The 57,671-nt window shown below is 72.8% G+C and carries 50 protein-coding genes (1 of these 50 running past the window's edge); 18 read left to right on the plus strand and 32 right to left on the minus strand.

All coding sequences use genetic code 11. From position 1 onward, the window contains the following. Positions 1 to 247: 247 nt before the first annotated feature. From OG823_RS09795 to OG823_RS09815, 5 genes are all read right to left on the minus strand, one after another. A complete protein-coding gene (locus tag OG823_RS09795; protein ID WP_371479075.1) occupies positions 248 to 925 on the minus strand; it encodes a phosphonatase-like hydrolase in 678 nt (225 codons plus the stop codon). Between the two features lie 12 nt (positions 926 to 937). Then, positions 938 to 2,059 (minus strand): TIGR03364 family FAD-dependent oxidoreductase, encoded by a 1,122-nt coding sequence (locus OG823_RS09800; protein WP_371479076.1) that lies wholly within the window; start codon positions 2,057 to 2,059, stop codon positions 938 to 940. Between the two features lie 110 nt (positions 2,060 to 2,169). Then, positions 2,170 to 2,682, minus strand: a complete 513-nt coding sequence (locus OG823_RS09805; RefSeq protein ID WP_371479077.1) for a pyridoxamine 5'-phosphate oxidase family protein — start codon at positions 2,680 to 2,682, stop codon at positions 2,170 to 2,172. Between the two features lie 152 nt (positions 2,683 to 2,834). Then, positions 2,835 to 3,587, minus strand: a complete 753-nt coding sequence (locus OG823_RS09810) for a phosphatase PAP2 family protein (protein WP_371479078.1) — start codon at positions 3,585 to 3,587, stop codon at positions 2,835 to 2,837. A 32-nt stretch (positions 3,588 to 3,619) separates the two neighbouring features. Next, on the minus strand, positions 3,620 to 4,285 hold the full coding sequence (locus OG823_RS09815; protein WP_371484386.1) for a DedA family protein: 666 nt from the start codon (positions 4,283 to 4,285) through the stop codon (positions 3,620 to 3,622). Positions 4,286 to 4,433: 148 nt separating this feature from the next. Between OG823_RS09815 and OG823_RS09820 the strand changes: the two genes are divergently transcribed. The 3 genes from OG823_RS09820 (at position 4,434) to OG823_RS09830 (ending at position 7,615) form a co-directional block, all read left to right on the plus strand. Beyond that, entirely contained in the window at positions 4,434 to 4,835 is a 402-nt protein-coding gene (locus OG823_RS09820; protein WP_371479079.1) for a BlaI/MecI/CopY family transcriptional regulator, read from the plus strand. 1 nt (position 4,836) lies between these two features. Continuing rightward, the gene (locus OG823_RS09825; protein WP_371479080.1) at positions 4,837 to 5,931 is read left to right on the plus strand and encodes a M56 family metallopeptidase; all 1,095 of its coding nucleotides are present in this window, start codon (positions 4,837 to 4,839) and stop codon (positions 5,929 to 5,931) included. 247 nt (positions 5,932 to 6,178) lie between these two features. Further along, complete coding sequence (locus tag OG823_RS09830) at positions 6,179 to 7,615, plus strand: GAF domain-containing protein (protein WP_371479081.1); 1,437 nt, start codon at positions 6,179 to 6,181, stop codon at positions 7,613 to 7,615. On the opposite strand, the gene OG823_RS09835 is transcribed toward OG823_RS09830, so the two are convergent. Continuing rightward, a complete protein-coding gene (locus OG823_RS09835; RefSeq protein ID WP_371479082.1) occupies positions 7,567 to 8,067 on the minus strand; it encodes an SsgA family sporulation/cell division regulator in 501 nt (166 codons plus the stop codon). The genes OG823_RS09830 and OG823_RS09835 overlap by 49 nt on opposite strands. 330 nt (positions 8,068 to 8,397) lie before the next feature. Between OG823_RS09835 and OG823_RS09840 the strand changes: the two genes are divergently transcribed. From OG823_RS09840 to OG823_RS09850, 3 genes are all read left to right on the plus strand, one after another. Next, the gene (locus OG823_RS09840) at positions 8,398 to 9,618 is read left to right on the plus strand and encodes a hypothetical protein (protein ID WP_371479083.1); all 1,221 of its coding nucleotides are present in this window, start codon (positions 8,398 to 8,400) and stop codon (positions 9,616 to 9,618) included. Between the two features lie 151 nt (positions 9,619 to 9,769). Then, entirely contained in the window at positions 9,770 to 11,005 is a 1,236-nt protein-coding gene (locus OG823_RS09845) for a TerD family protein (protein ID WP_371484388.1), read from the plus strand. Between the two features lie 176 nt (positions 11,006 to 11,181). Beyond that, entirely contained in the window at positions 11,182 to 12,795 is a 1,614-nt protein-coding gene (locus OG823_RS09850; RefSeq protein ID WP_371479084.1) for a peptide chain release factor 3, read from the plus strand. A gap of 154 nt (positions 12,796 to 12,949) precedes the next feature. On the opposite strand, the gene OG823_RS09855 is transcribed toward OG823_RS09850, so the two are convergent. Together OG823_RS09855 and pruA are read right to left on the minus strand one after the other, a co-directional pair. Next, a complete protein-coding gene (locus tag OG823_RS09855; RefSeq protein ID WP_371479085.1) occupies positions 12,950 to 13,879 on the minus strand; it encodes a proline dehydrogenase family protein in 930 nt (309 codons plus the stop codon). A gap of 139 nt (positions 13,880 to 14,018) precedes the next feature. Then, positions 14,019 to 15,647, minus strand: coding sequence for an L-glutamate gamma-semialdehyde dehydrogenase (gene pruA / locus OG823_RS09860; RefSeq protein WP_371479086.1), 1,629 nt, complete (start codon positions 15,645 to 15,647; stop codon positions 14,019 to 14,021). 229 nt (positions 15,648 to 15,876) lie between these two features. On the opposite strand from pruA, the gene OG823_RS09865 reads away from it, so the two are divergent. Next, complete coding sequence (locus tag OG823_RS09865) at positions 15,877 to 17,496, plus strand: PucR family transcriptional regulator (protein WP_371479087.1); 1,620 nt, start codon at positions 15,877 to 15,879, stop codon at positions 17,494 to 17,496. A gap of 132 nt (positions 17,497 to 17,628) precedes the next feature. On the opposite strand, the gene OG823_RS09870 is transcribed toward OG823_RS09865, so the two are convergent. Beyond that, positions 17,629 to 19,110: an alkaline phosphatase PhoX gene (locus OG823_RS09870; protein ID WP_371479088.1), complete on the minus strand. Its 1,482-nt coding sequence runs from the start codon at positions 19,108 to 19,110 to the stop codon at positions 17,629 to 17,631. A 330-nt stretch (positions 19,111 to 19,440) separates the two neighbouring features. Further along, complete coding sequence (locus OG823_RS09875) at positions 19,441 to 20,745, minus strand: hypothetical protein (protein ID WP_371479089.1); 1,305 nt, start codon at positions 20,743 to 20,745, stop codon at positions 19,441 to 19,443. A gap of 209 nt (positions 20,746 to 20,954) precedes the next feature. On the opposite strand from OG823_RS09875, the gene OG823_RS09880 reads away from it, so the two are divergent. Then, a complete protein-coding gene (locus OG823_RS09880) occupies positions 20,955 to 21,398 on the plus strand; it encodes a VOC family protein (RefSeq protein ID WP_371479090.1) in 444 nt (147 codons plus the stop codon). A gap of 181 nt (positions 21,399 to 21,579) precedes the next feature. Here OG823_RS09880 and OG823_RS09885 read toward each other — a convergent pair whose 3' ends face one another. Beyond that, positions 21,580 to 23,283, minus strand: coding sequence for a hypothetical protein (locus tag OG823_RS09885; protein ID WP_371479091.1), 1,704 nt, complete (start codon positions 23,281 to 23,283; stop codon positions 21,580 to 21,582). A 337-nt stretch (positions 23,284 to 23,620) separates the two neighbouring features. On the opposite strand from OG823_RS09885, the gene OG823_RS09890 reads away from it, so the two are divergent. Continuing rightward, complete coding sequence (locus OG823_RS09890) at positions 23,621 to 24,964, plus strand: MFS transporter (RefSeq protein ID WP_371479092.1); 1,344 nt, start codon at positions 23,621 to 23,623, stop codon at positions 24,962 to 24,964. 308 nt (positions 24,965 to 25,272) lie between these two features. On the opposite strand, the gene OG823_RS09895 is transcribed toward OG823_RS09890, so the two are convergent. From OG823_RS09895 to OG823_RS09930, 8 genes are all read right to left on the minus strand, one after another. Continuing rightward, entirely contained in the window at positions 25,273 to 25,602 is a 330-nt protein-coding gene (locus OG823_RS09895) for a metal-sulfur cluster assembly factor (RefSeq protein WP_031065274.1), read from the minus strand. A gap of 121 nt (positions 25,603 to 25,723) precedes the next feature. Then, positions 25,724 to 26,176: a Fe-S cluster assembly sulfur transfer protein SufU gene (gene sufU, locus OG823_RS09900; protein WP_371479093.1), complete on the minus strand. Its 453-nt coding sequence runs from the start codon at positions 26,174 to 26,176 to the stop codon at positions 25,724 to 25,726. Positions 26,177 to 26,199: 23 nt separating this feature from the next. Beyond that, entirely contained in the window at positions 26,200 to 27,486 is a 1,287-nt protein-coding gene (locus OG823_RS09905; RefSeq protein WP_371484390.1) for a cysteine desulfurase, read from the minus strand. Positions 27,487 to 27,488: 2 nt separating this feature from the next. Continuing rightward, positions 27,489 to 28,253: a Fe-S cluster assembly ATPase SufC gene (gene sufC, locus OG823_RS09910; protein ID WP_371479094.1), complete on the minus strand. Its 765-nt coding sequence runs from the start codon at positions 28,251 to 28,253 to the stop codon at positions 27,489 to 27,491. Positions 28,254 to 28,258: 5 nt separating this feature from the next. Beyond that, positions 28,259 to 28,576 carry a non-heme iron oxygenase ferredoxin subunit gene (locus tag OG823_RS09915; RefSeq protein ID WP_371479095.1) on the minus strand — a complete coding sequence of 106 codons (318 nt, stop codon included), beginning with the start codon at positions 28,574 to 28,576 and terminating at the stop codon, positions 28,259 to 28,261. Then, positions 28,576 to 29,823, minus strand: a complete 1,248-nt coding sequence (sufD, locus tag OG823_RS09920; protein ID WP_371479096.1) for a Fe-S cluster assembly protein SufD — start codon at positions 29,821 to 29,823, stop codon at positions 28,576 to 28,578. Before sufD ends, OG823_RS09915 begins: the two co-directional genes overlap by 1 nt. Before the next feature lie 56 nt (positions 29,824 to 29,879). Beyond that, complete coding sequence (gene sufB / locus OG823_RS09925) at positions 29,880 to 31,295, minus strand: Fe-S cluster assembly protein SufB (protein WP_371479097.1); 1,416 nt, start codon at positions 31,293 to 31,295, stop codon at positions 29,880 to 29,882. Further along, a complete protein-coding gene (locus OG823_RS09930) occupies positions 31,292 to 32,146 on the minus strand; it encodes a helix-turn-helix transcriptional regulator (protein ID WP_371479098.1) in 855 nt (284 codons plus the stop codon). The genes sufB and OG823_RS09930 overlap by 4 nt, the downstream gene beginning before the upstream one ends. Positions 32,147 to 32,309: 163 nt before the next feature. Here OG823_RS09930 and OG823_RS09935 point away from each other — a divergent pair, with 163 nt between their 5' ends. From OG823_RS09935 to OG823_RS09950, 4 genes are all read left to right on the plus strand, one after another. Further along, complete coding sequence (locus OG823_RS09935) at positions 32,310 to 33,251, plus strand: ABC transporter ATP-binding protein (protein ID WP_371479099.1); 942 nt, start codon at positions 32,310 to 32,312, stop codon at positions 33,249 to 33,251. Then, entirely contained in the window at positions 33,248 to 34,045 is a 798-nt protein-coding gene (locus OG823_RS09940) for an ABC transporter permease (protein ID WP_371479100.1), read from the plus strand. Before OG823_RS09935 ends, OG823_RS09940 begins: the two co-directional genes overlap by 4 nt. Positions 34,046 to 34,242: 197 nt before the next feature. Next, entirely contained in the window at positions 34,243 to 34,425 is a 183-nt protein-coding gene (gene dmpI, locus OG823_RS09945) for a 4-oxalocrotonate tautomerase DmpI (protein ID WP_371479101.1), read from the plus strand. A 269-nt stretch (positions 34,426 to 34,694) separates the two neighbouring features. Beyond that, entirely contained in the window at positions 34,695 to 35,666 is a 972-nt protein-coding gene (locus OG823_RS09950) for a heme A synthase (RefSeq protein WP_371479102.1), read from the plus strand. A gap of 91 nt (positions 35,667 to 35,757) precedes the next feature. Here the strand turns inward: OG823_RS09950 and OG823_RS09955 are convergent, their stop codons facing one another. Both OG823_RS09955 and OG823_RS09960 read right to left on the minus strand, forming a co-directional pair. After that, on the minus strand, positions 35,758 to 36,096 hold the full coding sequence (locus tag OG823_RS09955) for a hypothetical protein (protein ID WP_371479103.1): 339 nt from the start codon (positions 36,094 to 36,096) through the stop codon (positions 35,758 to 35,760). A 205-nt stretch (positions 36,097 to 36,301) separates the two neighbouring features. Further along, positions 36,302 to 37,243 (minus strand): heme o synthase, encoded by a 942-nt coding sequence (locus OG823_RS09960; RefSeq protein ID WP_371479104.1) that lies wholly within the window; start codon positions 37,241 to 37,243, stop codon positions 36,302 to 36,304. 455 nt (positions 37,244 to 37,698) lie between these two features. Here OG823_RS09960 and tkt point away from each other — a divergent pair, with 455 nt between their 5' ends. The 5 genes from tkt (at position 37,699) to pgl (ending at position 44,655) form a co-directional block, all read left to right on the plus strand. Further along, entirely contained in the window at positions 37,699 to 39,798 is a 2,100-nt protein-coding gene (gene tkt, locus OG823_RS09965) for a transketolase (RefSeq protein WP_371479105.1), read from the plus strand. An 88-nt stretch (positions 39,799 to 39,886) separates the two neighbouring features. Continuing rightward, positions 39,887 to 41,026 (plus strand): transaldolase, encoded by a 1,140-nt coding sequence (gene tal / locus OG823_RS09970; RefSeq protein ID WP_371479106.1) that lies wholly within the window; start codon positions 39,887 to 39,889, stop codon positions 41,024 to 41,026. 61 nt (positions 41,027 to 41,087) lie between these two features. Further along, on the plus strand, positions 41,088 to 42,644 hold the full coding sequence (gene zwf / locus OG823_RS09975; protein WP_371484392.1) for a glucose-6-phosphate dehydrogenase: 1,557 nt from the start codon (positions 41,088 to 41,090) through the stop codon (positions 42,642 to 42,644). Continuing rightward, entirely contained in the window at positions 42,641 to 43,870 is a 1,230-nt protein-coding gene (gene opcA / locus OG823_RS09980; protein WP_371479107.1) for a glucose-6-phosphate dehydrogenase assembly protein OpcA, read from the plus strand. Before zwf ends, opcA begins: the two co-directional genes overlap by 4 nt. Next, on the plus strand, positions 43,867 to 44,655 hold the full coding sequence (gene pgl, locus OG823_RS09985; protein ID WP_371479108.1) for a 6-phosphogluconolactonase: 789 nt from the start codon (positions 43,867 to 43,869) through the stop codon (positions 44,653 to 44,655). Before opcA ends, pgl begins: the two co-directional genes overlap by 4 nt. 156 nt (positions 44,656 to 44,811) lie before the next feature. On the opposite strand, the gene OG823_RS09990 is transcribed toward pgl, so the two are convergent. The 11 genes from OG823_RS09990 to uvrA all read right to left on the minus strand — a co-directional run. Continuing rightward, positions 44,812 to 45,147, minus strand: a complete 336-nt coding sequence (locus OG823_RS09990; RefSeq protein ID WP_207811681.1) for an RNA polymerase-binding protein RbpA — start codon at positions 45,145 to 45,147, stop codon at positions 44,812 to 44,814. 274 nt (positions 45,148 to 45,421) lie between these two features. Then, on the minus strand, positions 45,422 to 45,658 hold the full coding sequence (gene secG / locus OG823_RS09995; RefSeq protein WP_371479109.1) for a preprotein translocase subunit SecG: 237 nt from the start codon (positions 45,656 to 45,658) through the stop codon (positions 45,422 to 45,424). An 89-nt stretch (positions 45,659 to 45,747) separates the two neighbouring features. Beyond that, positions 45,748 to 46,533 carry a triose-phosphate isomerase gene (gene tpiA / locus OG823_RS10000; RefSeq protein WP_371479110.1) on the minus strand — a complete coding sequence of 262 codons (786 nt, stop codon included), beginning with the start codon at positions 46,531 to 46,533 and terminating at the stop codon, positions 45,748 to 45,750. A 5-nt stretch (positions 46,534 to 46,538) separates the two neighbouring features. Then, the gene (gene pgk, locus OG823_RS10005; protein WP_371479111.1) at positions 46,539 to 47,744 is read right to left on the minus strand and encodes a phosphoglycerate kinase; all 1,206 of its coding nucleotides are present in this window, start codon (positions 47,742 to 47,744) and stop codon (positions 46,539 to 46,541) included. 181 nt (positions 47,745 to 47,925) lie between these two features. Continuing rightward, positions 47,926 to 48,930, minus strand: coding sequence for a type I glyceraldehyde-3-phosphate dehydrogenase (gene gap, locus OG823_RS10010; protein WP_371479112.1), 1,005 nt, complete (start codon positions 48,928 to 48,930; stop codon positions 47,926 to 47,928). 322 nt (positions 48,931 to 49,252) lie between these two features. Next, complete coding sequence (whiA, locus tag OG823_RS10015; protein ID WP_371479113.1) at positions 49,253 to 50,233, minus strand: DNA-binding protein WhiA; 981 nt, start codon at positions 50,231 to 50,233, stop codon at positions 49,253 to 49,255. Next, entirely contained in the window at positions 50,224 to 51,291 is a 1,068-nt protein-coding gene (gene yvcK / locus OG823_RS10020; protein WP_371479114.1) for a uridine diphosphate-N-acetylglucosamine-binding protein YvcK, read from the minus strand. Before yvcK ends, whiA begins: the two co-directional genes overlap by 10 nt. A 70-nt stretch (positions 51,292 to 51,361) precedes the next feature. Then, positions 51,362 to 52,273 carry an RNase adapter RapZ gene (gene rapZ / locus OG823_RS10025; protein WP_371479115.1) on the minus strand — a complete coding sequence of 304 codons (912 nt, stop codon included), beginning with the start codon at positions 52,271 to 52,273 and terminating at the stop codon, positions 51,362 to 51,364. A gap of 118 nt (positions 52,274 to 52,391) precedes the next feature. After that, positions 52,392 to 54,608, minus strand: coding sequence for an excinuclease ABC subunit UvrC (gene uvrC / locus OG823_RS10030; RefSeq protein WP_371479116.1), 2,217 nt, complete (start codon positions 54,606 to 54,608; stop codon positions 52,392 to 52,394). A 96-nt stretch (positions 54,609 to 54,704) separates the two neighbouring features. Then, the gene (locus OG823_RS10035) at positions 54,705 to 55,178 is read right to left on the minus strand and encodes a Rieske (2Fe-2S) protein (protein ID WP_371479117.1); all 474 of its coding nucleotides are present in this window, start codon (positions 55,176 to 55,178) and stop codon (positions 54,705 to 54,707) included. Positions 55,179 to 55,456: 278 nt separating this feature from the next. Further along, on the minus strand, positions 55,457 to 57,671 hold the 3' portion of the coding sequence (gene uvrA / locus OG823_RS10040) for an excinuclease ABC subunit UvrA (protein ID WP_371479118.1). 689 nt of this gene lie beyond the right edge of the window; 2,215 of the gene's 2,904 nt are visible here — the last part of the coding sequence; its start codon lies off the right edge, out of view — the gene reads right to left on this strand; it ends in the stop codon at positions 55,457 to 55,459.

Below are 57,671 nucleotides of genomic sequence, written 5' to 3' on the forward strand. Positions count from 1 at the left end.
CGCAAACGCTACGTTGCGTTCAAGATTTCAGCAATAGATTCGTTGCACAGTAGATGCATCTTCGCAGGTAAGGACAGGAGAATCATTGCAATAGCCATGAATCTAATGCAACGTCAGTCCGCCCGATCGTTGCAATGAATTGAAGGTGAACGCTACCTCGGAAGCCTCGGGAGAACAGCGGGCCGGCGCCGGCGGGTGTGGCATCACCACCACCCGTCGGCGCCGGCCCGGTCGGCGCGGTCGTCCGTCAGCCCGCGAGCAGCTTCGGCAGCTCGGCGATCGAGGCGAGCACGTGCGTGGCGCCGTCCGCCCGCAGCCGCTCCTCGCCGTGCGCCCCGGTGAGGACGCCGGCGACGATCGGGGCACCCGCCCGAGTGCCGGTGAGCATGTCGTAGCCGGTGTCGCCCGCGACCGCGATCCGGTGCACGGAGTCGGTGCCGGTACGCAGCAGGGCGGTGAGGGCGAGGTCGGGGTAGGGACGGCCCCGGCCGGCCTCGGCGGGGCAGAGGGTGAGGTCCGCGATGTCCTGCCAGCCGAGGGCGGCCAGGATGCGGTCCTGGGTGGCGCGGGAGAAGCCGGTGGTGAGGACCACCTTCCGTCCCTGCGAGCGGAGTTCGGCGATCGCCTCGGCGGCGCCGGGCAGGGCCGAGCAGTGCCCGGCGTCGACCAGGTCGTGGTAGGCGGCCTCGAAGGCGAGGTTGGCGCGCTGGGCCTTGTCCTCCTCCCCGAAGAGATGGCGGAAGACCGAGATCTTGGACTCGCCCATGGTGGCGCGGACGTGCTCCAGCATGCGCTGGTGCTCGGGCCCTCCGCCGTCGACGCCGAGGCTCCCGGCGGCGGCGGCGAAGGCCCGCTCGACCAGACCGTCGTCGGCCACGGTGGTGCCTGCCATGTCGAGGACGACCAGGCGGATGTCGGTGCTCATGTTCAACGTTCCTTACAGGTTGGCGAGTTCGGCGGTGGTCTCGGCGATGGCGGGCGAGCAGGTCATACCGCGCCCGCCGGGGCCGGTGACCAGCCAGACGCCGTCGCGGAGCTGCTCGCGGTGGACCACGCGGGTGGTGTCGGTGCACTGGGCGTAGACCCCCGCCCAGCGGCGGCGGATGCGCGGAAGCGGACGGCCGAGCAGCTCCGAGGCGACGGCGGCGAGGTGCTCGTAGGGCGCCTCGTCCACGTCGAAGGAGAAGGGGTGCTCGTACTCGTGGGTGTCGCCGATGGTCAGGCCACCGTCCTGACGCTGGACCATGAGCAGCTGCATCTTGTGCTCGGTGGCCACCGGCGGCTGCGGCTGGACGTCCCTGAGCCGCTCCAACGCGCTGCCGGCGAAGGCGGGGTAGTAGCGGAAGCTGTCGCCGTCGGCGACGGAGGTGGTGAGCGGCTCGCCCAGCGGATCGGTCTGCATCATCTGCAGCCGGACGCGGCGGACGGGCAGTTCGGGGGCAAGTTCTCGGACCAGCCCGCCGGTCCAGGCACCGATGCAGAGGATGACCAGGTCACCGGTGTGCACGTCGCCGTGATCGTCGCGGACGGCGCGATCGCCGATCACCTCCCGGACCTCGCGCCCGGGCAGGAAGGTGTACCGGCCACCGGCCGACAGGGCCGCCCGCAGCGCGGGCTGGGCGACGCGCGGCTCGACGGCGGCGTCCCGGGCGCACCACAGGGCTCCCAGCAGCTTGCCCCGGAGGGCGGGGTTGGCGGCCCGGGTCTCCTGCGGGTCGAGCAGTCGGTAGCCGCGCTCGTCGGCGTCCGGGAGCTTCAACGCCTGCTCGGCCACGGCGAGTTCGGCCTCGGTACGAACGGCGGTGAGCGATCCGTTGGCGCGGAAGCCGATGTCGGGTACCCGGGCTCCGATCCGCTCCCACAGCTCGCGGGCCCGCAGGGCGGTGTCCAGCTCCTCCCCGGCCGCCCGGCCGCTGACCCAGACCAGGCCGAAGTTACGGACGGACGCGCCCCGCGCCTCGGCCTCGCGCTCCAGGTGGACGACCTCGTGACCGCGCTCGACGGCCTGCCAGGCGTGCATGCTGCCGAGCACGCCTGCTCCTACGACGATGACTCTCATGCGGCCAGGCTGATGCCTGGAGGTGGACGGAGATCGTCCGGCTCGCGGCGCACAGGTGAATGAGCCCAAAAAGTTGTACAGACAACAGGCTGGTGCGGTGGGTGCCGGGATCAGCGCACGACGGCCGCCCGCAGGTAGTTGCGCCGGCCGAGGTTCGGCTCGTCCACCGCCGTCAGCTCCTCCACCTGGAAGCGGTAGAGCGCCGCCGCCCCGGCTCCGCTCAGGAACTGCTCACGGACCTCCGGGTCCTGCGCGAAGGCGGGGTAGCGCCCCTGGTAGGCGGCGAGCGCGGCCTCGGCCTGCCGGCCCCAGGCCTCGCAGGCGCCGCCGGTCAGCTGGACGCCCCGCAGCTGCTCGCCGAAGACCGGCGGCGGCAGGAAGACGGTGGCGGCGGCCCTGGCCTCCTCGGCCAGGTGCGCACTGTGCCGGGTCGAGCGCTCGCTGACGAAGTAGAGCACCAGGTCGTCGTCGTACGCGAAGAACGCGAGGTTGGCGTGCGGCCCGCGCTCGGGGCCGGCCGTGGCCAGGGTGAGCACCATGCTCTCGGCCAGGATGCCCTCGACGCCCTTGCGGAGATCCTCGGCGGGCAACTCGCCCTGCGTGATGTCGAGCCGGTACGGCATGGCGCATCCCTCCGCTGAACGACAGAGCCGGGTGCGGACCCCGCGATCGGGGCCCTCACCCGGCTCACATGCTCTCCCCGCGCCACCCGGCCGCACAAGAGCGGCGCGGGCCCGGTCCGGACGCCACCCGGGCCCGGACCGGCCGGCCGGGCTCAGGGGGAGCGCGTCTCCACCGGCGCCTCGTCGGACGCGCCCACCGGCGCGGCCCCGGCGCCCAGCAGCGCGCCGAGCGGCCCGCTGCGCGCCTTGTCCACCAGGGGGGCGGCCCGCCCGGAGACCAGCGCGAGCGGCACCCCGACCAGGACCCCGACCAGCGAACCCACCAGGACGTCGTGCGGGTAGTGCACGCCCACCCACACCCGGGAGAGCGCCATCAGCACGGCCGCGATCCAGCCCGTCCAGGCCACCGCCCGCAGGCCGAGCGCGCGGAAGGCGAACCAGAGCGCCGAGGCGGCGGCGAAGGCGATCACCGAGTGGTTGCTCGGGAAGGACCAGTCGCCGGTGCCCGGGCAGGTCTCCAGGGTGACGCTGCCGACGAGCTGCGCGCAGGGCCGCACCTCCTGGACGACGCTCTTGAACGCGGAGTTGACCACGTAGGCGACGACCACGATCAGCGGCGAGGCCAGCACCCTGGCCATCACGGCGGAGTCGGCTCCGCGCGCCCGCCACCAGGCGTAGACCATCAGGACCGCGAACAGGCCGAGGCCGATCGCGGACCAGAGCTCGACCAGCTGGTCCAGCCAGTGGGGAGCGGCGTCGGCCCACCCGATGATCCGGGTGTAGAGGCCGCCGTCGATGCCGCTGCCGTCGTACGCCAGCAGGGCGGGGCGGCCGGAGGGTACCGGCAGCGCGGGGAGCAGGGGGTGCCCGGAGGGTGCGGGCGGCGCCGCGAGTGCGGACGACACCGGGTGGAGCACCTGTGGCGGAAGGAGCGGCGTCACACGTCACCTCCGCCACGGCCGGCCTTACGGGCGCGGAACAGTTCGAGAACGATGGGGATCACGGAGACCACTACTACCAGACCGATGATGGGTAGCAGATAATGGTCGATATTGGGCACGGACGAGCCGAGCCCGTAACCGGCCATCGTCACTCCGACGGCCCACACGGTGCCCCCGACCACCTGCCAGAGCGTGAAGGTCCGCACCGGCACCTCCAGCACCCCGCAGAGCGGGTTGAGCACGGTGCGCACCACCGGGATGAAGCGCGCCAGGACGATCGCCTTGCCGTACCCGTACTTGGCGAGCAACTCCTCGGCCCGCTCCACCCCCCGGTGCAGACTCCTGTTCGACGAGCGGCGCAGCAGCGCACCGCCGCCCCGGCGGCCGATCAGATATCCGACCTGGGCGCCCACCAGGGCGCCGATCACGGCGGCGGGCAGCACCTGCCAGAGGTGGAGCTGCGGCCCGCCGGTGGCGCCGGGCACGCAGAGCAGGCCCGCCGTGAAGAGCAGCGAGTCGCCGGGCAGGAAGAAACCGACCAGCAGACCGGTCTCGGCGAAGAGCACGACGGCGATGCCGAGGGCCCCGAAGGCGGCGAGCAGCGACGAGGCGTCGAGCACGTTCACCGCGAGCAGGCCGTCGGGCGGCGTGGCGTGGGCCAGCAGGTGGTGCACCTGCGTGACGGGCGACTGGAGCAAGGTTGGCGGACCTCCCGTACGTTGGGGGCTGCGCTGCTCGGCGCGCCCCGATCGTCTACAGTGACGTAGACGGTCTACGTGACTGTAGACGAAAGCTGGAGGAAACGTCGACATGACTGAAGTACCGTCGGCCCGTCGCCCCTCCGGGGAGCTCGAGGCCGAGGTGCTGGCCGCGCTCTGGGCGGCCCAGCACCCGCTGACCCCGCAGGACGTCCAGGCGGCCCTCGGCGCCGACCTCGCCCGGACCACCATCGCCACCATCCTGGCGAGGCTGCACGACAAGGGCACGGTCGAGCGGACCAGGGCGGGCCGGGCGTACGCCTACACCCCGACCGTCCAGGACCCGGCCGGCCTGGCCGCCCGCCGGATGCGCACCGAGCTGGAGCGCGGCGCCGACCGCTCCACCGTGCTGGCCCGGTTCGTCTCGGACCTCTCGCGGGAGGACGAGCGGATGCTGCGCGCGCTCCTCGGAGACGGTGGCGACAGCGGCGGCGGCGGCGGCGAAGGAGTCTGAGGTGATCGTCGCGGTCTGGACCCCCCTGCTGCTCCCCCTGCTGGCCGCCCCGCTGGCCCGGCTGCTCGCCGACGCGCTGTCCCCGCGGGCCGCCGCCTGGGTGCTGGCCGGCACCTCGGCCGTGCTCGCCGGAGCCACCCTCTGCTCGCTCGGCCTGCTGGCCGCGGCCGGGCTGCTGCTGCTCCCGCCGGTGGCCGCGCTCGCTCACCTCTCGCCGCACTGGCTCGCCGGCGGCGTCCTCGGCGCGACGGCGTCGGCCGCCCTGGCGGGCCTCGCGGGCCTGGCCCTGACCGTCGTCGGCACGCTGGCCGTGCGGGTCGCCCGGCTGCGCAGCCTCGATCTGCGCCGCGCCCGGGCCGCCCTCGGCGACCCGGCGCCCGCCGCCCCGGCGCGGTTCCCGACCGCACGGACGCTCACCGCGCTGCCCGCCCTGCTCCGCTCCTGGGCGCGTCGGCGCCGGGACGCGGGGGAGGGCCTGGCCGTCCTGCGCGACCTGCTGCTCCCCGGCGACCATCCGCTCGCGGTACTGGAGGACGAGCGCGCGGACGCCTTCGCCCTCCCCGGTCGCCCCGGGCGGGTCGTGGTCACCGCCGGGATGCTGCGCGCGCTGTCCGCTCCGGAGCGCGCCGCGCTGCTCGCCCACGAACGGGCCCACCTGGACGGCCGGCACCACCTCTTCCTCACCCTCACCGCGTACGCCGCGTCCGTCCATCCGGCGCTGCGGATGCTGCGCGCGCCGCTCGGCTATCACCTGGAGCGCTGGGCCGACGAGGCCGCCGCCGCCTCGGTCGGGGACCGCGCGGTGACCGCCCGCGCGGTCGGGCGCGCGGCGCTGGCCGCCGCCCGGGCGCCCTGGCCGGCCCGTCCCCGGCTCGTCCCGGCCGCCCACTCGGGGCCGGTGCCGCGCCGGGTGGCCGCCCTGCTGCACCCGCGCCCGCAGTCCGGCACCCGCCGCCGCAGCGCGGCGGCACTGGCCCTGGCCGCGTGCCTGGCCCTCACCACCGCGGCCACCCTGGACGCCACCACCGACCTGCACCGCACGGTGGAGAGCGCGCAGAGCGCCGGACAGACCTCCCCCGGCGATCCTCGGCGGTGATCCCCGGCCACCGGGCCACGCCCGCCCGGTGCCGCCCGCGCCACGCCCGCCCGCCGGGCGGTCGTGTGGCGGGCGGCCACGCCCGGCGGCAAGGACCGTTCGCGCACCCTTCGGAGCCCCTGCGGGCAGTACATACCGGCAGGTAGGTCACATTTGGGAACAGCGACCCCGCGGGTCGCCCTCCCGCCGTAGTCTTCGTCAAGGCGTCAACAACGACGGCCGACGGGCGGCGGCTAGGGGGCGCGGAGTGCGGCAGACCCGGCGGCAGCACCGACGCCCGCCCGACCCGGCGGCGGCCCCGGCCCCCGACGACGCCGCCGCCGACCCCGCGGCCCCGGCCCCGCGCCCGGTGATCGGGGACTCCTGGGACCGACTGCGCCGGCTCGGCCTCGACCCCGACCGCGGAGCGGTACCGATCCATCTCGGCCCCGCCGAGGTGGAGCACCGCCGCCGCGAGAGCGGGCTCGGCGAGGTGTTCGACGTGCTGCGCGGCTCGCTGTTCGACCCGCTCGCCGACAGTCCGCTGATCCTCGCCGTCGCCGACGCCCAGGGCCACGTGCTGTGGCACGAGGGCGAGCGGCGGCTGCGCCGCAGCGCCGACCGGATCGGCTTCTGCACCGGCGCCCGCTGGGTGGAGGAGAACGTCGGCACCAACGGCATCGGCATCGCGCTGCGCGCCGAGCGCCCGATGCAGGTGCACTCCGCCGAGCACTACCTGCGCAGCCACCATTCCTGGACCTGCTTCGCCGCCCCCGTCCACGACCCGCGGACCGGCCGGCTGGCGGGCGTGATCAACATCAGCGCCCCGGCCCGGGGCGCCCAGCCGTACCTGCTCCAGCTGACCACCACCGTCGCCCGCCTGGCCGAGGCCGAGCTGCGGGCTCGCCGGCTCGAATCCCTGCACCTGCTGCGCACCGTGGCCACCCCGCTGCTGGCCGGCGTCAAGGGCGCGGCCCTCGTCGTGGACGGCGACGGCTGGACGGCCGCCGCCACCGGCATGCCGCCGACCAACCGGCTGCCGCTGCCGGCCGAGGGCTGGGGCTCGGCCGCCGTGCACTGGTTCCCCTCGCTCGGCGAGTGCGCCGTGGAGCCGCTCGCCGACGGATGGCTGATCCGGCCGGTGCACGCCCCCGGCGAGAGCGGCCCCGAGATCCGCTCGGCGGCCACCGAGCAGACCGAGGGCGCCAGGATCCGCCTCGACCTGCGCCGGCCCGAACGCCCGGAGCTCTCGGTGGACGGCGCGGCGGGCACCTGGTCCCACGCCCTGAGTCCGCGGCACGCGGAGTTGCTGCTGCTGCTCGCCACCCACCGGGAGGGCCGCAGCGCGGCCCAACTGGCCGACGCGCTCTTCGGCGACGCGGCCCGCACGGTGACCGTCCGCGCCGAACTGTCCCGGCTGCGCCGCCACCTCGGCGGGCTGCTGGCGCACCGGCCCTACCGCTTCGCGCCGACCGTCACGGTCTGCGTCCTGGGCCCCGAGGATCCGTACGACCTGCTGCCGGCCTCCTCCGCCCCGGCCGTCCGGCGGCTGCGCAGCCGTCTGATCGCGGGAACGGTCCGCCTGCCGTGCACACCCGAGCCCGCGCACGGCGCCGGGGCGCCCGGCCGCGCCGGCGCGGCCCCCGGGCCGCCGGGTCAGTCCTCGGCGAGAAGTGCGGCGAAGTGGGCGTCGGTCGGGCCGTAGGCCGCCTCGGCCGCGGCCGACACCTGGGCGTAGGTGCGCTCCAGCCAGGCCTGTACCGTGGGCCTGGCGACCTCCAGCAGCGCGCTCCCGTGCGGGGACTCCAGCGCCACGTGCAGGGTCGAACCGTGACAGGGGCAGTAGGCGGGCCAGAGCTTCACGTCACCGTGCCCGCTCAGGGTGGTCAGGCCCGCGCGCAGCAGATCCCGGGAGAACACCCAGTCCGCCTCGTCCGGACGGCCCAGATGGAACGTCAGCAGCACCTCGTAGGGGCGGTGCGGATCGAACCGGAACCGGGTGCGGACGTCGCCGACCGCGTCGTCGCCGAGCGCGATGCGCATGGTCAGCACCTCCTCCACCGCCGCCGGAGCGGCGGTGGAGCCTTCCTCATCGCCGCCCGTGGGGGTAGCGGCGAGAGGGGCATCGGAGGGTGCGGGCAGGGGGTCGCGCGGCATGACCATCTCTCCGGAACGGCTTGGAATGACCCCAGCGTGCGCCACCGCCCCGGGGCCGGGCAAGGGTTGCAAAGAGGTTGCAACAATGCCGCCCGCCATCGGTGACGCTTGTCGGACGATCCGTCAACTGTGCTGCGCCGGACGAACGTCCGCTCTTCGGTCACGTTTGGGTCGAGACATTCGGTGTGCCCTCCCCCGCTGGTACTCTCGTCCTCCGGCCCGCACGGGTACCGCGTCCGGGCGAGCGGCCCGCGCGCGGAGTCGTCCTGCCGGGGGACTTCACGTGTCCATGGCAGAATGCGGCCGGTACCCGGCGAGAAAGGGAGTCCGGTGGCTCTCCGGAAGGACACCGAGGCGGCACCCCGCCCGGGCGAGCAGCTCGCGCGGCAGGGCCGGCACAGCAGGCCGAAGCCGTTCGGCGGGCGCTTGCGGCTGCCCACCCTCCGGTTCTCCGGCGCGGCGATGGCGATGTCCACCGTGGTCGGCATCAGCATCGCCACCACCTGGTTGCTGAACGAGCAGCAGTCCGTCGGCCGCCGGACCGGATTCGCCTCCGTCGGAGCCAGCCCGCCGCCCAGCCCGGCGGCCGAGCGGCAGCCAGACACCCGGATCGACTCCCACGGCGGCGCTCCCGGCGACGCGCGCGGCTCGGCCGCGCCCTTCCGGGCGGCCGGCCCCGCCGACTCCGCGCCGGGCTCCCGCGGCTCCGGGCGGACCCCCCCACCGGCCGCCGCCGCACCCACCGCCTCCCCGGCGGCCGTACCCCCGACCCCGGCCGGACCCGGACAGGGCGTCACCGGCACCCGGCCCACCACGCCCTGCGAGCCGGCCGCCGGGCCGAGCGCCGCGCCCGGCCCGGTCGTGCCCAGCCCGGTCGTACCCACGCCGCTTCCCGCGGCCGACGCGCCGCCGCCCTCCCTCGTGCCGGCCTCCCTCGCCTCGGCCGCCGCCGGGAAGCCGTCGGTCGCACCGACCCCGGCGGCGCAGCCGCCTGCCGCCGGGATCACGCCGGTCCCGCAGCCCCTGGCCACTCACCTCCCCGTCGCGGAGCGGCCGGCCGACGCCGCCGCGCTCTCGGGGACGGCCACCCACCAGTCGCTCGGCCGCGACGGCGCCCGTCACGTCCTCGGGCTCACGGTGACCGAGCCGCTGACCGCCCTGGAGGCGGAGTTCCGGCTCAACCCGTCCGAGGTGGCCCCCGGCGCCACCGCCTGGACCGACCTGGCCGGCGCGGTGATGACGGCCTCCTCGGAGGACGGCGTGCTGGTGTACCGCTTCACCTCCCCCGCCGGGACGGACGTCCGGCCCGGTGACTACACCTTCGGCGTTCGCCGCGTCCCGTCCGGCGGCACCGGACGGGCCGTCACCGGCGACACCGTCGCGGCCGTCGGCGACGACGACCGCGCCGGCGCCCGGACACCGACCGAGAGCTGGACCGCCTCCGCCTTCGGCATCCTGACGCCCCGTGCGGTGGCCGCCCTCGGCGACTTCGGGCGCACCCCGGCCGCCCCGGTGCCGGCACCCGCCGCGGTGCCCGCGCGCGGCCGCTGACCCGGCGGCAACCGGTCCGACGATCCGACAGCACCCGGCCCGTCGGCCGGTCCGTTCGGCACACCCGTTCGTTACTGTGGATCCCGTCGGCGCGCCGGCCCTGCCCCAGTTCCGCCACCCCCTTCCCAGGAGGACTCCCGTGACCACGGTCCTGACCCAGGGCGGCAACGCCCCACTGACCGCCGTGCGGGTGACCGTCGAGGTGACCGCGCCCAAGGCGCTCGACGTCTCGGGCCTGCTGCTGACGGACGCCGGGAAGGTCCGCTCCGACGCCGACTTCGTGTTCTTCAACGCCCCGAACGGCCCCGGGGTGACCCACCGCCCGGCCGGCCGTGGCGGGGCCGACGCCATCACCATCGACACGGCGGGCGTCCCGGCCGAGATCACCAAGATCGTGGTGACGGCCAGCCCGGACGAGTCCGGCGTCACCTTCGCCGGTATCGAACCGACCGCGACCGTGCGCGACGCCGACACCGGCGCGGTGCTGATCACCTTCACCCCGCCCCGGCTCGACCGGGAGACCGCCCTGGTGGTGGTCGAGGTGTACCAGCGCGGCGGTGCCTGGAAGGTGCGCGCCGTCGGGCAGGGCTACGCCGACGGCCTGGCCGGCATCGCCACCGACTTCGGCGTCTCGGTCGAGGAGGAGTCGGCGCCCGCAGCGGCGGGCACGCAGGCCCCGCCGGCGCCGCTGACGCCTCCCCAGCCGGCCCACGCCCCGGCCACGCCCGCCCCGCCGGCCAGGGCGCCGCTCACCCCGCCGCCCCCGTTCCAGAACCCGCCGATGCCGGCCACCACCGCGCCGTCGTTCACCAAGGTCACCCTGGACAAGGGCCGGGTGAACCTGGTCAAGGGCGGCTCGGTGTCGCTGGAGAAGAACGGCCGGCCCTTCCTGTCCGCCGTACGGATGGGCCTGGGCTGGGAGCCCGCGGGCCACGGCCGCAACGTCGACCTGGACGCGTCCTGCATCGCCTTCGACGCCCAGCGCAACAAGATCGAGACCGCCTGGTTCATGAAGCTGTCGATCTTCAACGGCGCGATCGCGCACTCCGGAGACAACCTCACCGGCGCGGGCTCGGGCGACGACGAGTCGATCACCGTGCACCTGGACGGCCTGCCGCCCGAGGCCTGCGGGCTGGTCTTCGTGGTCAACTCCTTCTCCGGCCAGAGGTTCACCGACGTCAAGAACGCCTACTGCCGGCTGCTGGACGCGGGCAGCGGGCAGGAGCTGGTCCGCTTCGACCTCACCCAGTCCGAACCGCACACCGGCGTGGTGATGTGCAAGCTGGTCCGCCAGTTCTCCGGCGAGTGGGTGATGACGGCGATCGGCGAGTACGTCGACGCCAAGACCGCCCGGGCGATGGTCAAGCCCGCCTCCGCGATGCTCTGAGCACGCCCTCGGACGGTCCTGGTGGAGCCCCCGACCGGGCCCCCACCAGGGCCGTTCGGGGTTGCGGGGTCCGGCCGACTAGACTGTGCGCGTGAGCCGTGCGGACCAGGAACCCGGCTCAGCAGGTACGGAGAGGCGTCACCCGGCCTGACGCCCACTGGTACCCGAGGAATCGCGTGAGCATCGAGCAGTCCATTCCCGTCGCCCGGATCCTCGACGAGGCCGGCCGCCGCCGTACCTTCGCCGTGATCAGCCACCCCGACGCGGGCAAGTCCACCACCACCGAGGCGCTGGCGCTGCACGCCCGCGCGATCACCTCCGCCGGCGCGGTGCACGGCCAGGGCGCCCGCAAGGGCGTGACCAGCGACTGGATGGAGCTGGAGCGCGAGCGCGGCATCTCGGTGACCTCGGCGGCGCTGCAGTTCGGCTACCGCGGCCACGTGATGAACCTGGTCGACACCCCCGGCCACGCCGACTTCTCCGAGGACACCTACCGGGTGCTGGCGGCCGTCGACTGCGCGATCATGCTGATCGACTCGGCCAAGGGCCTGGAGGAGCAGACCCGCAAGCTGTTCGCGGTCTGCCGCCACCGCGGCGTCCCGGTGATCACCTTCATCAACAAGTGGGACCGCCGCGGCCGTGAGGCGCTCACCCTGCTGGAGGACATCGAGACCCACCTCGGCATCACGCCGGTGCCGGTGGTCTGGCCGGTCGGCGTCGCGGGGAACCTGCGCGGGCTGGTCGAGGCCGAGAACACCGAGCAGATGCTGCGCTTCACCAAGGTGCCCGGCGGCACGCACGCCGCCATCGAGGAGCAGCTCACCGCCGCCCAGGCCGAGGAGCAGGAGGGCGAGGACTGGACGACCGCCCTGGAGGAGCTGGAGCTGGTGCTCTCCTCCGGTCCCGGCTACGACCAGGAGGCCTTCGAGAGCGGCAAGATCACCCCGGTCTTCTTCGGCTCCGCGCTGAGCAACATCGGCGTGAAGCTGCTGCTGGACGCCGTGGTCGACCTGGCGCCCTCCCCCGCCGCCCGTCCGCTCGCCAAGGGCGGCAGTCGCGAGGTAGGCGAGGAGTTCTCCGGCCTGGTGTTCAAGATCCAGGCGAACATGGATCCGGCGCACCGCGACCGGATGGCCTTCGTCCGGGTCTGCTCCGGCGTCTTCGAGCGCGGCATGAACGTCACCCGGGCGGCCAGCGGCCGCTCCTTCGCCACCAAGTACGCGCAGACCGTCTTCGGCGCCGAGCGCACCGTCGTCGACACCGCGTACCCCGGCGACGTGGTCGGCCTGATCAACGCGAGCGCGCTGCGGGTCGGCGACACCCTCTACACCGGTAGGAAGGCGGAGTTCCCCGCCCTGCCCGCCTTCGCCCCCGAGTACTTCGCGGTGGCGCGCCCCAAGGACATCAGCCGCTCCAAGCAGTTCCGCAAGGGTGTCTCGCAGCTGGACGAGGAGGGTGTGGTCCAGGTGCTGGTCTCCGACCGGCGCGGCGACCAGGCCCCGGTGATGGCGGCGGTCGGCCCGATGCAGTTCGACGTGGTGCTGCACCGGATGGAGCACGAGTTCTCCTCCCCCATCACGCTGGACCGCCTCTCCTACCAGCTGGCCAGGGTCACCGACCCCGACGGCGCCGCCGAGCTGGCCAAGGCCCGCCTGACCGACGCCGAGGTGCTCACCCGCCGCTCGGACAACGCCCTGCTGGCCCTGTTCGGCGACAAGTGGCACCTGAACGCCTTCCAGCGCGCCAAGCCGGACATCCTGCTCCAGTCGCTGATCGCCACCGCCGACTAGCCCGTCGGCACGAGCCCGCGCTCCCGCCGGTGACCGGCGGGAGCGCGGGCTCGTGGGCGGGGCCGCGTCCCGACCACGGCACGAGGACGGGGCGGGCGCACCGAAGTGCGTCCGCCCCGTCCGGCCTCCCGGGAGCACCGCCCCGGGAGCGCGGTCAGCCGCGCGTCGCCATCGCCCGCAGGAAGAACGCCAGGTTCGCCGGACGCTCCGCGAGGCGGCGCATGAAGTACCCGTACCACTCCTGGCCGTAGGGGAGGTAGACCCGCATGGTGTTGCCCTCCTCCGCGAGGCGCAGCTGCTCCTCGGGGCGGATGCCGTAGAGCATCTGGTACTCGAAGCTGTCACGCCCGCGACCGCTCCACTCGGCCAGCTGGCCGGCGATGCTGATCATGTTCGGGTCGTGCGAGGCGACCATCGGGTAGCCCTGACCGGCCATCAGCACCTTGAGGCAGCGGACGTAGCTGAGGTCGACGGCGCGCTTGCCCTGGAAGGCGACCGACTCGGGCTCCTTGTAGGCGCCCTTGCAGAGCCGCACCCGCGAGCCCTCGCCGGCGAACTCCCGGCAGTCGTCCTCGGTGCGCCGCAGGTACGCCTGGAGCACGACGCCGAGCCAGGGGAAGTCCGCGCGCAGTTCGCGGGCGATTCCCAGCGTGGAGTCGGTGGTGGTGTGGTCCTCCATGTCCAGGGTGACCGTGGTGCCGGCGTCGGCCGCGGCCTCGCAGATCCGGCGGGCGTTCTCCAGGGCGATCTTCTCGCCGTCGACCGGCAGGAACTGACCGACCGCCGAGAGCTTCACCGAGACCTCGGCGCCGGCCGCCAGGCCGGTGTCCTTGAGGGCGGTCAGCAGGTGCTCGTACGCCTCGGCGGTACCGGCGGCCTGGGCGGCGTCCTTGGTGTCCTCGCCCAGGTGGTCCAGGGTGATCCGGCGGCCGGTGGCGGCCAACTCGTCGCACGCGGTGACGGCGTCGTCCAGCAGCTCACCGGCGACGAAGCGCTCGACGATGGCGTGGGTCGGGGGGAACTTCTCGACGACGGTGCGCACCTGCGGGGAGCGGGACGCGGCGAGGAGGGCGGAACGGAGCATCGGTACTCCTGGAACTCAGGTCTTCGGACGGTGACGGAGGCGAGGGGCCGGGGCGGCGGCGGGGGGGTGGCCGCCGCCCCGGGGAGGGGCGGCACGGGGAAGAGGCGCCCCTCGTCCTTGGGGGTGGGCCCGCCGGGGCTCAGCCCATGTGCGGGTAGCGGTAGTCCGTCGGCGGGACGAACGTCTCCTTGATCGAGCGGGTCGACGTCCAGCGCATCAGGTTCTGCTTGGCCCCGGCCTTGTCGTTGGTGCCGGAGGCCCGGGCGCCGCCGAAGGGCTGCTGGCCGACCACCGCGCCGGTCGGCTTGTCGTTGATGTAGAAGTTGCCGGCGGCGTTGCGCAGCACCCGCATGGCGTGCTGCACGGCCTCGCGGTCCTGGGAGATGATCGCGCCGGTCAGGCTGTACGGGGAGGCGGACTCCATCTGGGCCAGCATCTCGTCGTACTTCTCGTCCTGGTAGACGTGCACGGCGAGGATCGGGCCGAAGTACTCGTCGCGGAAGTACTCGCTCGCCGGGTCCTCGCAGACCAGCACGGTCGGGCGGACGAAGTAGCCGACCGAGTCGTCGTACGTGCCGCCGGCCAGCACCTCGACCGCCGGATCGGCCTGGGCCCGGTCGAGGGCGGCCTTGTTCTTGGCGAAGGCGCGCTCGTCGATCACGGCGCTCATGAAGTTCGACAGGTCGGTGACGTCACCCATGGTGAGCGAGTCGACCTCGGCGCGGAACTCGTCCTTCAGCTCGGCCCAGATCGAGGCCGGCACGTACGCGCGGGAGAGCGCGGAGCACTTCTGGCCCTGGAACTCGAAGGCGCCGCGGGTCATCGCGGTCCTCAGCACGGCCCGGTCGGCGGACGGGTGGGCGACCAGGAAGTCCTTGCCGCCGGTCTCGCCGACGATCCGCGGGTAGGTGCGGTAGCCGGCGATGTTGGCGCCGACCTCGCGCCACAGGTGCTGGAAGGTGGCCGTCGAGCCGGTGAAGTGGATGCCGGCCAGCGCCGGGTGCTTCAGGGCCACCTCGGAGACGGCCAGGCCGTCGCCGGTGACCATGTTGATGACGCCCTTGGGCAGCCCGGCCGCCTCCAGCAGCTGCATCAGCAGGTGCGCGGAGAACTGCTGGGTGGGGGAGGGCTTCCAGAGCACCACGTTGCCCATCAGCGCCGCCGCGGTCGGCAGGTTGCCGGCGATGGCGGTGAAGTTGAACGGGGTGATCGCGTAGACGAAGCCCTCCAGCGGGCGGTGGTCGCTGCGGTTCCACACGCCGTCCGAGGAGATCGGCTGCTCGGAGAGGATCTGGCGGGCGAAGTGCACGTTGAAGCGCAGGAAGTCGACCAGCTCGCAGGGGGTGTCGATCTCGGCCTGCTGCGCGGTCTTGGACTGGCCGAGCATGGTGGCGGCGGCCAGCGTCTCGCGCCAGGGGCCGGCCAGCAGGTCGGCGGCCTTGAGGAAGATCGCGGCGCGGGAGTCGAAGGAGAGCGCCTGCCAGGCCTCGGCGGCGGCGAGCGCGGTGTCGATGGCCTCCTGCGCGTCCTCGCGGGTGGCGTTGCGCAGCGTGCCGAGCCGGGCCGCGTGGTTGTGCGGCTGGACGACGTGGATCTCCGCGCCGCCGCCCAGGCGGCGCTCACCGTTGATCGTCATGGTCAGCCGGACCGGCTCCTGGCCGCTCAGCTCCTTCAGCTTCGCCTCCAGACGGGCCCGTTCCGGGCTGCCGGGGGCGTAGCTGCGGACCGGCTCGTTCACCGGCGCGGGGACCTGGGTCACAGCATCCATGGCGCGCACTCCTTCGGGTCATGGGGGATGCCGGTGCGGGTCACACACCGGCCATGACCGAACGCTATGCCGCGCGGGGGCCCGACTTGATTGGCCGGGCGGCCGAAGTCATCCGTACGGCGTTGTCCGATCCGACGAAGGGGCGGCTAAGGTCGTCGGTACGGCGTCGCCCGGGCCCGACCGTGGCCGGTCGGCCCGCCCAGCCCGACCGGACCGCAGGAGGCCCGAGGTGACCGTGCCAGGCCCCGGCGCCGGGATCACGCTGAGGCAGCTGCTGATGTCGCTCGGCGAGCCGTTGGTGGAGTTGCAGGCCGCCCCCGCCGGGCTGGACGTCACCGTCCGCCACGTCGCCATCCTCGACCCGGAGGACCAGGCCGCCGCCGCCCCCGGCGAACTGGTGCTGGCGATCGGCGCCCGGGGCCGCGCCGCGCTCCCGGCCCTGCGCGCCGCCGGCCGCGCCCGGGCCGCCGCCGTCGCGGTCAAGCTGGACGCGCCGGGGCAGGCGGACGCGCTGCGCGAGGCCGCCACCGAGGCGGGCGTGGCGCTGCTGTCGGTACGCCGGGAGACCCGCTGGGAGCACCTGGACTCACTCGCCCGGGCGATCATCTCCGGACCGGACGCACCCGCCGGTGCCGAACCGGGCGCCGGGGACCTCTTCTCACTCGCCCAGACCGTCGCCGTGCTCACCGGCGGGATCGTCTCCGTCGAGGACACCTCCAGTCGCGTCCTCGCCTACTCCCGCTCCTCCGACTCCGACGAGGTGGACGACCTGCGCCGGCTGTCCATCCTCGGCCGCCAGGGGCCCGAGCCGTACCTCGCCAAGCTCCGCGAGTGGGGCGTCTTCCAGCAACTGCGGGACTCGGACGGGGTGATCGCGGTCGACCCGCATCCCGAGCTGGGGCTGCGCCGGCGCCTGGCCATCGGCATCCGGGCCGGCGCCCAGCCGCTGGGCACCATCTGGGTGCAGGAGGGCGCGCAGCCGCTCGCCCCGCTCGCCGACCAGGCACTGATCGGCGCCGCCCGGGTCGCGGCCGCCCAACTGGTGCGCCGCCGCCGGGAGGTCTCCGCCGACGTACGGCTCACCCAGACGCTGCTGACCGGCCTGCTGGAGGGCTCCACCGGCCCGCAGTCCCTGGCCACCCACCTGGGCCTGGACCTGCGCCGCCCGGCCACCGTGCTGGCGTACGCGACCGGCTCCCCCTCGGAGGGCTCCGACCTGGAGCTGACCCGGGCCGAGGTGACCGGCCTGATCTCGGTGCACACCGCCGCCCGGCACCGGGGAGCGCTGCTGGCACCGGTGGAGTCCCGGGTCTACGTGCTGCTCCCCGACCTGCCGGTCGGCCTGCCGACGGCGACGCTGCGCAGTTGGGCCCAGGAGGTGGTGGGGGCCGCCCGCGACCATCTGGGGGTGCCGCTGCGGGCGGCGATCGGCAGTACGGTCGAGGGTCTGGCGGCCGTGCCCGGCTCCCGGGCCCAGGCGGACCGGATCCTGGACGCGATGGGGCGCGGCGGGGTCGACCTGGAGGTGGCCGCGCTGATCGACGTCCAGGCCCAGGTGCTGGTCAGCGAGATGCTGGCGCTGCTGCAGGAGCGCCCGGGGCTGCGCGACCCGAGGCTGACCGCGCTGACCGCCTACGACCGCCTGCACGGCACCCGGCTCGCGGAATCGGTACTGGCCTGGCTGGACGCGCTGGGCGAGGTCCGGGTCGCGGCCGAGGCCCTGCACATCCATCCCAACACCCTGCGCTACCGGGTCCGGCGGGCCGAGCAGCTGACCGGCGTCGACCTGGCGCAGCCCCAGCAGCGCCTGCTGGCGATGCTCCAGCTGCGGCTGCCGGCCGAGGACTGACCCCCGCGAGGCCCGAACGGCGCGGCGGGGCCGAAGCCGCACGGACGAGGCCGCACGACCGGTGCCGCGCGGACCGGGGCCGCACGGCCCGCCGGGTGCGCCCGGCGGGCCGTCGTCCCGGGGTCGGGCCGGTCAGCCGCCGTAGCCCTGGCCGCGGTGGTGCTCGTTCAGCCGGTGCCACGGGCCGGTGATGGCGAGCTGGATGCCCGGCACCTGGATGTTGGCGAACAGCGTCCTGCCGTCGTCCGAGAAGGTGACGCCGGTGAACTCGCTGTACTCCGGCGCCTCGGCGGTGCCGATGTTCAGCTCGTTGCGGGCGATCGGGTAGGTCAGGCCGTCCTCGGTGGCGCCGAAGAGGTGGCTGACACCCTCGCCGTCCTCGGCGATCACGATGCCGCCGTACGGCGAGACGGTGATGTTGTCCGGGCCGTCGTAGTTGTCGTGGTCACCGAGCACGTCGGTGTTGACGCCGAGCAGCACCTTGAGGGTGATGGTGCGACGGGCCGGGTTGTAGAACCACACCTGGCCGTCGTGCTGGACCGGGCTCTCCGAGCGGGCGTAGCTGGAGACGAAGTGGAAGCCGCCGTCGCCCCACCACATGCCCTCCAGCTTGCGGGCGCGGGTGACCTCGCCCTCCTTGAACTGCTTGCGCACGGAGGTGCCCTGGGCATCGCGGTCCTGCACCTTGACCCAGTCGACGCCGTACGTGGTGCCGACCTTGGTGGCACGGGAGAGGTCGTCGACCAGCTTGCCCTGCGCGTCGAAGACCTTGAAGGCCTCCAGCACACCGGCGTCGGGCGCGAGCGAGCGGAGCTTGTAGCGGCCGTGCTCGAAGCCGGCCGGCGGGGTCCAGCGGAAGAGCAGTCCGTTGGGGTTGGAGGCGTCCTCGGTGAGGTAGACGTGCCCGCGCCGGGGGTCCACCACCACGGCCTCGTGCGCGTAGCGGCCGAACGCCTTCACGGGCTGCGGGTCGCGGTTGTAGTCGTTGTCGAACGGGTCGACCTCGAAGATGTAGCCGTGGTCCTTGGTGAAGCCGTTCTTCCCGGCCTTGTCCTCGGTCTCCTCGCCGGACAGCCAGGTGCCCCACGGGGTGACGCCGCCCGCGCAGTTGGTGGCGGTGCCGGCGATGCCGACCCACTCCTCGACCTTGCCGTTGGCGCGCACGTGCACGACGGTGCAGCCGCCGGCCGCGCCCGGGTCGTAGACGTGACCCTCGGTCAGCGGCACCGGGTACGGCCAGTTCGCGCGGGCACCGGCCAGCTCGTGGTTGACGACCAGCAGGTTGCCGCCGCGCTCGTCCTCGAAGGCGGAGGTGCCGTCGTGGTTGCTCGGGGTCGGCTCCCCCGTCTTCAGCCTGGTGACGCCGGCCCGGGTGACGACCTTGTACGAGAAGCCCGCGGGCAGGGCGAGCAGCTGCTCCGGGTCGGCCGTCAGCGGACCGTATCCGACGGCGGCGCGGGCGGCGTCGGCGGTCTCGGTGGCGGGAGCGGTGCCACCGGCGGGCGCGGCGATCGCACCGGGCGCGGTGGCGAGGGCCTCGGCGCTGCCGGCGATCAGCACACCGGCGCCGACGAGGGTCGAGCGGTTGACGAAGTCCCGACGGGACAGCGACATGGCAGTCACTCCTGAGAGATGGGCCGTCCGCCCCGGCTGGTTCTCCGGTGCGCGGCGAGCTGGGCGCCGAGGTGGAACCTCGACGCCGAGCAGACTGTGCCTCCCGGGTGAACCCCACGTGAATCGGGCAACGCGTCCGGGTGGTTATTTGCCAACCGTATCCGAACACATGACTTCTGCTTTGCCTTTCCGGGCCGGCTCTCCCGCACCCGCGGGGCCGCGCACCCGGTCGCGCGCGCCGCCCGCCCCGTCGCACCCGTGCGCACGGGGCACCCCCGTACGCACGGGGCACCCCCGTACGCACCCCCGTACGCACCCGGGTACGTCCCGTCAGCGGATCGAGCGCTCCAGTCGCCACTGCTCCCAGGCGGACAGCCAGACCTGCTCACCGGGCCCGGGCGCGACGTCCGTGGCGCGATCCTCGTCGGGGCGCCCCGGACGGCCCCGCCGGAGCTGCTCCCAGGCGCGCTGCGCGGGAAGGCTCGACACCTCGCTGGCGAACACGGTGTACCGGACGACCTCCTCCACGGCGGCCCGGCCGTCCGCCGTGCCGATCGCCCAGTCGGTGTGCTGCGACAGCCTGGTGAGGTGGTCGACCATCGCCGTCACCGCCTCCTCGGCCTCCTCCCGGGTCTCCGACGCCAGCCTCATCTGCTGGCGCACGGCGGCCTCCCGGCGCAGGGCCCCGGTGTCCCCGCGCAGCCGGCGCGGCAGCCGGGGCGTGCGCCGGGCACGGACCTGCGCCTCGATCACCACCGACTCGGCGATGCTGTGCTCGATCAGCACCCGGTGCGCCTCCAGCCCCGTGACGGGGGCGAGTTCGCGCTCCTCCACCGGGATCTGCCGGCCGCGCAGCTCCGCCAGCCGGCGCATCAGGTCGGTACGGCCGAGGATGTACCGCTCGAAGTCCCCGATCCGGGTGAGCTCCACGCCGCCCGGCGGCACACCCCGGCCGCAGACCGTCACGGTCAGCCCGTCGACCCGCAGCCGGCCGGCCCAGACGACGCCCGCCGCCCGGAGGCCGCCGGGGCGGCGGTCCTCGTGGATCTGCAGCGCGCGGGGCTCGCCCTCGACGGTGATCCACTCACGCAACGCCCGGACCTTGCCGGGGCCGTCGCCCTCGTCGAAGCCCAACTGCTCGTACACGCGGTCGCGCTCGTCCTCGACCACGTCCTCCAACTCCGGCAGCTGCTCGGTGCGCTCGGCGCCGGGGCGGTAGGTGCGCACGCTCACGTAGGGGCCCTCGACGGACGTCCAGTCGCCGGAGCGGACCTCCACCCAGCTGAGCACACCGTCGCGGCTCTCGAAGGCGGCGAGCGCGTCGCCGTAACGGTGCACCGTCCCGTCCGCCGCCGGCCCGTCCGTCCCGGAGGGCGCGCCCGGCTCCGGGGGCACCGCCTCGTCCGCCGGCCCGCTCTCCCCCGCCGGCGTTCTCCCGTCCGCGCGCGCCGCGGCAAGGTGGTGCGCGCCCACCAGTCGCTCCCCGTGCGCCGGGTACGCGCCCGAACCGGTGACGACCCGTTCCACGCCGAGGACCGGGAAGTCCGCCTCGGCGATCGTCCGGCGGGAGAACGCCTCCAGGTCGGCGTAGAGGTCGTCCGGGTCCTGGGCCCTGCTCCCGCTCGCTCTCATCATGCGCTGCCGCACCCCCGCGTACTCACCGTGCTCGACCCGTCCTCGCCCGTCGCCGGCGGGCCCGTGCCCGGGCCGCCACCCGCGTCGCGTCCGCCCAACGATACGACGGCCCGACCTGCTGGGCCATCAGCTTCCCTCGTACGGTTGCCGGATCGGCGACCGGCCGCGCCGCGGCCGTCCTGTCAGTAGCCCTGCCTACGCTTGACGGCATGACAGCTACCGATGGCTTCCCGGCCCGTATCAGCATCGTCACCCTCGGGGTGTCCGACCTGGAGCGCAGCGCCCGGTTCTACGAGCAGCTCGGCTGGCGGCGCTCGGCGAAGTCCAGCCCGGAGATCGTCTGGTTCCGCACCGCCGACTCCGTGCTGGGGCTCTTCCCGTACGAGGAGCTGGCCGCCGACGCCGGCATCCCGGCGACCGGCGAGCCGTCCTTCCGGGGCGTGACGCTGGCGGTGAACCTGGAGTCACCCGAGCAGGTCGACACGGCGGTCGAGGTGGCCGTGGCGGCGGGCGCGACGGTCGTCAAGCCGCCGACCGCCACGTCCTGGGGCGGCTACTCCGGGTACTTCGAGGACCTGGACGGCCACCTGTGGGAGCTGGCGCACAACCCGTTCTTCCCGTTCACCGAGGCCGGCCAGCTGGACCTGCCGTAGGTCCGCCCGGCCGGACCCGTAGATCCGGGCGGCGGGGCGCCGGACGCGCCCCCGCCCCGGTCGGCGGCGGGCCCAGCCCCAGAGGGGCCCACCGCCCGGGGTAGGCCGGTTGCGGCGGGCCCGGTGCCTCGACCGCCCCGCGACCAGATCCTCGACCGGGTTCCTCGACCGGCTGCCTCGACTAGTTCCTCGACCGGGCCTTGAACGCCGCCTTGCGGGCCTCCTTGGCGACCTGCCGGTCGAGGTGCAGCTCCCCGACGGCCTCCAGCACGTCCGGCGTGTTCGGGTGGTCCACCCGCCACAGCTCACCGAAGTAGCTGGCCGGGTTGTCCGTCACCGGCAGCCCCGCGATCAGCTCGCGCAGCGTCCCGGCGTCGCCGCCGCTGTCGAGCAGGTGGGCCGCGAAGGTGTCGACCACCGTCCAGAGCGCCATCGTGCGCTCCGGCGCCGGTACGTCCGCCACGCCCGCGGCGGCCAGCCAGGCCCGCGCCGCGCCTCCCAGCTCGGGGTCGTCCAGCACCTCCCGGACGGCCGGGTGGGCGGGCTCGCCCAGCTCCTCCACGGCGATCCCGCAGAGCAGCCGCCGCAGCGGGGCGTACGGATCGGTGCCACGCGCCGCCGCCAGCAGCTCTCGCGCCGCCGGCAGGGCCTCGCGCCCCTTCAGCCACTCGCGGATCTCCTCCTCGGGCAGCACGTTGGTCGCCTCCGCGACGGCGCTCAGCAGCTCCGCCGCGTCCCCCTGCGCCAGCTCGCCCACCAGCGGTGCGTCGTACCCGTCCTCCAGCAGCCACTGCCGCACGGCGTACACCCCGAGCGGGGTGAGCCGGACCAGGCCGAAGCGGGCCGACTCCTCGTCGTCCAGCGGCTCGTCCCCCGCGAAGGACGCCGCCGCCTCGTCCTCCTCGTCGAACAGCTCCGGATCGATCGGGTGGTACTCCAGCAGGCCGAGCTCCGCGAGGTCGCCGAGCATCGGGTCCAGCGAGACCATCACGTCGGTGATGTCGCCGAGCAGCTCCTCGCTCGGCTCCTCGCCCTCCGGGACGACCAGCAGCGCGGCCAGCACCCCCAGCGGCACGGTCTCCCCGCCCGGCTCGGCGAAGGCGGTGGTCTCGTAGAGCACCTGGAGCGCCTCGTCGAGCAGCTCGGCGGCCGCGTCCCGGGCCTCCTCGACCTCGGCCAACCGGGCCTGCGCCGCCTCCTCGGCCTGCGGCGAGCCGTCGTCCTCGGCCTCCTCCCCGTCACCCTCCTCCGGCAGCGAGTCGGCCTCGGCGGCGAGCTCGCGCACGATGCCGGCGGCGGTCAGCCACAGCTCCAGGACGGTCTCCGGATCCCCCTGCTCGGCGGGCTCCAGATCCGGCCCGGGGATGGCCACGTGCTCGCCGGCCGCCGTGGTGCCGATCTCGACCAGATCCAGGTCGCAGGCCAGCGACCAGGCGCGCATCGCCTCGACCACGGCCTCCTCCGCGTCCTCGAAGCGGCTCCCGGGCTCGTCCTCGGCCCCGTCGGCGGCCTCCTCGGCACCCTCGGCCGCTTCGGCGGCGGGCCACAGGCCCAGCAGCCGGGCGGCGGGCTCGCGGTCGTCCTCGGTCAGGTCGCCGAACTCGTCCACCACCCGGTGCGGCGCGGCCCAGCGGGCGAGCTTCAGCGCGTACCCGATCATCGGAACGGCCAGCGCCTCGGCGGTCAGCTCCTGCTCGGACGGCAGCCGGACCGGGGGGACGAGGACGGCGGCGTCGTCGAGGTCCTCGTCCTGCGCGCCGTGTGCGGCGAAGGCCCCGTAGAGGTCCTCCAGCGCGAAGTCGGCCGGCAGCAGGCTCTCGGCAGGTCGCTCGCCGGATCCGGTCGCCGACGGGTTGTCAGGATTGTTGCCACGTCGTCCGGCCATGATGTGCGCGTTCTCCCTACAGAGACCTGTCAGCCAAGCGGTGCACGAGGTAGGCCCCGTGCACCGGCCCATTGACCCAGCGTATCCGCCGCGCAGCGCCGATGCCCGGCCTCCGGGGGCGCGCGCCGCACCGTGAGCCGAGCGCGTATCCTTCGACGAGCGCCGCGCACACCCCGCGCGCGCCCCCGGGCAACGAAGCCCACGCCACACCGTTCCGTACACCCCCGCTCCACCAGGGAGCCCCCGCACCGAGGCCACCACCACAGCGCCGCAGGACGGGCGCACCGGCACATCCCGCCGACCCCGTGGTGGCGCCCGGCCACAGGAGACCCCTGCCATGGCGGACCTCTCCCCCGCCGGCTCCGGCCTGCCCTCCGCGTCCTTCCCCGGACGCCGGAGCACCGGACGCCGACTGTCGGAGGCCCTGCTCCCACTGGAGCTCGCCCCTCGCGCGCAGCTGCGGCTGGCCGCCGTCAGCCGCTGGAACGCGGTACGCGGCATCCGCGTCGGCCTCTGCGGCGCCGCCCTCCTGTTCCTCCTGATCGGCGCCAACCTGGCCACACCGATCTACCCCTACCTGCAGCAGCGGCTCGGCCTGACCGCCCTGGACACCACGGTCCTGTTCACCGTGTACGTCTTCGCGCTGGTCCCCGTGCTCGCGGCGGTCGGCCACTGGTCCGACCTGCTGGGGCGACGCGCCCTGATCCTGCCCGCCGTGGCGCTGGCCGCGGGCGGGGACGCGGTCTTCGCGACCGCCGACAGCTTCTGGCAGCTGGCCGCAGGGCGCGCCGTCCAGGGCATCGCGGTCGGCATGTCCACCGGGGCCGCCGGAGCCGCCCTCGGCGACCTGCTGCCCGAGCGCCCCACCCTCGCCGCGAAGCTCACCCTGGCGTGCTCGGCGGGCGGCGTCGCCCTGGGCCCGATCATCGGCGCCACCCTGTCCGGCGGCGCGAACCCCCTGCTCACGCCGTTCCTGGTGCACGCCGTCGCGCTGCTCGCGCTGTGCGTCCCGCTCGCCGTGGTGCACCCGCGGATGCCGGGCCGGCGCCGACACCCCACCGCGCCGCCGCGCATCACCAGCCCGGCCCACCTGCGCCCCCGCCGCCTGGCCCTGCCGGCCCGCGGCCGGCGCGAGTTCCTGCTGGCCGCCGGCGCCGGCTTCGTCTCGTACGCGGTCTTCGGCGTCTACCTCAGCCTCGCGCCCGCGTTCTCGGCGAGGCTGCTGCACAGCGGCTCCCACCTGACCGGCGCGGTGGTGGCGGCCCTGCTGCTGGGCTCCTCGGCCGCCGTCCAGCTGCTCGTCCCGCCGACCTCGGACCGCCTGGTGATCGCCCTGGGCATGACCGGGCTGGCGGCCGGGCTCGGCCTGGTGGTCACCGCGCAGTACACCGGGACGCCCGCCCTGCTGTTCATCGGCAGCGTGCTCGGCGGCGCCTGCCAGGGCGTCGCGTTCCGTTCACTGTTCACCGGCGCCGTCGCGGCGATGGACCCGGAGCGCCGGGGCAGCGAGCTGAGCGCCCTGTGGGTGATCGTCTACCTCGGCAGCTCACTGCCGATCGTCGCGGTCGGCGCCCTCACCCAGCACTACGGCCTGCTGCCCGCCGTCAGCGGCTTCGCCGTACTGGCCGCGCTGGCCTGCATGGCGCTGGCGGGTGCGGTGCTCCGCCGGCCCCGGGCGTAGCCGCAGCCGGTGCTCCGCCGGCCCCGGGCGTAGCCGCTGGGCCGGCGGAGCACCGCTGCCACGGCCGCGGGTCGGCGCCCGCAGGGCCGGCGCACGCCCTCACCAACACCACCGCGGGGTTCCGCACCCGCCGACGGCAGCTTCCGCCCCCGCCGAGGCGTCCGAGTGGCCTGAAACGAGCCCGGTGGCGCGAAACGGGCAGCGGCGGCGGCAGAGCCGACGGCGCCGTGGCCCGGCCCGGAGCGCGTACGACACCGCCACGTGAACCGGGAGGGTTCACGTGGCGGTGTCGTACGGGGCGGCGTCGCTCAGACGTTGAAGCCGAGCGCGCGGAGCTGGTCGCGACCGTCGTCGGTGATCTTGTCCGGGCCCCACGGCGGCATCCAGACCCAGTTGATCCGCAGATCCTGGACGAGGCCGTCGGTGGCGGTCTTCGCCTGGTCCTCGATGACGTCGGTCAGCGGGCAGGCCGCGGAGGTGAGCGTCATGTCGATGGTGGCCACATCGGACTCGTCGATGTGGATGCCGTAGATCAGGCCCAGGTTCACCACGTCGATGCCCAGCTCGGGGTCGACGACGTCCATCAGGGCCTCGGTGAGGTCCTCGACGGAGACGGTTCCGGCCGTGGTGCCGACGATGACCGTCGGGCCCTCCGTGCTGACGGTCTCCACCGGGGCGCTCTCGGCAGCCGGGGAGGCCGCGTCCGTGGCCGTGGTGCTGGTCTCGGTGTCGCTCATACGTGTGTCCTCCTCTTCTGCTTCAGTCGTTGACGGCGGGGTGCTGCGCGAGTGCCTGGACGGTGGCGTCCTTCCAGGCCATCCAGCTCAGCAGCGCGCACTTGACCCGGGCCGGGTACTTGGAGACGCCGGCGAACGCGACCGCGTCCTCCAGCACCTCCTCGTCGCCCTCGCCCTGGCCCTTGCTCTGCATCAGCGCCAGGAAGGCCTCCTGGATGGCCTGGCCCTCACCGACGCTCTTGCCGACCACCAGGTCGTTCAGCACCGAGGCGCTGGCCTGGCTGATCGAGCAGCCCTGCGACTCGTAGCTGACGTCCACGACCGTCGAGCCGTCGAGCCGCACCCGCAGGGTGATCTCGTCGCCGCAGGTCGGGTTGACGTGGTGGACCTCGGCGTCGCCGTCGCGCAGCCCCTTGCCGTGGGGGTTGCGGTAGTGATCCAGGATGATCTCCTGGTACATGGAGTCGAGCTTCATGCCCGCGGCTCCCTTCCGATGCCTCAGCCGAAGAAGTTCCGGACGTGGTGCAGGCCGTCGATGAGGGCATCGACATCGGCCGGCGTCGAGTACAGGTAGAACGACGCCCGGGTGGTCGCCGGAATTCCGTACCGCAGGCAGACCGGCCGCGCGCAGTGGTGGCCGACACGCACGGCGATGCCCTGCTCGTCCAGCACCTGGCCGACGTCGTGCGGGTGGATGTCCCCCAGGACGAAGGAGATCGCGGCGCCGCGGTCGACCGCCGTCCGCGGGCCGATGATCCGCAGGTCCGGGACTTCGAGCAGCCGCTCGACCGCGTACGCGGTGATCGCGTGCTCGTGCTCGGCGATCCTGTCCATGCCGATCGCCGACAGGTAGTCGATGGCGGCGCCCAGCCCGACCGCCTGGGCGATCGGCGGGGTGCCGGCCTCGAACTTGTGCGGCGCCGGGGCATAGGTGGACGAGCCCATGGTGACGGTCTCGATCATCTCGCCGCCGCCGAGGAACGGCGGGAGGTCCTCCAGCAGCTCCTGGCGGCCCCAGAGGACGCCGATGCCGGTGGGACCGAGCATCTTGTGACCGGTGAAGGCGACGAAGTCGGCCTCCAGGGCCTGGACGTCCATCACCATGTGCGGCGCCGCCTGCGAGGCGTCGATCAGCACCAGGGCGCCGACCGCCTGGGCGCGGCGGACGATCGCCTCGACCGGGTTGACGGTGCCCAGCAGGTTGGAGACCAGCGTGAAGGAGACGATCTTCGTCTTCTCGTTGATCAGCTCGTCGAGGTTCGACAGGTCGAGCCGGCCGTCGTCGGTCAGGCCGAACCACTTCAGCTGCGCACCGGTGCGCTGCGAGAGCAGCTGCCACGGGACGATGTTGGAGTGGTGCTCCATCTCGGTGATGACGATCTCGGCGTCGGCGTCGACCTTGTAGGGCTCCTCCGCCCAGCCGAGCATGTTGGCGACCAGGTTGAGCGACTCCGAGGCGTTCTTGGTGAAGACCACCTCGTCCCGGCTCGGCGCGTTGATGAACGCCGCGACCTTGTCCCGGGCACCCTCGTACAGCGCCGTGGCCTCCTCGGCCAGGACGTGGACGCCGCGGTGCACGTTGGCGTTGTGCCGCTCGTAGTACCCGTTCAGCGCGTCCAGCACCTGCCGGGGCTTCTGCGAGGTCGCCGCGTTGTCCAGGTAGACCAGCGGCTTGCCGTCGTGCAGCACGCGCTGCAGGATCGGGAAGTCCTTGCGGATCGCGTCGCCGAACTCCTGCGCCGCGGCCAGCGGACCCGTCAGCGCACGCGCCGAGCCAGAGTCGATTGTCACTCGGAAGCGCCACCCTTCACGTAGGACGCGTAGCCCTCGTTCTCCAGCTTGTCGGCCAGCTCCGCGCCGCCGGACTCGACGATGCGGCCGGCCGAGAAGACGTGGACGTAATCGGGCTTGATGTACTTGAGGATGCGCGTGTAGTGGGTCACCAGCAGGGTGCCGACCTCGCCGGACGAGGCGACCCGGTTGATGCCCTCGGAGACCTGGCGCAGCGCGTCGACGTCCAGGCCGGAGTCGGTCTCGTCGAGGATCGCGATCTTCGGCTTGAGCAGCTCCAGCTGGAGGATCTCGTGGCGCTTCTTCTCGCCGCCGGAGAAGCCCTCGTTCACGTTGCGCTCGGCGAAGGCCGGGTCCATGTGCAGGGCGGCCATCGCCTCCTTGACCTCCTTGACCCACAGCCGCAGCTTGGGGGCCTCGCCGCGGACGGCGGTGGCGGCGGTGCGCAGGAAGTTGGAGACCGAGACGCCGGGGACCTCGACCGGGTACTGCATGGCCAGGAAGACGCCGGCGCGGGCCCGCTCGTCGACGGTCATGTCGAGCACGTTCTCGCCGTCCAGCAGCACCGAGCCGCTGGTGACGGTGTACTTCGGGTGGCCGGCCAGCGAGTACGCGAGGGTCGACTTGCCGGAGCCGTTCGGCCCCATGATCGCGTGGGTCTCGCCCTGCTTCACGGTGAGGTCGACGCCGCGCAGGATCTCGCGCGGGCCGCTCTCGGCCTCGACGGAGACGTGCAGGTCACGGATTTCAAGCGTTGCCATGGGGCTCAGGACTCCTGGTTGACGGAGACGAGCACATCGTCCCCTTCGATCTTTACGGGGTAGACAGGGACCGGCTTGGTGGCGGGCAGCCCGGAGGGCTTGCCGGAGCGCAGGTCGAAGCTGGAGCCGTGCAGCCAGCACTCGATCATGCAGTCCTCCACCTCGCCCTCGGAGAGCGACACGTTCGCGTGCGAGCAGATGTCGTTGATCGCGAACACCTCGCCCTCGGTGAAGACGACGGAGACCGGAACGCCGTTGAGCTCGACGCGCTTGGGCACGTCCTCGGCCAGGTCGCTCAGCGAGCAGGCACGCAGGAAGCTCATCAGACGTTCGCTTCCAGCTCGGCCTCGATCTTCTCCAGCAGGGCGTCCTGGATCTCGGCGACGCCGATCTGCTGGACCAGCTCGGCGAAGAAGCCGCGGACCACGAGCCGCCGGGCCTCCTCGGCCGGAATGCCGCGGGCCTGCAGGTAGAACAGCTGCTCGTCGTCGAAACGGCCGGTGGCCGAGGCGTGGCCGGCGCCGACGATCTCGCCGGTCTCGATCTCCAGGTTGGGGATCGAGTCCACCCGGGCACCGTCGGTGAGCACCAGGTTGCGGTTGAGCTCGTAGGTGTCGGTGCCCTCGGCGGCGGCGCGGATCAGCACGTCGCCGACCCAGACCGCGTGCGCGTCCTTGCCCTGCAGGGCGCCCTTGTAGACCACGTTGGAGCGGCAGTGCGGGGTGTCGTGGTCGATGACCAGACGGTGCTCCAGGTGCTGGCCGGCGTCCGCGAAGTACAGGCCGAACAGCTCGGCCTCGCCGCCGGTGGCGGCGTAGCTGACCCGCGGGTGGATCCGGACCACGTCGCCGCCGAAGGTGACCACGACGGACTTGAAGGAGGCGTCCCGGCCGACCAGCGCGGTCTGCTGGACGGCGTGCACCGCGTCCCGGTCCCAGTCCTGGACCGAGACGAAGGTCAGCTTGGCGCCGTCGCCGACCAGCAGTTCGACGTTGGCGGCCCGGGCGCCGGAGCCGGTGTGGTTGACCACCACGACGGCCTCGGCGAACGGCTTGACGTCGATCACCAGGTGGACGAAGCGGGTGCCGCCCTCGCCGTGCACGTCGATCCGCACCGGCTCGGTGAGCACCGCGTCCTGCGGGACGGTGACGATCAGGGCCTGCTCGAACGCGCTGTACGCCTGCGCGGCGACCCGGTCGACCGGCTTGCCCGCCCGGCCGAGGCGCGCGTCCTCGCGGCCCACGGTCTCGGCGGTGACGCCCTGCGGCAGGGCCAGCTCGACCTTGTCGGTGCCGGCGGCGTTCGCCACGGCGGTGCCGTCGTGCAGGCCGGCCAGGCGGTGCAGCGGGGTGAACCGCCAGTCCTCCTCGCGGCCGGTGGGCACCGGGAAGTCGTTCACGTCGTACGAGGGCGCGACCGCGACGCGGGCGTCGATCGGCTGCTGGACGCTCGCGCGGCCGGTGCCCGGGCCGGCCAGCTGCTGGCCGGCTCCGGTCGTGCCGACCTCGATGGACCCGGCGGTGGTCGAGCCCGTGCTGTTGCTGCCTACGGGGTTGGGGGCGTCAGCCATGGCTGTCGTGGTGCTCTCTTCCTGAAAGTTCCGGTCTGGACTGCGTGCGGCCTGGGTCAGCCGACGGAGCCCTCCATCTGCAGCTCGATCAGCCGGTTCAGCTCCAGCGCGTACTCCATCGGGAGCTCGCGGGCGATCGGCTCGACGAAGCCGCGCACGATCATGGCCATGGCCTCGAACTCGGTCATGCCCCGGCTCATCAGGTAGAAGAGCTGGTCCTCGCTGACCTTGGAGACGGTCGCCTCGTGGCCCATCGACACGTCGTCCTCGCGGACGTCCACGTAGGGGTAGGTGTCGGAGCGGGAGATCGTGTCCACCAGCAGCGCGTCGCAGAGCACGTTCGACTTGGCGCCCTTGGAGCCCTCGCCGATCTCGATCAGACCGCGGTAGGAGGTCCGGCCACCGCCGCGCGCCACCGACTTGGAGACGATGTTCGAGGAGGTGTTCGGCGCCATGTGCACCATCTTGGCGCCGGCGTCCTGGTGCTGGCCCTCGCCCGCGAAGGCGATCGACAGCGTCTCGCCCTTGGCGTGCTCGCCCATCAGGTAGACGGCCGGGTACTTCATGGTGACCTTGGAGCCGATGTTGCCGTCGACCCACTCCATGGTCGCGCCCTCGTACGCCACGGCGCGCTTGGTGACCAGGTTGTAGACGTTGTTCGACCAGTTCTGGATCGTCGTGTAGCGGCAGCGGCCGCCCTTCTTGACGATGATCTCGACCACGGCGCTGTGCAGCGAGTCCGAGGAGTAGATCGGCGCGGTGCAGCCCTCGACGTAGTGGACGTAGGCGTCCTCGTCGACGATGATCAGCGTCCGCTCGAACTGGCCCATGTTCTCGGTGTTGATCCGGAAGTAGGCCTGCAGCGGGATCTCCACGTGCACGCCCTTCGGCACGTAGATGAAGGATCCGCCGGACCACACGGCCGTGTTCAGCGCGGCGAACTTGTTGTCGCCGGCCGGGATGACCGTGCCGAAGTACTCCGCGAAGATCTCCGGGTGCTCCTTGAGCGCGGTGTCCGTGTCCATGAAGATCACACCCTGAGCCTCGAGCTCTTCGTTGATCTGGTGGTAGACCACCTCGGACTCGTACTGCGCGGCCACGCCGGCGACCAGGCGCTGCTTCTCCGCCTCGGGGATACCCAGCTTGTCGTACGTCGCCTTGATGTCGGCGGGCAGGTCCTCCCAGGACTCGGCCTGCTTCTCGGTCGAGCGCACGAAGTACTTGATGTTGTCGAAGTCGATGCCGGTGAGGTCGGAGCCCCAGGTCGGCATGGGCTTCTTGCCGAACAGCTTGAGGCCCTTGAGACGCAGGTTCAGCATCCACTCGGACTCGGACTTCTTCGAGGAGATGTCGCGGACGACCTCTTCGCTCAGGCCGCGCTTGGCAGCGGCGCCTGCCGCGTCCGGGTCCGACCAGCCGTACTCGTAGGTGCCCAGGCCTTCGAGCTCCGGGTGCGAAACGATGTCAGTCATGCGAGATTCCTCCGCGCGGACGCAGGTTCCGGATCGGTGAGTGGCGTACCGGCAGTCGGCACTGCACCGGGCGTCCGCCGACCGGCGGACGACGATGCGGCACCGGGTGCCGGCACGTAGGTGGTGCAGACCCCGTCGCCGTGGGCGATGGTGGCCAGCCGTTGCACATGGGTGCCCAGGAGCTGGGAGAAGAACTCGGTCTCCGCCTCGCAGAGCTGCGGGAACTGCTCGGCGATGTGCGCGACCGGGCAGTGGTGCTGGCAGAGCTGAGCGCCCGCCGGGGCGCCGGACGCCGTGGCGGACGGCACTCGCCGCACCGTGGCAGCGTACCCGTCGGCGCTCAGGGCCTGCGCAAGTGCCTCGGTGCGCTGGTCGGCCGAGGCCTGCTCCAGCGCGCCGGAGTACTTCTCGCCCTGCTTGCCGAAGCGGGCCCGGGCGAAGGCGGCGACCGCCTCCTCGCCCGCCTTGCCGCCGCCCACCGCGTCGGAGATCCAGCGCAGCGCGTCGGCGGCGAGCTGGTCGTACGCCTGGTAGAAGGCGTCCCGGCCGGACTCGGTGAGACCGAAGACCTTGGCCGGACGGCCGCGGCCACGGCTGCCGTGGACCCGCTGCTCGCGGGACTCGACCAGACCGCCGGCGGTGAGACCGTCCAGATGGCGGCGGACCGCGGCGGACGTCAGGCCCAGCCGGGCCGCGAGGTCCGCGGCGGACGAGGGGCCGTGGTCGAGGATCGAGCGCGCGACCCGGTCACGGGTGGCGCGGTGACCCTCCAGCAGCACCTCTGTCGCCGTTTCGGGCACGGCGCAGCCGGGGGCCGCGTCGGCCTCCTGCTGCTGGTTCCGCTCCCGCATGTTTTTCACAACACCAGTGTTGCGTAATTACTTCCGGAACGACAAGCCGTGATCCACGCCTCATGGGTGGAATAAGTCACGCAGGTAAGCCTTACCTGACCTGCGGGAACGATGCCGGAGCCGCCGTGCGGCCACGCGCGGGGGGCCTCCTACACTCGCCGGTATGCACGCAGACTCCGTCCGTCCACACCCCGCGGTCCGGATCACCGGGCTGGTCAAGCGCTACGGCGGCAAGACCGCGGTGGACGGACTCGACCTCACCGTGGCGGCCGGGACCATCACCGCCGTGCTCGGCCCGAACGGCGCCGGCAAGACCACCACCATCGAGACCTGCGAGGGCTACCGCCGCCCGGACGCCGGCAGCGTCCGGGTGCTCGGCCTCGACCCGCAGGCCCAGAACGCCCTGCTGCGGCCGCGGATCGGCGTGATGCTCCAGTCGGGCGGCGTGTACGCGGGCGCGCGCGCCGTCGAGATGCTCCAGCACACCGCCAAGCTGTACGCCCACCCGCTGGACGTCCCCGAGCTGGTCGAGCGCCTCGGCCTCGGCTCCTGCGGCCGCACCACCTACCGCCGCCTCTCCGGCGGCCAGCAGCAGCGACTCGCGCTCGCCATGGCCGTGGTCGGCCGCCCCGAGCTCGTCTTCCTGGACGAGCCCACCGCGGGCCTCGACCCGCAGGCCCGCCGCGCCACCTGGGAGCTCGTCCGCGACCTGCGCCGGGACGGCGTCACCGTGGTCGTCAGCACCCACCACATGGACGAGGCCGAGCAACTCGCCGACGAGGTCGCCGTCGTCGACCGCGGCAGGGTCATCGCCGCCGGCACCCCGGACGCCCTGTGCCGCGGCGGCGCCGAGGACAGCCTGCGCTTCGACGGCCCGCCCGGCCTGGATCTCGGCCCGCTGCTCAAGGCGCTCCCCGCCGGCGCCGGCGCCACCGAGACCACGCCCGGGTCGTACCGTGTCGAGGCCCCGGTCGACCCGCAGCTGCTCGCCACCGTCACCGGCTGGTGCGCCGCGAGCGGCATCCTGCCGGAACGGCTCGCGGTGCAGCGCCGCAGCCTCGAAGACGTCTTCCTCGACCTGACCGGACGGGAACTGCGCGCATGAGCGAGCGAACCGAGCGGGCCGTCCGGCCCCTGACCACCCACACCCCCCGGCCCGGCGCCGCCCCGGTCTCCCGGATGCTGCTCGCGCAGACCGCCTTCGAGACCAGGATGCTGCTGCGCAACGGCGAGCAGCTGCTGCTGACGGTGATCATCCCGACCGTGCTGCTGGTGCTCTTCAGCTCGGTCGACATCGTCGCCGCGGACGGCCCCGGCAAGCGGGTCGACTTCCTCGCCCCCGGCCTGCTCGCCCTCGCCGTGCTGTCCACCGCGTTCACCGGGCAGGCCATCGCCACCGGCTTCGAGCGGCGCTACGGCGTCCTCAAGCGGCTCGGCGCCAGCCCGCTCCCCCGCTGGGCCCTGCTCACCGCCAAGACCGGCTGCGTGCTGGTCACCGAGGCACTGCAGGTCGCCCTGCTCTCGGTGATCGCGCTGGCGCTGGGCTGGTCCCCGCACGGCGACCCGGTCGCGGTCGCCGCCCTGCTCGTCCTCGGCACCGCGGCCTTCTCGGGCCTCGGCCTGCTGATGGCCGGCACCCTGCGGGCCGAGGCCACCCTGGCCGCGGCCAACCTGGTCTTCGTCCTGCTGCTGCTGGGCGGCGGCGTGATCGTCCCGCTGTCGAAGTTCCCCTCGGCCGTACGCGGCGCCCTGGAGCTGCTGCCGATCAGCGCGCTCTCCGACGGGCTGCGCTCGGTCCTGCAGAGCGGCGCCGGCGTCCCCTGGGCCGATCTCGGCGTGCTGGCCGGCTGGGCCGTCCTCGCGACGGCGGCGGCGGCGCGCTTCTTCCGCTGGGAGTGACGGCGCCGCCCGGAGCCGGTCTTGGACCGGACGGCCCGGGGCCGTTGCCACCCGCTGCGACCTGCGACGATCAGCGATCGTGATCGCTGTCGGTCCACATCGGGTCTGGGTCGGGGGCCCGGCCGGGGTGTGAACTGTTCCCAGGCGGGCGAGCGGACCGGAAAGCCGGTCGGCGCCGCAGAGTTGAGGAGCAGACCATGCCGATCGTCACCGTGCAGCAGGGCCCCCGGAGCATCGAGCTCAAGCGCGATCTGGTCAAGCGGATCACCGACGCCTTCGTGGACGCCTACGGCCTCCCGGCCGAGACCGTGCAGGTCTGGATCCACGAGACCCCGGCCGACAGCTGGGCCAACGCCGGCAAGCTGATCGCCGACCTGTAGCACCGGCGCACCGGACGCCGAACGGCCCGGCCCGGCTCCCGTGGGGGGAGTCCGGGCCGGGCCGGCGCACGTCCGCCTCCCGGCGCTCGGGCCACCCGTCCAACGGTCGGGACCACTCCCCCGCGCACGGGCCCGGCCCACCGTCCGCCCGGTCCGCCCGGTCCGTGATCATCCTTGTGTGTCGGCGGGTCCGACGGGGGCAGCGCACCGCGGCCGGCTCGCGGCGCCCCCGCCCGAAGATCACCTGCCGCGCAACCTAGGATGAATCCGTGCGTACCCCTTCCTCCCTTCTCGCCGAGCGCTGGCAGCCGTCCGCGGCCGTCGTCCGGCGGGCCGCGCTCGCCGCGCTGGTGATGAGCATCGTGATCGTGGTCACCGGCGGCGCCGTCCGGCTCACCGCCTCCGGCCTCGGCTGCACCACCTGGCCGCGCTGCACGGGCGAGAGCCTGACCCCGACGCCGGCGATGGGCCTGCACGGGGTCATCGAGTTCACCAACCGGATGCTGACGTACGTGCTGTGCGCGGCGGTCGGCTGGGCGATCCTCGCGGCCCGCTGCGCGCGGCCCTGGCGGCGCGGCCTGACCCGGCTCGGGTGGGCGCAGTTCTGGCTGGTGATGAGCAACGCCGTGATCGGCGGCATCACCGTGCTGACCGGCCTCAACCCGTACACGGTGGCCGTGCACCTGGTGTCGGCGATGGCGCTGGTCTGGGTGGCGCTGCTGATGTGGGAGCGCTCGAAGGAGGGTGACGGGCCGCCACGGCCGGCCGTCGCACCGCCGATCGTGCGGCTCTCGTACGTCCTGGTGACCGTCATCGGGCTGCTGGTGGCCGCCGGCACCCTGGTCACCGGCGCCGGGCACCACCCGGGGACGCCGCAGGACAACAGGATGGTGCCGCGGATCCCGCTGGACTACGACCGGCTCGCCCAGGCCCACGCGGACCTGGCGTTCGTCTCGGTCGGCCTGGCGCTCGCGGTCGTCTTCGTCCTGGCGGCGGTCAAGGCCCCGCCGGCCGCCCGCTCCCGGGCGCGCGAGCTGTTCGTCGTCCTGCTCGCGCAGGGCCTGCTCGGCTTCGTCCAGTACTTCACGGACGTCCCCGAACTGCTGGTCGGGGTGCACATGTTCGGCGCCACGCTGGTCTGGATCGCCGCGCTGCGGATCCCACTGGCCCTGCGGCTGCGTGCGGACGAGGACGCCCCGGAGGCGGCCCCGGCGCCGGCCCGGACCACCGTCGCCGCCTGACCGGGCACCGCCCCACCGCTGCCACCACCGCTGCCACACGAACGGCCCGGCTCCCGCACACCGTGCGGGAGCCGGGCCGTCGGTCGTTCTGTCAGCCGCCGAGCTGGATGCCCGCCATCCGCTTCCACTCGTAGGGGCCGGTCCGCACCCGCGCGCCCAGCTCGCCGTCGAAGGAGTCGTGCACCGTGAGGCCCGCCAGTTCGGCGGCCCGCAGGCCGACCGCGTACGTGGGGGCGACCTGGTCGCCCCAGGCGCCGTCGGCGCCGACCACGACGATCCGGGTGGCGGTGCGGCCGACGTACTCGACGACACCCTCGGCGCTGCCGCCGTGCTGCGCGGCGAAGCTGGTGAGGTGCTTGGCGATGCGCTTGGCGCGGCGCTCGGCGCGGGCGTCCGGCGCGGTGGGGGTGGCGGTCTCTGCGCTGCTCATGTCCCGCATGCTACCGAGCGGTAGGCGAGCGTGCGACGCCGGCGCCGTGTGCGGCGGGCCACACCGGGCCGGGATCCGGGCCGCCCGGGCCCCGGGGCGAGCGGGTCCGGAACCCGGAACGCCGCCCGGCACCGATGCCGCGGCCCCGTCGTCCGGGACCGGACGGCGGGGCCGTGGACGGAGCGAGCGGCCGGGGCGGGCCCGGTCAGCGCAGGAACGGGTCGATCGCGATGACCACGAAGAGCAGCGTCAGGTAGGTGATCGACCAGTGGAACAGCCGCATCTCCTTGAGCTTGGCACCCGCCAGGCCGGCCTTGGCCCGGCTGTGCAGGCCGTGGGCCTCCTTGAGCCAGGCGGCGCCCAGCACCACAGCGGCGACCGGGTACAGCAGGCTGGTGTGCGCCAGCGGCCACAGGGCCAGCGAGACGGCCACCATGACCCAGGAGTACGCGACGATCTGCCGGGCGACCGCGAGGTTGCCCTTGACCACCGGCAGCATCGGGACGCCCGCCTTGGCGTAGTCGTCGCGGACCTTCATGGAGAGCGGCCAGTAGTGCGGCGGCGTCCAGAAGAAGATGACCAGGAAGAGCACCAGGGCGGACCAGGACATCGAGTTCGTCACGGCGGCCCAGCCGACGAACACCGGCATGCAGCCCGCGATACCGCCCCAGACGATGTTCTGCGCCGTACGCCGCTTCAGCCCGAGGGTGTAGACGAAGACGTAGAAGAGCAGGGCGATCAGCGCCAGGCCCGAGGAGAGCCAGTTGACCAGCAGGCCGAGCCAGAGCGTGGAGCCGACCGCCAGCGCGATGCCGAAGAGCAGCCCCTCGCGCGGCGACACCATCCCGGTGACCAGCGGCCGGCGCTCGGTACGGGACATCACGGCGTCGATGTCACGGTCGATGTACATGTTGAGGGCGTTCGCACCGCCGGCCGAGAGGTAGCCGCCGATCACCACCTCGAGGACGAGCAGCGGATCGGGAACGCCGCGCTGCGCCAGGAACATCACCGGCACGGTGGTGATCAGCAGCAACTCGATGATCCGCGGCTTGGTCAGAGCGACGAACGCGCCGACACGGGCCCCGAAGGGCCGGTTCGCAGGCGTCGCACCGGTGACCCCGGCGGGGCGGGATTCGACGGCGGTCACTAACACCCCAACTGAAGATGAATCTTCGCAGGCGTCCACGGGACCGAAGGTGCCGAATTCGTCCGCTCTGCGCGTACCACGCCACCTTAGACGCTCCATATCTCGCGACCGGCCTCGGGGTCCCCCGGCGGGGCGGATCGCACACCGCTGGGTGAACCGCCGCCGCTGACCTGGACGGACCCACTCGCCCGTCCTGGCGCTCCGAGGAGGCAGGCCGCTCGAAAAGGTACGAGGCTGGACAAAGCCACCTCCCCGCCGTCCGGGAATGGCGACCCGTCCGTCCAGGTTCCCCCAGCACGGAGGGTGAGCCCCGGCCCAAACGGTAGGCTCGCACAGAGAAGCGGGATCTACCCTCCGTGACCGGCACCACCCAAACGTCTGGTCCACAGCGACGTGGCCGACCCGGTCCCCTTCACGGGGTCACTCTTCAATACGGAAGGAGCCCTGAGACTAGGGTGAGCACCACGCCGACGAACGCATTCGAGTGGACCGAGCTGGACGAGCGTACGGTCGACACGGCCCGTGTCCTGGCCATGGACGCGGTCCAGAAGGTCGGGAACGGGCACCCGGGGACGGCCATGTCGCTGGCCCCCGCGGCGTACCTGATCTTCCAGCGCTTCCTGCGCCACGACCCGACCGACCCGGCCTGGGTGGGACGCGACCGCTTCGTCCTCTCCCCCGGGCACACCAGCCTGACGCTCTACACCCAGCTCTACCTGTCGGGCTACGGCCTGGAGCTGGACGACCTCAAGGCCTTCCGGGTCGCGGGCAGCCGCACCCCCGGCCACCCCGAGCACGGCCACACCGCCGGGGTCGAGACCACCACCGGGCCGCTCGGCCAGGGCATCGGCAACGCGGTCGGCATGGCGATGGCCGCGCGCTACGAGCGCGGGCTGTTCGACCCGGAGGCCGCCGCGGGCACCTCCCCGTTCGACCACACCATCTGGGCGATCGTCTCCGACGGCGACCTGGAGGAGGGCATCTCGGCCGAGGCGTCCTCGCTGGCCGGGCACCAGAAGCTGGGCAACCTGGTCGCGCTCTACGACGACAACCACATCTCGATCGAGGGCGACACCGAGACGGCCTTCTCCGAGGACGTCCTGAAGCGCTACGAGGCGTACGGCTGGCACGTCCAGCGGGTCACCCCGAAGGCCGACGGCGACATCGACGTGGCCGAGCTGGCCGCCGCGCTGGACGCCGCCAAGGCGGAGACCTCCCGGCCGTCCATCATCGCCATGCGGACGATCATCGCCTGGCCCGCCCCGGACGCCCAGAACACCGCCAAGGCGCACGGCTCCGCGCTCGGCGCGGCCGAGATCGCCGCCACCAAGAAGGTGCTCGGCTTCGACCCCGAGAAGACCTTCGAGGTCAGCGACGAGGTCATCACCCACGCCCGCGAGGTGGTCACCCGCGGCAAGGCCTTCCGCACCGAGTGGGAGAAGGGCTTCACCGCCTGGCGTGCGGACAACGCCGCGCGCGCCGCCGAGTTCGACCGCATCCAGGCGGGCGAGCTGCCCGAGGGCTGGAAGAAGCAGATCCCGGTCTTCCCCGCCGGCAAGGACGTCGCGACCCGCAAGGCGAGCGGCGAGGCCCTCAAGGCACTCGGCGCGGTCATCCCGGAGCTGTGGGGCGGCTCGGCCGACCTCGCGGAGTCCAACCTGACCACGATCGACGAGGACAGCTCCTTCCTCCCCGAGGGCAACCCGCTGAAGAGCGCCTCCCCGTACGGGCGGACGATCCACTTCGGCATCCGCGAGCACGCCATGGGCTCGACCATGAACGGCATCGCGCTGCACGGCAGGACCCGCGTGTACGGCGGCACCTTCCTGGTCTTCGCCGACTACATGCGCCCGGCCGTCCGTCTGGCCGCGCTGATGAAGCTGCCGGTCACCTACGTCTGGACGCACGACTCGATCGGCCTCGGCGAGGACGGCCCGACCCACCAGCCGGTGGAGCACCTGGCCTCGCTGCGTGCCATTCCGGGCCTGTCGATCGTCCGCCCGGCCGACGCCAACGAGACGGCCGTCGCCTGGCGCACCGTCGTCGAGCGGCACACCAGCCACCCCGGCCCGGTCGGCCTGGCGCTCACCCGCCAGAACGTCCCGACCTGGGACCGCGAGGTCTTCGGCTCCGCCGAGGGCACCGCCCGGGGCGGTTACGTCCTGGCGGAGGCGTCCACCGGCATCCCGCAGGTCATCCTGCTCGGGACCGGCTCCGAGGTGCAGCTCGCCGTCAAGGCGCGCGAGGTCCTGGAGGCCGAGGGCATCGGCACCCGCGTGGTCTCGCTGCCGTCCTTCGAGTGGTTCAACGAGCAGGACCAGGCGTACCGCGACAGCGTGCTGCCGCCGGACGTCAAGGCCAGGGTCTCGATCGAGGCGGGCATCGCCCAGGGCTGGCGCGAGCTGGTCGGCGACCACGGCCGGATCGTCAGCCTGGACCACTTCGGCGCCTCGGCCGACTACCAGGTGCTGTTCCAGGAGTTCGGCCTCACGAGCGAGGCCGTGGTGGCCGAGGCTCACAACGCGCTGCGCTCGCTCGAAGCCGTCAACCGCTAGAACGCCCGGGCCGGGGTATCCGACCGCACATCGGGTACCCCGGCCGTCTGACGACCACACAGACGACAGAGAAGAAGGACTGAGCACCATGACTGACGCATTGAAGCGCCTCAGCGACGAAGGCGTGGCGATCTGGCTGGACGACCTCAGCCGCAAGCGGCTGAACACCGGCAACCTGGCCGAGCTGGTGCAGAACAAGCACGTGGTGGGCGTCACCACCAACCCGACCATCTTCCAGAAGGCGATCGGCGGCGGCGACACCTCCTACGACGCCCAGCTGCGCGACCTCGCGGTCCGCAAGGTCACCACGGACGAGGCCGTCCGCATGATCACCACCAGCGACGTGCGCGACGCGGCCGACGTGCTGCGCCCGGTGTACGACGCCAGCAACGGCCGCGACGGCCGGGTCTCCATCGAGGTCGACCCGCGCCTGGCCCACGAGAGCGCGGCGACCATCGCCGAGGCCAAGCAGCTGTGGTGGCTGGTCGACCGCCCGAACGTGCTGATCAAGATCCCCGCCACCCGGGCCGGCCTGCCCGCCATCACCGAGGTCATCGGCAAGGGCATCAGCGTCAACGTCACGCTGATCTTCTCGCTGGAGCGCTACCGCGCCGTGGTGGACGCCTACCTGACCGGCCTGGAGCAGGCGAAGGCCAAGGGCCTGGACCTCTCCTCCATCGAGTCGGTCGCCTCGTTCTTCGTGTCCCGCGTCGACACCGAGATCGACAAGCGCCTCGACAAGGTCGGCGGCGAGGCGAAGAACCTGCGCTCCAAGGCAGCGCTCGCCAACGCCCGCCTCGCCTACCAGGCGTACGAGGAGGTCTTCGGCTCCGTCGACGGCTCCACCGCGCCGGGCGCCCGCTGGAAGGCCCTGGAGGCCGCCGGCGCCAACCCCCAGCGCCCGCTGTGGGCCTCCACCGGCGTCAAGGACCCGGCCCTGCCGGACACCCTCTACGTCACCGAGCTGGTCGCCCCCGGCACCGTCAACACGATGCCCGAGGCGACCCTGGAGGCCACCGGCGACCACGGCGTCGTCACCGCCGGCACCATCACCGACAACTACGCCGACGCCAAGGCCCTGATGGACGCCATCGCCGCCGCCGGGGTCGACTACGACGACGTCGTGCAGGTGCTGGAGGACGAGGGCGTCGAGAAGTTCGAGCAGTCCTGGACCGAACTGCTCGACACCGTCACCGCCTCGCTGGCCTCCTTCGCCGCCGAGAAGTGATCCCCGCTCACACCAGCGCACTGAAAGCGGAGCCAATCAAGTGAGCACTGATTACCCAGAGTTGACACAGGACGCCGAGGCGGGAGACCCCCCACCGGCGCCCGTCAACCCGCTCCGTGACCCCACCGACCGGCGGCTCCCGCGTATCGCGGGGCCGTCCGGCCTGGTCATCTTCGGGGTCACCGGCGACCTGTCCCGCAAGAAGCTGATGCCGGCCATCTACGACCTCGCCAACCGCGGCCTGCTGCCGCCGGGCTTCTCGCTGGTCGGCTTCGCCCGCCGCGAGTGGGAGGACGAGGACTTCGCCAAGGAGGTGCACGACGCGGTCAAGGAGCACGCGCGTACGCCGTTCCGCGAGGAGGTCTGGCAGCAGCTCGCCAAGGGCATGCGCTTCGTCCAGGGCGACTTCGACGACGACGACGCCTTCGACAAGCTGCGCGAGACCATCGAGGACCTCGACAAGGCGCAGGGGACGGGCGGCAACTTCGCGTTCTACCTCTCGGTTCCGCCGAAGTTCTTCCCGCTGGTCGTCCAGCAGCTCAAGAAGCACGGGCTGGCCGACCCGCCGAAGAACTCCTGGCGCCGTGCGGTGATCGAGAAGCCGTTCGGCCACGACCTGGAGAGCGCCCAGGAGCTGAACCGGATCGTCCACGAGGTCTTCCCCCGTGACGAGGTCTTCCGGATCGACCACTACCTGGGCAAGGAGACGGTCCAGAACATCCTGGCGCTGCGCTTCGCCAACACCATGTTCGAGCCGATCTGGAACCGGTCGTACGTCGACCACGTGCAGATCACCATGGCCGAGGACATCGGTATCGGCGGCCGCGCCGGCTACTACGACGGCATCGGCTCGGCCCGCGACGTCATCCAGAACCACCTGCTGCAGCTGATGGCGCTCACCGCCATCGAGGAGCCGGCGTCCTTCCACCCGAAGGCCCTGGTCGCCGAGAAGCTGAAGGTGCTCAGCGCCGTGCAGCTGCCCGAGGACCTCGGCAAGCACACCGTGCGCGGGCAGTACGCGGCCGGCTGGCAGGGTGGCGAGGAGGTCGTCGGGTACCTCGACGAGGACGGCATCAACCCCTCCTCGAAGACCGACACCTACGCGGCCATCAAGCTGGAGATCAACAACCGGCGCTGGGCGGGCGTCCCGTTCTACCTGCGCACGGGCAAGCGCCTGGGCCGCCGGGTGACCGAGATCGCGGTGGTCTTCCAGCGGGCGCCGTACCTGCCGTTCGACTCCTACGCCACCGAGGAGCTGGGGCAGAACGCCCTGGTCATCCGGGTGCAGCCGGACGAGGGCGTGACGGTGCGGTTCGGCTCCAAGGTGCCGGGCACCTCCTTCGAGGTGCGGGACGTGACGATGGACTTCGCCTACGGCGAGTCCTTCACCGAGTCCAGCCCGGAGGCCTACGAGCGGCTCATCCTGGACGTGCTGCTGGGCGATGCCAACCTCTTCCCCCGGCACCAGGAGGTCGAGCTCTCCTGGGAGATCCTCGACCCGATCGAGAAGTACTGGGACACCCACGGCAAGCCGGCGCAGTACCCGGCCGGCGGCTGGGGCCCGGTTGAGGCGGACGAGATGCTCGCACGAGACGGCAGGAGCTGGCGGCGGCCATGAAGATCGACCTGACGGACACCACGTCCAGCAAGATCAACGCAGCCCTGATGGACGCCCGACGGGCCGGCGGCGCCGGCGCGGCCGGCATGGTGCTCACCCTGGTGATCGTGACCGACGAGGGCAGCGCGTACGACGCCCTCAAGGCCGCCAACGACGCCTCCCGTGAGCACCCCTCGCGCACCCTCGCGGTCATCAAGCGCGCCGGGCGCTCGCCCCGGGCCCGCGCCGAGACCCGCCTGGACGCCGAGATCCTGGTCGGCTCCGACGCCGGCTCCGGCGAGACGGTCGTCCTGCGGATGCACGGCGAGCTCGCCGCGCACGCGCAGTCGGTCGTCCTGCCGCTGCTGCTGCCGGACGCCCCGGTGGTGGTCTGGTGGCCGGAGAACTCGCCCGCGCACCCCGCGCAGGACCCGCTGGGATCCATCGCCCAGCGCCGGATCACCGACGCGGTCACCGCCGAGTCGCCGGTCGGCCAGCTCGCCCAGCGGGCGCAGAGCTACACCCCCGGCGACACCGACCTCGCCTGGACCAGGATCACCGGCTGGCGCTCCATGCTGGCCGCCGCCCTGGACCAGCGGCCGGCGAAGATCATCTCCGCCGCGGTCGAGGGCGAGTCGTACAACCCGAGCGTCGAACTGCTGGGCCTCTGGCTGACGACGCGCCTGCACGTCCCGGTGGAGCGGGTCGTCACCGGCGGCCCCGGCATCACCGCGGTGCGGCTGCGCAGCGCGGACGGCGACATCGTCCTGGACCGCCCCGACGGTCTGATGGGGACGCTGTCGATGCCGGGCGCACCGGACCGCCAGGTGGCGCTGAAGCGCCGCGAGACGTCCGAGCTGATCGCCGAGGAGTTGCGCCGGCTCGACCCGGACGACATCTACGCCACGGCAGTCCGCACGCCCGTCGAGCGGCTGCGCGAGCCCGACGGCGCCGAGACCGGGGCGGCGGCCGGCACGGCCAGGGCCGCCAAGTCGGTCGAGGCGGCCACCGCCGCTCCCGTCCGGGTCAGCGCCAAGGTACCGGCGGCCCCCGCCGAGGCCCCGGTGAAGGCCCCTGCCAAGGCCTCGGGCAAGGCACCCGCCAAGGCCCCGGCCAAGGCGGCCGCCCGCAAGACGGTGGCCCGTCGCACCCCGGCCAAGTCGCTGCCCGGCACCCCGGAGGCGGCCCCGGCCAAGGCACCCGCCAAGGCACCGGTCAAGCGGGCCACCAAGCGGAGCGGCTCGTGACCGCGGCCGTCCCGCAGCTGGTGGTCCACCGGGACAAGGAGCTGATGGCGCAGGCCGCGGCGGCCCGGCTGATCACCAGGATCGTGGACGCGCAGTCCGCCCGCGGCCACGCCTCGGTGGTGCTCACCGGCGGACGCAACGGCAACGCGCTGCTCGCCGCGATCGCCTCCTCCCCCGCGCGCGACGCGGTGGACTGGCAGCGGCTGGATCTCTGGTGGGGCGACGAGCGCTTCGTCCCCGCCGACGATCCGGAGCGCAACGCCGTGCAGGCCCGGGAGGAACTGCTCGCCCGCGTCCCGCTGGACCCCGCCAGGGTGCACGAGATGCCGGCCTCGGACGGCCCCGACGGCTCCGACGTGGAGACGGCGGCCAGCCGCTACGCGAAGGAGCTGGCCGCGGCCGCCGAACCGGGGGACCGGCTCGGCGTTCCGGCCTTCGACGTCCTCCTGCTCGGGGTCGGACCGGACACCCACGTGGCGTCCCTGTTCCCCGAGCACCCGGGCGTGCGGGAGCGCGAGCTGACCGTGATCGGCGTCCGGGGCGCACCCAAGCCCCCGCCGACCAGGATCTCGCTCACCCTCCCGGCGATCCGGGCCGCGCGCGAGGTCTGGCTGCTCGCGGCGGGCGAGGACAAGGCCGACGCCGTCGCCCTGGCCCTGACCGGCCCGGGCGAGATCCAGGCGCCCGCCTCGGGGGCGTACGGCCGCAGCCGCACGCTGTGGCTGCTCGACCGCGCCGCCGCGTCGAAGCTCCCGGCTCAGTTGTACCCGCCCGCCTCGGCGTAGCCGGGCCGGGAACGAGGAGGGGGGCGGCCCGACCGGGCCGCCCCCCTCCTCGTTCCCGCTGCTCCCCGTTCGGGTTCCACCGGCCCCCGGGCACCGCCCGCACGGCCCGCGCCGCGCCGGTCGCGCGGATCGCGGGCCGCCGCGCGGGCTCCCCGGTCAGATCTCGCCGCGCAGCTTGGCCAGCGCCTCGGCGAGGATCGCCTCGCCGTCGGCGTCGGTGCGCCGCTCGCGGACGTACGCGAGGTGCGTCTTGTAGGGCTCGTTGCGCGACGGGGCCGGCGGGTTGTGCTCGTCCTGCCCGGCCGGGAAGCCGCAGCGCGGGCAGTCCCAGGTCTCCGGGATGACGGCCTCGGCGGCGAAGCTGGGGCGCGTCTCGTGCTTGTTGGCGCACCAGAAGGAGATCCGGTTGCGGGGCGCGGACTCACCGCGCTCCGCCTCGCCCATCGGGCCGGCGCCGACTCTGCTGCCACGAATGGCGTTGCCACTTGCCACGGTCTGACTCCCTGCGTGCTGAATGCGATGCGATCTCAGCCGTCACCCTGGGACAGGGAGACCCGGGCCCGTCGAGGGGCCCAGGTCGCGGCCAGTATCCACTGCCGGCCGGCTACGGCCTGCGGGCGGTGGCGAAGTTGTCCCAGTGTAAGCAGCCGATAAGGATCTGTCCGCACCGCCTCCGGGACTGCGCCCGGACCGGGCGCCCCTCATGATAGGCGGGCGGACGACGCACCGTCAGACATGTGGCAAAACGGCTGTTCGCGCAGGAACGTCAGCTCTTGTACTTGAGTACCAGGCCGAGAATCATGATGCAGGCGAACCAGCCGACGCCGATGATGATGGTGATGCGGTCCAGGTTGCGCTCGGCCACGGCCGAGCCGCCGCCGGCGGACATCGCGCCGCCACCGAACATGTCGGACAGGCCGCCGCCCTTGCCCTTGTGCAGCAGCACCAGCAGGACCATCAGCAGGCTGAAGATGATCAGGGCAATCGAGAACCCGATAACCATAACGGCGGGACCAACTCTCTCGTTCATCGGCAAGGGGCCGGGCCGCTTACGGGCGGTCCGGCCCCAAAGCCTACGTTGCTGCGGCGGCGTTAGCCTACTGCCTGCTCACGGTAACGCACGATCCTGACGAACTCGTCGGCGTCCAGCGAGGCACCACCGATCAGCGCACCGTCCACGTCCGGCTTGGCCATCAGGCCGGCCGCACTGGAGGCCTTCACGGAACCGCCGTACAGAACACGGACCTTGGCGGCCAGCGCACCGTCGTACAGCTCGGCCAGCCGGCCCCGGATCGCGGCGCAGACCTCCTGGGCGTCCTCGGGGGTCGCCACCTCGCCGGTGCCGATCGCCCAGACCGGCTCGTACGCGACGACGACGCTCTCGGCGTCCGAGGCCGGGACGCCGTCGAGGGCGCCGTCGAGCTGGGCCAGCGTGTGCGCGACGTGGGTGCCCGCCTTGCGGACCTCCAGCGGCTCGCCGACGCAGAGGATCGGCGTGATGCCGTGGCGGTAGGCCGCCTTCACCTTGGCGTTGACGATCTCCTCGTTCTCACCGTGGTACTGGCGGCGCTCCGAGTGGCCGATGGCCGCGTAGGTGCACTTCAGCTTGGCGAGCATCTGGCCGGAGATCTCACCGGTGTAGGCACCGGAGTCCTGGGCCGAGATGTCCTGCGAGCCGTACTTGATCTTCAGCTTGTCGCCGTCGACCAGGGTCTGGACCGAACGCAGGTCGGTGAACGGGGTCAGAACCGCGACCTCGACCGCCTCGTAGTCCTTGTCGGCCAGCGCGAAGGCCAGCTTCTGGGTGTGCTGGATGGCCTCGAGGTGGTTGAGGTTCATCTTCCAGTTGCCCGCCATCAGCGGGAGACGCTCGGTCATGTGGTTCAGCCCTCCAGGGCGGTCAGACCGGGGAGGGACTTGCCCTCCAGGTACTCCAGGCTCGCGCCCCCGCCGGTCGAGATGTGCCCGAACTTCGTCTCGTCGAAGCCCAGGATGCGGACGGCCGCGGCGGAGTCCCCGCCGCCGACGACGGTGAACGCGTCGCTGTCCAGCAGCGCCTGCGCGACGGCCTTGGTGCCCTCGGCGAACGCCGGGTGCTCGAACACGCCCATCGGGCCGTTCCAGAAGACGGTGGCCGCGTCGGCCAGCTTCTCGGCGAACAGCTCCGCGCTGCGCGGGCCGATGTCCAGCCCCAGCGTGCCCGCGGGGATCGCGTCGGCCGCGACGACCGCGAAGTCCTCCACCGGGGCCTTGGTCTTGAGGTCGGGGAAGCTCCCGGAGACCGCGGCGTCCACCGGCAGGACGAACTCGACGCCGTTGGCCTTCGCCCGCTCCAGGTACTCCAGGACCACGGGGATCTGGTCCTCCTGCAGCAGCGAGTTGCCCACCTCGTGGCCGAGCGCCTTCAGGAAGGTGAAGACCATGCCGCCGCCGATGACGATCCGGTCGGCCTTGCCGAGCAGGTTGTCGATCACGCCGACCTTGTCGGAGACCTTCGAGCCGCCGAGCACCACCACGTACGGGCGGGCCACGTCCTCGGTGAGCCGCTTGAGGACCGCGACCTCGGTGGCGATCAGGTCGCCGACGGCGTGCGGCAGGCGCGCCGGCAGGTCGTAGACCGAGGCGTGCTTGCGGTGCACGGCGCCGAAGCCGTCGCCCACGTAGAGGTCGGCCAGCTCGGCCAGGGCGTCCGCGAAGGCGCCGCGCTCGGCGTCGTCCTTCGCGGTCTCACCGGCGTTGAAGCGCAGGTTCTCCAGCAGCGTGACCTCGCCGTCGGCCAGGGCGGCGACGGTGGCCTTCGCGCTCTCGCCCACGGTGTCGGTCGCGAAGGCGACCGGCCGACCGAGGATCTCACCGAGGCGCACGGCGACGGGGGCGAGGGAGAACTGCGGGTCGGGCTCACCCTTGGGGCGGCCCAGGTGGGAGGCGACGATCACCTTCGCGCCGGCCTGCACCAGCTTGGCGATGGTCGGCGCGACGGCGCGGATCCGGCCGTCGTCGGTGATCGCGGCGCCCGAGAGCGGGACGTTCAGGTCGGCGCGGACGAACACGCGCTTGCCCGCGACGTCGAGGTCTTCGATGGTCTTCACGTTCTTCGAGTCTCCTGGGGAGAGGTGGCGCGAGGCGACGGCACGGCGCCGGGCCGCCGGGTCCAAGAAGCGAGGGTGCCACGGTGCTGCGGCGCAGGGAAGCACGCCAAGGAACAAGGCCCGGACGGTCGCGCACGGCCGTCCGGGCCCTGTTCCTCACATCACGTCAGCTCCCGCTGCGTCAGAGCTGGCCGCCGACGAGGGTGGTCAGGTTGACGAGGCGGTTGGAGTAGCCCCACTCGTTGTCGTACCAGCCGAAGATCTTGACCTGGTTGCCCTGGACCATCGTCATCAGCGAGTCGAAGATCGTCGAGAACGGCGAGTTCACGATGTCGGAGGAGACGATCGGGTCCTCGGTGTACTGCAGGATGCCCTTGAGCGAGCCCTCGGACGCCTTCTGGAAGGCGGCGTTGACCTCCTCGACCGTGACGTCGCGCTCCAGCGTGACGACCAGGTCGGTGATCGAGCCGGTCGGGACCGGGACGCGCAGCGAGGTGCCGTCCAGCTTGCCCTTGAGCTCGGGGATGACCAGGGCGGTGGCCTTGGCGGCACCGGTCGAGGTCGGGATGATGTTCAGCGAGGCGGCGCGGGCGCGACGCAGGTCCTTGTGCGGGAAGTCCAGCGTGACCTGGTCGTTGGTGAACGCGTGCACCGTGGTCATCAGACCCTTGACGATGCCGAAGTTCTCCAGCAGCACCTTCGCCATCGGCGCCACGCAGTTGGTGGTGCACGAGGCGTTGGAGATGACGGTGTGGTTCGCCGCGTCGTACTTGTCGTCGTTGACGCCCATCACGATGGTGACGTCCTCGTCGGTGGCGGGCGCCGAGATGATGACCTTCTTCGCGCCGGCGGTGACGTGCTTCTTCGCAGCGTCGGCCTTGGTGAAGATGCCGGTGGACTCGATGACGATGTCCACGCCCAGCTCGCCCCAGGGCAGGTTGGCCGGGTCACGCTCGGCGATGACCTTGAAGGTCTTGCCGTCGACGGTGATGCTGTCGGCGGTGTGGCTGATCTCGGCCTGGAGGGTGCCCAGGATCGAGTCGTACTTGAGCAGGTGCGCCAGGGTCGTGGTGTCGGTCAGGTCGTTGACACCGACGATCTCGATGTCCGCGCCCTGGGACCGAACAGCCCGGAAGAAGTTGCGGCCAATGCGGCCGAATCCGTTGATGCCTACCCGGATCGTCACGAACCGATCTCCTTGTTAGGTTCGTCGGAACTATGCCGACGGGGTGGAAATGGGATGTCCCCGACCACCCATGACCCTACCTCTCCCATCGGCGCCTCAGCACATCCGCCCAGGGTCAGAGCCCTGGCGTGGCGCGGCGGGGGCCGCCGGCCGGGCCTTCGCCCGCGGCGCCCGGGTGAGCTGCTCCCCCGGCCCCGGAAGGCACTTGGGCGGAGCGGGCGCACGGTTCGGACGCGAAACGGCCGATGTCCGCGATCCGGGACATCGGCCGTTCAACAGGTGAGATCCGGGCCGCCGGCCGGAGCCGGCGGCCCGTTCGGGCTCAGTTGAGCGCCATCTCGTCGGTCAGGTTGGCCTCGGTGCTGGGCAGGCCCAGCTCGGAGGCGCGCTTGTCGGCCATCGCCAGCAGCCGACGGATCCGCCCCGCCACCGCGTCCTTGGTCAGCGGCGGATCGGCCAGTGCGCCGAGCTCCTCCAGCGAGGCCTGCTTGTGCTGCATACGCAGCTGACCGGCCGCCGCCAGGTGCTCGGGCACCTCCTCGCCGAGGATCTCCAGGGCGCGCTGCACCCGGGCGCCGGCCGCGACCGCGGCCCGCGCGGAGCGGCGCAGGTTGGCGTCGTCGAAGTTGGCCAGCCGGTTGGCGGTGGCGCGCACCTCGCGGCGCATCCGGCGCTCCTCCCAGGCCAGCACCGACTCGTGGGCGCCGAGCCTGGTCAGCAGTGCGCCGATGGCGTCGCCGTCCCGGATGACCACCCGGTCCACCCCGCGCACCTCGCGGGCCTTCGCCGGGATGCCGAGCCGACGGGCCGCACCGACCAGGGCCAGCGCGGCCTCGGAGCCGGGGCAGGTGATCTCCAGCGAGGAGGACCTGCCGGGCTCGGTCAGCGAGCCGTGCGCCAGGAAGGCCCCGCGCCAGGCCGCCTCGGCGTCACAGGTCGCGCCGGAGACCACCGCCGGGGGCAGGCCCCGGATCGGGCGTCCCCTGCCGTCCACCAGCCCGGTCTGCCGCGCGAGCAGTTCGCCGTCCTTGACCACCCGCACCACGTACCGGCTGCCGCGTCGCAGGCCGCCGGGGGCCATCACCACCAGATCCGAGGAGTGTCCGAAGATCTCCAGCAGATCCTTGCGCAGTCGCCGCGCCGCCACGCCGGTGTCCAGCTCAGCCTCGATCACGATCCGGCCGCTCACAATGTGCAAGCCACCCGCGAACCTGAGGATCGCCGAAACCTCCGCCTTGCGGCAGCAGGCCCGGGTGACGGGGAGCCGGCTGATTTCGTCCTTCACCGCTGCCGTCATCGCCATGGGCCGATCCTTCCATGTGTCCGGAAAATCCGGTCGTACGCCGCGGCCAGAAGCTCCCGGTCGTGTCGCGGCGTGCCGTCCGCCGCGGCGACCCGGTCGAGCACCAGGGCCGCGCCCATCCGCTCCGCCGCCTTCTCCAGCCCGGCCAGGTCGGCCACACCGAAAGCGCCGCCGGTGACCGCGCGCTCGTCCACCAGGATGGCATCCACCGCGAGGTCCGGGGCGTGGTCGGCGATCACCTCCAGGTGGCGCTGGGGTGTGAAGCCCTCGGTCTCGCCCGGCTGGGGGGCCAGGTTCAGGGTCAGCAGGCGCCGCGCCCGGGTCTCGACCAGGGCCTCGGCGAGCTCGGGGACCAGCAGGTGCGGGAGCACGCTGGTGAACCAGGAACCCGGGCCCAGCACCACCCAGTCCGCCTCCCGGACGGCCGTCACGGCCTCCGGGACGGCCGGCGGCGCGTCCGGCAGCAGCCGGATCGACTGCACCGTGCCGGGGGTGACCGCCACGTCGGCCTGTCCGCGCACGGCGGACAGCTCGGCCGGGCGGGCCGGGTCGTGACCGCGGACCACCGCCTCGATGTCCAGCGGTACGGCCGACATCGGCAGCACCCGGCCCTGCACGTTGAGCAGCCGGCCCACCCAGTCCAGGGCGGCCACCGGATCGCCCAGCTTCTCCCAGAGCGCGACGATCAGCAGGTTGCCCACCGCGTGCCCGCCGAGCTCGCCGGTGCCGCTGAACCTCTGCTGGATCACCTCGGACCAGGTACGGCCCCACTCGTCGTCCCCGCAGAGGGCCGCGAGCGCCTTGCGGAGGTCGCCCGGGGGCAGGACGCCCAGCTCGGTGCGGAGCCGGCCGCTGGAGCCGCCGTCGTCGGCCACCGTGACCACCGCCGTGAGGTGGGTGGTCAGCCGGCGCAGGGCCGACAGCGAGGCGGACAGGCCCTGGCCGCCGCCCAGCGCGGTGATCCTCGGGGCGTTGGCGCGGGGCTTTCCCGCCGCCGAGGATCTCACCGGGGCCGCCGATCGGTCGGCGGCCCTGCTCTGGGCCTGTCGCCAGGGCACTGATCCCGCCACACCCACCTCGTGTTCCTCTGCCTGCCGCCGCCGGCTGCCTGACGGCAGGGCGTCGCGGCTACTCCCGTCCCATGTCCCGGTGCACGAGCACCGTCTCGACGCCGTCCGCGATCAGACGCTTCGTCAACCGCTCGGACATGGCCACGCTGCGGTGCTTGCCACCGGTGCAGCCTACGGCAAGGGTCATGTACCGCTTGCCCTCGCGTCGGTACCCCTCGGTGACGATACGCAGGAGGTCCGCGTACCCGTCAAGGAATTCGTTCGCCCCGGGCTGCTGGAAGACGTAGCCCGCGACGTCCGGATCCGTGCCGGTACGGGCGCGCAGCTCCGGGACCCAGTGCGGGTTGGGCAGGAAGCGACAGTCCACCACGAGGTCGGCGTCCACCGGCAGGCCGTACTTGAAGCCGAAGGACATCACCGTCGCCCGCAGCTCCGGCTCGTCGTGGTCGGCGAACTGGGCGTCCAGCTTGGCCCGCAGCTGGTGGACGTTGAGGTTCGAGGTGTCGATCACCAGGTCGGCCTCGCCGCGCAGCTCGCGCAGCAGGTCGCGCTCCTGGGCGATGCCGTCGACGATCCGGCCCTCGGCCTGCAGCGGGTGCGGCCGGCGGACGCTCTCGAAGCGGCGGACCAGGGTGTCGTCCGAGGAATCCAGGAAGACCACGCTGAGGCGGACGCCGCGCTTCTCCAGCTCCTCCAGCGAGGTCAGCAGGTCGTCGAAGAACTTGCGGCCCCGGACGTCCACCACCACGCCGATCCGCGCGACGGCGCCCTGGGAGCGGGCGCCGAGGTCGACCATGGTGGGAATGAGGGCCGGCGGCAGGTTGTCCACGACGAACCAGCCCAGGTCCTCCAGGCACTTGGCCGCCGTCGAACGGCCGGCTCCGGACATGCCGGAGATGATCACCAGCTCCGGGATGGTCTCTCCCCCGGCCTGCGGTCGGGACGTACCCCCATCGTCTGACACGGTCACTTCGGTTCCCCGATCTCGGTGGTTCTGCTGAAGAGAACGCGTGCGGCGCCGCCGCGCTTCCCCAGGTCACCCTGGGGGGTTAACGCGGCCTGCGCGCATTGACGGGCGGCGCCGGCCGTCATGGCGTCTCGTGGGGCGTTGCGGTGGAGGGCACCGCAACGGACTGCACTGCGTCGGACGGCGCCGCATCGGACCGCACCGCATCGGACGGCGCCGCATCGGACCGCACCGCGCCGGACCGCACCGCGGCCGAGGGCGCTGCCGGCGCCGCCTCCGCCGCCGGCCGCACCGCCGCCGGCCGCTCCTCGGCGCCGTCATCAAGGATCTCTCCCGTGGCGGTGTTCACCGCGAATGTCGAGGGTGTACGGGAGGCCAACGCTGCCGCAACAGTCTCCGCGGTGCGCCGGCCGATGCCCGGGACCTCGCAGAGCTCGTCGACCGTGGCCGCCCGCAGCCGCTTCAGCGAGCCGAAGTGCTTGAGCAGTGCCTGGCGGCGAGTCTCGCCGAGGCCGGGTACCGAGTCCAGCTCCCCCGCGGTGAGTCGCTTGGAGCGCTTGTTGCGCTGGTAGGAGATGGCGAACCGGTGCGCCTCGTCCCGGACCCGCTGCAACAGGTAGAGGCCCTCGCTGCTGCGCGGCAGGACCACCGGGTCGTCCTCACCCGGCAGCCAGACCTCCTCCAGCCGCTTGGCCAGACCGCAGAGGGCGACGTCGTCGATCCCCAGCTCGTCCAGCGCCCGGCGGGCCGCGGCGACCTGCGGCTGCCCGCCGTCGACCACCAGCAGCTGCGGCGGGTAGGCGAACCGGCGGGGACGGCCGGTCTCCGGGTCGATCGGGCCGGACGGCAGCTCCTCCCCGGCCCGCCCGCCGGCGGGGTGCCCCGCCTCGGGCTGCTGCCCGGGATCGTCGGCCTCGGGAACGGCCCACTCCCCCGTCTCCTCGCGCTCGCGCAGGTAGCGGCGGAAGCGGCGGCTGATCACCTCGTGCATCGAGCGGACGTCGTCCTGCCCCTCGAAGCCCTTGATCTGGAACCGGCGGTACTCGCTCTTACGGGCCAGGCCGTCCTCGAACACCACCATCGAGGCGACCACGTCCTCGCCCTGGAGGTGCGAGATGTCGAAGCACTCGATGCGCAGCGGCACCGAGTCCAGCTGCAGCGCCTCGGCGATCTCCTGCAGGGCCCGGCTGCGGGTGGTGAGGTCGGAGGCGCGCTTGGTCTTGTGCAGGGCCAGCGACTGCTGGGCGTTGCGGGCCACCGTGGCCATCAGGTCCTTCTTGTCGCCGCGCTGGGGCACCCGGAGATCGACCTGCGCTCCCCGGAGCACGCTCAGCCACTCCCGGACGGGCACCACCGGCTCCGGCAGGACGGGGACCAGCACCTCGCGCGGGACGCTCTCCGCGCCGCCGCCGTAGAGCTGCTGGAGGGCGTGCTCGACCAGCGCCGCGGTGTCCACGTCCTCGACCTTGTCGGTCACCCAGCCGCGCTGGCCGCGCACCCGGCCGCCGCGGACGTGGAAGATCTGGACCGCGGCCTCCAGCTCGTCCTCGGCCAGGGCCAGCAGGTCCGCGTCGGTGCCGTCGGCCAGGACGACGGCGTTCTTCTCCATCGCCCGCTTGAGCGCCCCGATGTCGTCGCGCAGCCGGGCGGCCCGCTCGTACTCCAGGTCGGCGGCCGCCTCGCGCATCTGGTCCTCCAGACGGCGCAGGTGGTTGCCGGTGCGGCCGGCCATGAAGTCGCAGAACTCCTCGGCCAGCTCGGCGTGTTCGGCCTGCGAGACCTTGCCGACACAGGGCGCGGCGCACTTGCCGATGTACCCGAGCAGGCAGGGCCGGCCGACCTGCGCGGCGCGTTTGAAGACGCCGTTGGAGCACGTCCTGACGGGGAAGACCCGCAGCAGCAGGTCGACCGTCTCACGGATCGCCCAGGCGTGCCCGTACGGCCCGAAGTAGCGCACGCCCTTCTTGTGCGCCCCGCGCATCACCTGGACCCGCGGGAACTCCTCGTCGAGGGTGACGGCGAGCTCCGGATAGCTCTTGTCGTCGCGGTACTTGACGTTGAAGCGCGGGTCGTACTCCTTGATCCAGGAGTACTCCAGCTGCAGCGCCTCGACCTCGGTGCCGACCACCGTCCACTCCACCGAGGCGGCGGTGGTGACCATCGTCGCGGTGCGCGGGTGCAGGCCGGCGATGTCCTGGAAGTACGAGGAGAGCCGCGGGCGCAGGCTCTTGGCCTTGCCGACGTAGATGACCCGCCCGTGGGCGTCGCGGAACCGGTAGACGCCCGGCGAGGTCGGAATCGCCCCCGGAGCGGGGCGGTAGGTGGACGGGTCAGCCATGGGTCCACCGTACCGAGTCCGACCGACACTCCGGGGGCCGGACCGGCGGAACCGGGGCGCCGGGGAGGCCCCCCGGCACGCCGGCCGGGACGCGGATCAGGACGGCGTCACCTTGAGGGTGCCGCCGTCGACCGCCACCTGGTACGAGGGCAGCGGGGTGGGCGCCGGACCGTCCTGGACCGAACCGTCGGCGATGCTGAACCGGCTGCCGTGGCAGGGGCACTGGATCTGGCTGTCCTTGATCTGGTCGACGACGCAGCCGGCGTGGGTGCACTTGGCGCTGAACGCCTTGTACTGACCCGCCGTCGGCTGGGTGACGACGATCTTCTTCTCGCGGTAGACCTTGCCGCCGCCGACCGGCACGTCGGCGGCCGGGCCGACCTCGACCGGGCCGGCCGCGGCGTCCGAACCGGAGCCGGAGCCCGAACCCGAGCCGGATCCCGAGCCGGACGGCGAGGCGGAGGAGGCGCAGCCGGACACGGCGACGGTCGCGCCGCCGGCGAGGACGGCGGCGGCTCCGCAGAGCAGGGTGCGGCGGGTGGTGGCAGGGCTCGTCGGGGCCTCGGACATCGGTGGCTGCTCCTGCTCGGGTGGTCGGGTGCTCGGGTGGTGCGACAGGTGGCGCGGTGCTGCGGTCGTGGTGCGCCGTCCGTACGGTGTCGTGCAGTGCCCCTGCGGCGCGCGTGGTTCCGTCGTGCCGTGGTGCCTCTGCCGGACGCTTCGGCGCGATGCGGTGCCGCGAGGCGCGTGCCGCACCGTGCCGGGACGGCCCCGGGGACCGCCCTGGCAGTCTAAGGGCCGTGCCGCCCGCCCCGGGTGGGCCGGGGGCGGACGACACGGGGTCTTGGTTACTTCTTGGCCGCGGCGCGCTTGCGGGGCGTCTTCGCGGATGCGGCCGGGGCCGCGTCGCTGACATCGAGAAGGATGTCGCGCAGGAACTTGCCGGTGTGGCTGGCGGGGACGGCGGCGATCTCCTCCGGCGTGCCCTCGGCGACCACCGAGCCGCCGCCGGAACCACCCTCGGGGCCCATGTCCACCACCCAGTCGGCGGTCTTGATCACGTCGAGGTTGTGCTCGATCACGACCACCGTGTTGCCCTTCTCCACCAGGCCGTCGAGCACCTTGATCAGCTTGCTGATGTCCTCGAAGTGCAGGCCGGTGGTCGGCTCGTCGAGCACGTAGACCGTCCTGCCGGTGGAACGCTTCTGCAGCTCCGAGGCGAGCTTGACGCGCTGCGCCTCGCCGCCGGAGAGCGTCGGCGCGGACTGGCCGAGCCGGACGTAGCCGAGTCCGACGTCGTTGAGGGTGCGCAGGTGCCGGGCGATCGCCGGGACGGCCTCGAAGAAGTCCAGGCCCTCCTCGATCGGCATGTCCAGAATGTCGGCGACGGACTTGCCCTTGTAGTGGACCTCCAGCGTCTCCCGGTTGTACCGGGCCCCGTGGCAGACCTCGCAGGGGACGTAGACGTCCGGCAGGAAGTTCATCTCGATCTTGATGGTGCCGTCGCCCGAGCAGTTCTCGCAGCGGCCGCCCTTGACGTTGAAGGAGAAGCGGCCCGGCAGGTAGCCGCGCACCTTCGCCTCCTGGGTCTCCGCGAACAGCCGCCGGACGTGGTCGAACACGCCGGTGTAGGTGGCCGGGTTGGAGCGCGGGGTACGGCCGATCGGCGACTGGTCGACGTGCACCACCTTGTCGACCAGGTCGGTGCCGGTGATCCGGGTGTGCCGGCCGGGCACGCTGCGCGCACCGTTGAGCTCCCGGGCGAGGTGGGTGTAGAGGATGTCGTTGACCAGGGTGGACTTGCCCGAGCCCGAGACCCCCGTGATCGCCGTGAACGTCCCGAGCGGGAAGGCGACGGTGACGTCCTTGAGGTTGTGCTCCCGCGCCCCGTGCACCACCAGCTGGCGCTTCTTGTCACGCGGCCGGCGGGCCGCCGGGATCGGGATGAACCGCTTGCCGGAGAGGTACTGGCCGGTCAGCGACTCCTTGTTGGCCAGCAGCTGCTTGAGCGAGCCGGAGTGCACCACCTTGCCGCCGTGCTCGCCGGCCCCCGGGCCGATGTCGACCACCCAGTCGGCCATCTTGATGGTGTCCTCGTCGTGCTCCACCACGATCAGGGTGTTGCCGATGTCCCGCAGGCGCACGAGGGTCTCGATCAGGCGGTGGTTGTCGCGCTGGTGCAGGCCGATCGAGGGTTCGTCCAGCACGTAGAGCACGCCGACCAGGCCGGAGCCGATCTGGGTGGCGAGGCGGATGCGCTGGGCCTCGCCACCGGAGAGGGTGCCGGCCGCGCGGTTGAGGGAGAGGTAGTCCAGGCCGACGTCGACCAGGAAACGCAGCCGCTCGTTGACCTCCTTCAGCACCCGCTCGGCGATCTGCTTGTCGCGGGCGTCGAGCTTCATCGCCCCGAGGAAGTCGGAGCAGTCGCTGATCGACATCGCCGAGACGTCCGCGATGGACCTGTCCTGCACGGTGACGGCGAGCACCACCGGCTTCAGCCGGGTGCCCTCACAGGTCGGGCAGGGCACCTCGCGCATGTAGCCCTCGAAGCGCTCGCGGCTGCTGTCGCTCTCCGCCTCGGTGTGCCGGCGCTGGATGAACGGCACCGCGCCCTCGAACCCCGTGGTGTAGGAGCGGTCGCGGCCGTAGCGGTTGCGGTAGCGGACCTCGACCTGGTGCTTGTGGCCGTAGAGCAGCGCCTTCCTCGCCCGGGCGGGCAGCCCGGCCCAGGGGATGTCGGTGCGGAACCCCAGCTCGCCGGAGAGCGCGTCGATCAGGCGCTGGAAGTACTCCTTGGTGTGGCCGCCGGACCAGGGGTGGATGGCGCCCTCGTCGAGCGACTTCTCCTCGTCCGGGATGACCAGCTCCGGGTCGACCTCCATCCGGTTGCCCAGGCCGGAGCAGTCGGGGCAGGCGCCGAACGGCGAGTTGAAGGAGAACGAGCGGGGCTCCAGCTCCTCGAACGACACGTCGTCGTAGGGGCAGTAGAGGTGCTCGGAGAACATCCGCTCGCGCTCCGGATCGTCCTCGGGGAGGTCGACGAAGTCGAGCACGACCATGCCG

The organism is Kitasatospora sp. NBC_00315 (assembly GCF_041435095.1).
Taxonomy (GTDB): Bacteria; Actinomycetota; Actinomycetes; order Streptomycetales; family Streptomycetaceae; genus Kitasatospora.

Excerpts from the sequence above, each read along its gene's own strand:
- tal (WP_371479106.1), top strand. The coding sequence starts at position 39,887 with ATGACTGACGCATTGAAGCGCCTCAGCGACGAAGGCGTGGCGATCTGG.
- sufB (WP_371479097.1), bottom strand. The coding sequence starts at position 31,295 with ATGACTGACATCGTTTCGCACCCGGAGCTCGAAGGCCTGGGCACCTAC.
- OG823_RS09855 (WP_371479085.1), bottom strand. The coding sequence starts at position 13,879 with ATGCTCCGTTCCGCCCTCCTCGCCGCGTCCCGCTCCCCGCAGGTGCGC.
- dmpI (WP_371479101.1), top strand. The coding sequence starts at position 34,243 with ATGCCGATCGTCACCGTGCAGCAGGGCCCCCGGAGCATCGAGCTCAAG.
- OG823_RS09820 (WP_371479079.1), top strand. The coding sequence starts at position 4,434 with ATGACTGAAGTACCGTCGGCCCGTCGCCCCTCCGGGGAGCTCGAGGCC.
- OG823_RS09880 (WP_371479090.1), top strand. The coding sequence starts at position 20,955 with ATGACAGCTACCGATGGCTTCCCGGCCCGTATCAGCATCGTCACCCTC.
- OG823_RS09935 (WP_371479099.1), top strand. The coding sequence starts at position 32,310 with ATGCACGCAGACTCCGTCCGTCCACACCCCGCGGTCCGGATCACCGGG.
- OG823_RS09930 (WP_371479098.1), bottom strand. The coding sequence starts at position 32,146 with ATGCGGGAGCGGAACCAGCAGCAGGAGGCCGACGCGGCCCCCGGCTGC.
- OG823_RS09835 (WP_371479082.1), bottom strand. The coding sequence starts at position 8,067 with ATGCCGCGCGACCCCCTGCCCGCACCCTCCGATGCCCCTCTCGCCGCT.
- opcA (WP_371479107.1), top strand. The coding sequence starts at position 42,641 with ATGAAGATCGACCTGACGGACACCACGTCCAGCAAGATCAACGCAGCC.
- OG823_RS09955 (WP_371479103.1), bottom strand. The coding sequence starts at position 36,096 with ATGAGCAGCGCAGAGACCGCCACCCCCACCGCGCCGGACGCCCGCGCC.
- sufC (WP_371479094.1), bottom strand. The coding sequence starts at position 28,253 with ATGGCAACGCTTGAAATCCGTGACCTGCACGTCTCCGTCGAGGCCGAG.
- whiA (WP_371479113.1), bottom strand. The coding sequence starts at position 50,233 with ATGGCGATGACGGCAGCGGTGAAGGACGAAATCAGCCGGCTCCCCGTC.
- OG823_RS09890 (WP_371479092.1), top strand. The coding sequence starts at position 23,621 with ATGGCGGACCTCTCCCCCGCCGGCTCCGGCCTGCCCTCCGCGTCCTTC.
- uvrC (WP_371479116.1), bottom strand. The coding sequence starts at position 54,608 with ATGGCTGACCCGTCCACCTACCGCCCCGCTCCGGGGGCGATTCCGACC.
- OG823_RS09875 (WP_371479089.1), bottom strand. The coding sequence starts at position 20,745 with ATGATGAGAGCGAGCGGGAGCAGGGCCCAGGACCCGGACGACCTCTAC.
- pruA (WP_371479086.1), bottom strand. The coding sequence starts at position 15,647 with ATGGATGCTGTGACCCAGGTCCCCGCGCCGGTGAACGAGCCGGTCCGC.
- OG823_RS09940 (WP_371479100.1), top strand. The coding sequence starts at position 33,248 with ATGAGCGAGCGAACCGAGCGGGCCGTCCGGCCCCTGACCACCCACACC.
- OG823_RS09915 (WP_371479095.1), bottom strand. The coding sequence starts at position 28,576 with ATGAGCTTCCTGCGTGCCTGCTCGCTGAGCGACCTGGCCGAGGACGTG.
- OG823_RS09870 (WP_371479088.1), bottom strand. The coding sequence starts at position 19,110 with ATGTCGCTGTCCCGTCGGGACTTCGTCAACCGCTCGACCCTCGTCGGC.
- OG823_RS10035 (WP_371479117.1), bottom strand. The coding sequence starts at position 55,178 with ATGTCCGAGGCCCCGACGAGCCCTGCCACCACCCGCCGCACCCTGCTC.
- OG823_RS09885 (WP_371479091.1), bottom strand. The coding sequence starts at position 23,283 with ATGGCCGGACGACGTGGCAACAATCCTGACAACCCGTCGGCGACCGGA.
- tpiA (WP_371479110.1), bottom strand. The coding sequence starts at position 46,533 with ATGACCGAGCGTCTCCCGCTGATGGCGGGCAACTGGAAGATGAACCTC.
- OG823_RS09800 (WP_371479076.1), bottom strand. The coding sequence starts at position 2,059 with ATGAGAGTCATCGTCGTAGGAGCAGGCGTGCTCGGCAGCATGCACGCC.
- secG (WP_371479109.1), bottom strand. The coding sequence starts at position 45,658 with ATGGTTATCGGGTTCTCGATTGCCCTGATCATCTTCAGCCTGCTGATG.
- OG823_RS09805 (WP_371479077.1), bottom strand. The coding sequence starts at position 2,682 with ATGCCGTACCGGCTCGACATCACGCAGGGCGAGTTGCCCGCCGAGGAT.
- sufU (WP_371479093.1), bottom strand. The coding sequence starts at position 26,176 with ATGAAGCTCGACTCCATGTACCAGGAGATCATCCTGGATCACTACCGC.
- sufD (WP_371479096.1), bottom strand. The coding sequence starts at position 29,823 with ATGGCTGACGCCCCCAACCCCGTAGGCAGCAACAGCACGGGCTCGACC.
- OG823_RS09795 (WP_371479075.1), bottom strand. The coding sequence starts at position 925 with ATGAGCACCGACATCCGCCTGGTCGTCCTCGACATGGCAGGCACCACC.